Origin of the sequence: Paenibacillus sp. MSJ-34 (assembly GCF_018918005.1) — a bacterium.
GTDB lineage: Bacteria > Bacillota > Bacilli > Paenibacillales > Paenibacillaceae > MSJ-34.
Genome location: NZ_JAHLPR010000031.1, coordinates 1 through 57,671, shown reverse-complemented (window position 1 = coordinate 57,671; position 57,671 = coordinate 1). Strand labels below are relative to the sequence as shown.

General features: G+C 51.0%; 52 protein-coding genes and 3 pseudogenes (1 of these 55 running past the window's edge). 9 read left to right on the top strand and 46 right to left on the bottom strand.

Annotation, left to right across the window (positions count from 1 at the left end; genetic code table 11):
• From KQI79_RS16490 to KQI79_RS16445, 10 genes are all read right to left on the bottom strand, one after another.
• A protein-coding gene (locus tag KQI79_RS16490; RefSeq protein ID WP_216539348.1) for an ABC transporter ATP-binding protein crosses the window boundary here: on the bottom strand, positions 1–145 show its beginning. The gene continues 566 nt to the left of window position 1, outside the view; only the first 145 of its 711 coding nucleotides appear in the window; the start codon lies at positions 143–145; its stop codon lies off the left edge, out of view.
• Positions 138–914, bottom strand: a complete 777-nt coding sequence (locus KQI79_RS16485; RefSeq protein WP_216539347.1) for an ABC transporter ATP-binding protein — start codon at positions 912–914, stop codon at positions 138–140. Before KQI79_RS16485 ends, KQI79_RS16490 begins: the two co-directional genes overlap by 8 nt.
• Positions 915–941: 27 nt before the next feature.
• Complete coding sequence (locus tag KQI79_RS16480) at positions 942–1,856, bottom strand: branched-chain amino acid ABC transporter permease (protein ID WP_216539346.1); 915 nt, start codon at positions 1,854–1,856, stop codon at positions 942–944.
• On the bottom strand, positions 1,853–2,734 hold the full coding sequence (locus KQI79_RS16475) for a branched-chain amino acid ABC transporter permease (protein ID WP_216539345.1): 882 nt from the start codon (positions 2,732–2,734) through the stop codon (positions 1,853–1,855). Before KQI79_RS16475 ends, KQI79_RS16480 begins: the two co-directional genes overlap by 4 nt.
• 62 nt (positions 2,735–2,796) lie before the next feature.
• Positions 2,797–3,951, bottom strand: coding sequence for an ABC transporter substrate-binding protein (locus tag KQI79_RS16470; protein WP_216539344.1), 1,155 nt, complete (start codon positions 3,949–3,951; stop codon positions 2,797–2,799).
• A 34-nt stretch (positions 3,952–3,985) separates the two neighbouring features.
• Complete coding sequence (locus tag KQI79_RS16465) at positions 3,986–4,393, bottom strand: PaaI family thioesterase (RefSeq protein WP_216539343.1); 408 nt, start codon at positions 4,391–4,393, stop codon at positions 3,986–3,988.
• Positions 4,394–4,421: 28 nt separating this feature from the next.
• A complete protein-coding gene (locus KQI79_RS16460) occupies positions 4,422–5,987 on the bottom strand; it encodes a class I adenylate-forming enzyme family protein (RefSeq protein ID WP_216539342.1) in 1,566 nt (521 codons plus the stop codon).
• Complete coding sequence (locus KQI79_RS16455; protein WP_216539340.1) at positions 5,984–6,961, bottom strand: zinc-binding dehydrogenase; 978 nt, start codon at positions 6,959–6,961, stop codon at positions 5,984–5,986. Before KQI79_RS16455 ends, KQI79_RS16460 begins: the two co-directional genes overlap by 4 nt.
• 15 nt (positions 6,962–6,976) lie before the next feature.
• Positions 6,977–7,786, bottom strand: a complete 810-nt coding sequence (locus tag KQI79_RS16450) for a VOC family protein (protein ID WP_216539338.1) — start codon at positions 7,784–7,786, stop codon at positions 6,977–6,979.
• 166 nt (positions 7,787–7,952) lie between these two features.
• A complete protein-coding gene (locus KQI79_RS16445; RefSeq protein WP_216539337.1) occupies positions 7,953–8,249 on the bottom strand; it encodes a hypothetical protein in 297 nt (98 codons plus the stop codon).
• 223 nt (positions 8,250–8,472) lie between these two features.
• Here KQI79_RS16445 and spoIIP point away from each other — a divergent pair, with 223 nt between their 5' ends.
• On the top strand, positions 8,473–9,819 hold the full coding sequence (gene spoIIP, locus KQI79_RS16440) for a stage II sporulation protein P (RefSeq protein WP_216539336.1): 1,347 nt from the start codon (positions 8,473–8,475) through the stop codon (positions 9,817–9,819).
• Between the two features lie 508 nt (positions 9,820–10,327).
• Here the strand turns inward: spoIIP and KQI79_RS16435 are convergent.
• The gene (locus tag KQI79_RS16435) at positions 10,328–12,127 is read right to left on the bottom strand and encodes a glycoside hydrolase family 2 protein (RefSeq protein WP_216539335.1); all 1,800 of its coding nucleotides are present in this window, start codon (positions 12,125–12,127) and stop codon (positions 10,328–10,330) included.
• A 34-nt stretch (positions 12,128–12,161) separates the two neighbouring features.
• Positions 12,162–13,121, bottom strand: a complete 960-nt coding sequence (locus tag KQI79_RS16430; protein ID WP_216539334.1) for an ArsR/SmtB family transcription factor — start codon at positions 13,119–13,121, stop codon at positions 12,162–12,164.
• A gap of 359 nt (positions 13,122–13,480) precedes the next feature.
• Here KQI79_RS16430 and KQI79_RS16425 point away from each other — a divergent pair, with 359 nt between their 5' ends.
• On the top strand, positions 13,481–14,689 hold the full coding sequence (locus KQI79_RS16425) for an MFS transporter (RefSeq protein WP_216539333.1): 1,209 nt from the start codon (positions 13,481–13,483) through the stop codon (positions 14,687–14,689).
• Positions 14,690–15,369: 680 nt separating this feature from the next.
• On the opposite strand, the gene KQI79_RS16420 is transcribed toward KQI79_RS16425, so the two are convergent.
• The gene (locus KQI79_RS16420) at positions 15,370–16,254 is read right to left on the bottom strand and encodes a VOC family protein (RefSeq protein ID WP_216539332.1); all 885 of its coding nucleotides are present in this window, start codon (positions 16,252–16,254) and stop codon (positions 15,370–15,372) included.
• Between the two features lie 144 nt (positions 16,255–16,398).
• On the opposite strand from KQI79_RS16420, the gene KQI79_RS16415 reads away from it, so the two are divergent.
• Positions 16,399–16,731: a winged helix-turn-helix transcriptional regulator gene (locus tag KQI79_RS16415; protein ID WP_216539331.1), complete on the top strand. Its 333-nt coding sequence runs from the start codon at positions 16,399–16,401 to the stop codon at positions 16,729–16,731.
• Positions 16,732–16,774: 43 nt separating this feature from the next.
• On the opposite strand, the gene KQI79_RS16410 is transcribed toward KQI79_RS16415, so the two are convergent.
• From KQI79_RS16410 to KQI79_RS16400, 3 genes are read right to left on the bottom strand one after another with little or no spacing between them, the layout of a single operon-like run.
• Positions 16,775–17,626 (bottom strand): ABC transporter ATP-binding protein, encoded by an 852-nt coding sequence (locus KQI79_RS16410; RefSeq protein ID WP_216539329.1) that lies wholly within the window; start codon positions 17,624–17,626, stop codon positions 16,775–16,777.
• Positions 17,627–17,644: 18 nt separating this feature from the next.
• Entirely contained in the window at positions 17,645–18,682 is a 1,038-nt protein-coding gene (locus tag KQI79_RS16405; protein WP_216539327.1) for a FecCD family ABC transporter permease, read from the bottom strand.
• Positions 18,679–19,689 (bottom strand): FecCD family ABC transporter permease, encoded by a 1,011-nt coding sequence (locus tag KQI79_RS16400; RefSeq protein WP_216539325.1) that lies wholly within the window; start codon positions 19,687–19,689, stop codon positions 18,679–18,681. Before KQI79_RS16400 ends, KQI79_RS16405 begins: the two co-directional genes overlap by 4 nt.
• A gap of 213 nt (positions 19,690–19,902) precedes the next feature.
• Between KQI79_RS16400 and KQI79_RS16395 the strand changes: the two genes are divergently transcribed.
• On the top strand, positions 19,903–20,898 hold the full coding sequence (locus KQI79_RS16395) for an ABC transporter substrate-binding protein (protein ID WP_216539323.1): 996 nt from the start codon (positions 19,903–19,905) through the stop codon (positions 20,896–20,898).
• A gap of 80 nt (positions 20,899–20,978) precedes the next feature.
• A complete protein-coding gene (locus tag KQI79_RS16390; protein WP_216539321.1) occupies positions 20,979–22,022 on the top strand; it encodes a hypothetical protein in 1,044 nt (347 codons plus the stop codon).
• Between the two features lie 10 nt (positions 22,023–22,032).
• Here the strand turns inward: KQI79_RS16390 and KQI79_RS27670 are convergent, their stop codons facing one another.
• From KQI79_RS27670 to KQI79_RS16375, 3 genes are all read right to left on the bottom strand, one after another.
• Positions 22,033–22,221, bottom strand: coding sequence for a DMT family transporter (locus tag KQI79_RS27670; RefSeq protein WP_301287933.1), 189 nt, complete (start codon positions 22,219–22,221; stop codon positions 22,033–22,035).
• A gap of 154 nt (positions 22,222–22,375) precedes the next feature.
• Positions 22,376–23,152: a MerR family transcriptional regulator gene (locus KQI79_RS16380; protein ID WP_216539320.1), complete on the bottom strand. Its 777-nt coding sequence runs from the start codon at positions 23,150–23,152 to the stop codon at positions 22,376–22,378.
• Between the two features lie 1,017 nt (positions 23,153–24,169).
• Positions 24,170–25,042: an AraC family transcriptional regulator gene (locus KQI79_RS16375; RefSeq protein ID WP_216539319.1), complete on the bottom strand. Its 873-nt coding sequence runs from the start codon at positions 25,040–25,042 to the stop codon at positions 24,170–24,172.
• A gap of 210 nt (positions 25,043–25,252) precedes the next feature.
• Here KQI79_RS16375 and KQI79_RS16370 point away from each other — a divergent pair, with 210 nt between their 5' ends.
• Positions 25,253–26,536 carry a Gfo/Idh/MocA family protein gene (locus KQI79_RS16370; RefSeq protein WP_216539318.1) on the top strand — a complete coding sequence of 428 codons (1,284 nt, stop codon included), beginning with the start codon at positions 25,253–25,255 and terminating at the stop codon, positions 26,534–26,536.
• A 128-nt stretch (positions 26,537–26,664) separates the two neighbouring features.
• On the opposite strand, the gene sdaAA is transcribed toward KQI79_RS16370, so the two are convergent.
• The 21 genes and pseudogenes from sdaAA to KQI79_RS16265 all read right to left on the bottom strand — a co-directional run bounded on the left by sdaAA (position 26,665) and on the right by KQI79_RS16265 (position 48,986).
• On the bottom strand, positions 26,665–27,570 hold the full coding sequence (gene sdaAA / locus KQI79_RS16365) for an L-serine ammonia-lyase, iron-sulfur-dependent, subunit alpha (RefSeq protein ID WP_216539317.1): 906 nt from the start codon (positions 27,568–27,570) through the stop codon (positions 26,665–26,667).
• A 7-nt stretch (positions 27,571–27,577) separates the two neighbouring features.
• Entirely contained in the window at positions 27,578–28,255 is a 678-nt protein-coding gene (gene sdaAB / locus KQI79_RS16360) for an L-serine ammonia-lyase, iron-sulfur-dependent subunit beta (protein WP_216539316.1), read from the bottom strand.
• A 36-nt stretch (positions 28,256–28,291) separates the two neighbouring features.
• Positions 28,292–29,371 carry a dihydrodipicolinate synthase family protein gene (locus tag KQI79_RS16355; protein WP_216539315.1) on the bottom strand — a complete coding sequence of 360 codons (1,080 nt, stop codon included), beginning with the start codon at positions 29,369–29,371 and terminating at the stop codon, positions 28,292–28,294.
• Complete coding sequence (locus KQI79_RS16350; protein ID WP_216539314.1) at positions 29,371–30,291, bottom strand: NAD-dependent epimerase/dehydratase family protein; 921 nt, start codon at positions 30,289–30,291, stop codon at positions 29,371–29,373. The genes KQI79_RS16355 and KQI79_RS16350 overlap by 1 nt, the downstream gene beginning before the upstream one ends.
• 520 nt (positions 30,292–30,811) lie before the next feature.
• Positions 30,812–31,396 carry a hypothetical protein gene (locus KQI79_RS16345; RefSeq protein ID WP_367398208.1) on the bottom strand — a complete coding sequence of 195 codons (585 nt, stop codon included), beginning with the start codon at positions 31,394–31,396 and terminating at the stop codon, positions 30,812–30,814.
• 13 nt (positions 31,397–31,409) lie between these two features.
• Positions 31,410–32,702, bottom strand: a complete 1,293-nt coding sequence (locus KQI79_RS16340; protein ID WP_216539313.1) for an amidohydrolase — start codon at positions 32,700–32,702, stop codon at positions 31,410–31,412.
• 90 nt (positions 32,703–32,792) lie between these two features.
• A complete protein-coding gene (locus KQI79_RS16335; protein ID WP_216539312.1) occupies positions 32,793–33,578 on the bottom strand; it encodes a class I SAM-dependent methyltransferase in 786 nt (261 codons plus the stop codon).
• A 116-nt stretch (positions 33,579–33,694) separates the two neighbouring features.
• A complete protein-coding gene (locus KQI79_RS16330) occupies positions 33,695–34,327 on the bottom strand; it encodes a response regulator transcription factor (RefSeq protein WP_216539311.1) in 633 nt (210 codons plus the stop codon).
• Positions 34,328–34,362: 35 nt separating this feature from the next.
• Complete coding sequence (locus KQI79_RS16325) at positions 34,363–35,448, bottom strand: Cfr family 23S rRNA (adenine(2503)-C(8))-methyltransferase (protein ID WP_216539310.1); 1,086 nt, start codon at positions 35,446–35,448, stop codon at positions 34,363–34,365.
• 276 nt (positions 35,449–35,724) lie between these two features.
• The gene (locus KQI79_RS16320; protein ID WP_216539309.1) at positions 35,725–36,012 is read right to left on the bottom strand and encodes a zinc ribbon domain-containing protein; all 288 of its coding nucleotides are present in this window, start codon (positions 36,010–36,012) and stop codon (positions 35,725–35,727) included.
• A gap of 882 nt (positions 36,013–36,894) precedes the next feature.
• Positions 36,895–37,002, bottom strand: a pseudogene (locus tag KQI79_RS27660) (DinB family protein); the annotation flags it as partial.
• Positions 37,003–37,375: 373 nt separating this feature from the next.
• Complete coding sequence (locus tag KQI79_RS16310) at positions 37,376–38,383, bottom strand: spermine/spermidine synthase domain-containing protein (RefSeq protein ID WP_216539306.1); 1,008 nt, start codon at positions 38,381–38,383, stop codon at positions 37,376–37,378.
• Between the two features lie 160 nt (positions 38,384–38,543).
• Positions 38,544–39,488, bottom strand: a complete 945-nt coding sequence (locus KQI79_RS16305) for a DMT family transporter (protein WP_216539305.1) — start codon at positions 39,486–39,488, stop codon at positions 38,544–38,546.
• Positions 39,475–40,329, bottom strand: a complete 855-nt coding sequence (locus KQI79_RS16300) for an AraC family transcriptional regulator (RefSeq protein ID WP_216539304.1) — start codon at positions 40,327–40,329, stop codon at positions 39,475–39,477. The genes KQI79_RS16305 and KQI79_RS16300 overlap by 14 nt, the downstream gene beginning before the upstream one ends.
• Positions 40,330–40,511: 182 nt before the next feature.
• On the bottom strand, positions 40,512–41,981 hold the full coding sequence (locus KQI79_RS16295; protein ID WP_216539303.1) for an ABC transporter substrate-binding protein: 1,470 nt from the start codon (positions 41,979–41,981) through the stop codon (positions 40,512–40,514).
• A gap of 71 nt (positions 41,982–42,052) precedes the next feature.
• A complete protein-coding gene (locus tag KQI79_RS16290; RefSeq protein ID WP_216539302.1) occupies positions 42,053–42,946 on the bottom strand; it encodes a carbohydrate ABC transporter permease in 894 nt (297 codons plus the stop codon).
• Between the two features lie 2 nt (positions 42,947–42,948).
• Positions 42,949–43,812: an ABC transporter permease gene (locus KQI79_RS16285; protein ID WP_216539372.1), complete on the bottom strand. Its 864-nt coding sequence runs from the start codon at positions 43,810–43,812 to the stop codon at positions 42,949–42,951.
• A 119-nt stretch (positions 43,813–43,931) separates the two neighbouring features.
• A complete protein-coding gene (locus KQI79_RS16280; RefSeq protein ID WP_216539301.1) occupies positions 43,932–45,197 on the bottom strand; it encodes a Gfo/Idh/MocA family protein in 1,266 nt (421 codons plus the stop codon).
• 45 nt (positions 45,198–45,242) lie between these two features.
• Complete coding sequence (locus KQI79_RS16275; RefSeq protein ID WP_216539300.1) at positions 45,243–46,340, bottom strand: DUF4832 domain-containing protein; 1,098 nt, start codon at positions 46,338–46,340, stop codon at positions 45,243–45,245.
• Positions 46,333–47,655 carry an acyltransferase domain-containing protein gene (locus KQI79_RS16270; RefSeq protein WP_253298203.1) on the bottom strand — a complete coding sequence of 441 codons (1,323 nt, stop codon included), beginning with the start codon at positions 47,653–47,655 and terminating at the stop codon, positions 46,333–46,335. The genes KQI79_RS16275 and KQI79_RS16270 overlap by 8 nt, the downstream gene beginning before the upstream one ends.
• Complete coding sequence (locus KQI79_RS16265) at positions 47,652–48,986, bottom strand: DUF4832 domain-containing protein (protein ID WP_216539299.1); 1,335 nt, start codon at positions 48,984–48,986, stop codon at positions 47,652–47,654. Before KQI79_RS16265 ends, KQI79_RS16270 begins: the two co-directional genes overlap by 4 nt.
• 369 nt (positions 48,987–49,355) lie before the next feature.
• Between KQI79_RS16265 and KQI79_RS16260 the strand changes: the two genes are divergently transcribed.
• Positions 49,356–50,378 (top strand): LacI family DNA-binding transcriptional regulator, encoded by a 1,023-nt coding sequence (locus KQI79_RS16260; RefSeq protein ID WP_216539298.1) that lies wholly within the window; start codon positions 49,356–49,358, stop codon positions 50,376–50,378.
• Between the two features lie 387 nt (positions 50,379–50,765).
• Here KQI79_RS16260 and panB read toward each other — a convergent pair whose 3' ends face one another.
• Both panB and KQI79_RS16250 read right to left on the bottom strand, forming a co-directional pair.
• Entirely contained in the window at positions 50,766–51,587 is an 822-nt protein-coding gene (gene panB / locus KQI79_RS16255) for a 3-methyl-2-oxobutanoate hydroxymethyltransferase (RefSeq protein WP_216539297.1), read from the bottom strand.
• Between the two features lie 184 nt (positions 51,588–51,771).
• Positions 51,772–52,335 (bottom strand): spore coat protein, encoded by a 564-nt coding sequence (locus KQI79_RS16250; protein ID WP_216539296.1) that lies wholly within the window; start codon positions 52,333–52,335, stop codon positions 51,772–51,774.
• 634 nt (positions 52,336–52,969) lie between these two features.
• Between KQI79_RS16250 and cdaS the strand changes: the two genes are divergently transcribed.
• Positions 52,970–53,587, top strand: coding sequence for a sporulation-specific diadenylate cyclase CdaS (gene cdaS, locus KQI79_RS16245; protein WP_216539295.1), 618 nt, complete (start codon positions 52,970–52,972; stop codon positions 53,585–53,587).
• A gap of 9 nt (positions 53,588–53,596) precedes the next feature.
• Here cdaS and KQI79_RS16240 read toward each other — a convergent pair whose 3' ends face one another.
• Positions 53,597–55,015: an aminotransferase-like domain-containing protein gene (locus KQI79_RS16240; RefSeq protein WP_216539294.1), complete on the bottom strand. Its 1,419-nt coding sequence runs from the start codon at positions 55,013–55,015 to the stop codon at positions 53,597–53,599.
• A gap of 116 nt (positions 55,016–55,131) precedes the next feature.
• Here KQI79_RS16240 and KQI79_RS16235 point away from each other — a divergent pair, with 116 nt between their 5' ends.
• Positions 55,132–56,064 carry a DMT family transporter gene (locus KQI79_RS16235; protein ID WP_216539293.1) on the top strand — a complete coding sequence of 311 codons (933 nt, stop codon included), beginning with the start codon at positions 55,132–55,134 and terminating at the stop codon, positions 56,062–56,064.
• On the opposite strand, the gene KQI79_RS16230 is transcribed toward KQI79_RS16235, so the two are convergent.
• The 3 genes and pseudogenes from KQI79_RS16230 to KQI79_RS16225 form a co-directional block, all read right to left on the bottom strand.
• A complete protein-coding gene (locus KQI79_RS16230; protein WP_216539291.1) occupies positions 56,035–56,571 on the bottom strand; it encodes a GNAT family N-acetyltransferase in 537 nt (178 codons plus the stop codon). The two genes, KQI79_RS16235 and KQI79_RS16230, sit on opposite strands and share 30 nt — an antisense overlap.
• A 42-nt stretch (positions 56,572–56,613) precedes the next feature.
• Positions 56,614–56,907: pseudogene (locus KQI79_RS28485) on the bottom strand (hypothetical protein).
• Between the two features lie 230 nt (positions 56,908–57,137).
• A pseudogene (locus KQI79_RS16225) lies at positions 57,138–57,515 on the bottom strand (acetamidase/formamidase family protein); the annotation flags it as partial.
• Between the last annotated feature and the right edge of the window lie 156 nt (positions 57,516–57,671).

The following is a 57,671-nucleotide window of genomic DNA, read 5'->3' as shown; positions in this document are numbered from 1 at the left end:
CGGAAATGCTGTTCATAATCGTAGATTTCCCGGCTCCGTTCAGTCCGATCAGCCCGACAATCTCTCCCCGATCCACGCGCAGACTCGCTTCCCTTACCGCCACGACGGAACCGTACGCGACGGTAAGCCGTTCCAACTCAATCATCCAGATCACCTCCCAGATAAGCTTCGCGGACGAGATCGCTGTTTCTCACCTCATCGGGCGTTCCGTGGAAAATCAATTTGCCGTAATCCAGCACGAGCACCTCCTGGCTCAAATTCATCACGACATCCATATCATGCTCGATCAGCACGACCGTCAAACGGCGCTCTTCCCAGACTTGCCGAATCAGTTCGACGAGTTGGCGGCTTTCATACGGATTCATTCCGGCGGCCGGCTCGTCGAGAAATAAAATCCGCGGCTGCGTGGCCATCGACCTTACGATTTCCAGCCTTCGCTGATCGCCGTAAGACAGGTTTACGGCCAGTTCGTCCTTTTTGCCCAATAATCCGAACGAATCCAGCAGCGATTTCGCCTTCTCTTCCGTCTCTTTCTCTTTGCGGCGAAACGAAGGCAAGCCGAGAATTCCGCGAGCGATGCTCAAATCCGACCTTTGATGAAATCCGGCAAGCACATTTTCCATCACGGACAAACCCTTAAACAACCGCAAATTTTGGAACGTTCTGGCGACGCCTTTCCTGGAAAACTCGTCGGGCCGTTTGCCATGGACCGCTTCCCCGCCGATTTCAATCGTTCCATGGGTCGGTTTGACCGCGCCGCTCAGCAAATTGAACAGCGTGGATTTGCCCGCGCCGTTCGGCCCGATCAAGCCGATGAGCTTCCCTTCTTCCAAAGCATAGGAAAATTGATCGACCGCCCGCACTCCGCCGTAATATTTGCATAATCCCTCTGCCTTTAAAATGATATTGTTCATGGTATTCGTCCCCTACTTGTACAAGGTTTAGGATCCTTTTTTGCCGAGAATCCCCTGCGGTCTCCACAACAGCACAACGACCAATACGAGCCCGTATATGAGCATCCGGTAGTCGGCCAAATCCCTTAGCAGCTCAGGAATGGAAGACAACAGAACGGCTCCGACGACAGGGCCGAGCAAAGTGGACATGCCTCCGACTACGACCATAGCCATGATCATGAAAGATTCCAACGGACTGAAGGTATCGTAATTGATATAAGTCATATAGTGGGCGAACAAGCTGCCCGCCATCCCCGCCAATCCCGCGGAAACGGTAAAAGCGATGACTTTATAGCGGACGACGTGGACGCCGAGCGTCGCGGCCGCGATATCGTCTTCCCGAATCAGGCGAAACGTCCGTCCGACCGGAGAACGGTACAAGCGCGATAGGCCGAACAAGACGAGAAGCAGCAATAGGAAGCAAAAATAATACATGCTTCTGTCGGTTCTTATTTCGAGCGTAAACAGGGAAGGGAACGGGATGCCCGGAATGCCGTTAGGCCCGTTCGTCAGCGTCTCCCAATTCAGCAGGACCATCTGCACGACAATGCCGAACGCCAGCGTAGCCATCGCCAAATAATGGCCTTTCAGCCTGAGCACCGGAATAGAGAACAGAAAGCCGACGAGTGCGGTAATCAGAATCGCACCGATCAAGCCGACCAGGAAAGGCAGGTCCGCACGCGTGGTCAGCAGCGCGGAAGTGTAGGCGCCGATGCCGAAAAAACCGGCATGGCCGGCCGACACCAGCTTGACCTGTCCTACCAAAACCCCTAAACCGAGAGATAGAATCGCGAAAATACAAGATATGACGGCAATTCTTTGAATATAGATATCATTGACGACTAGGGGGAAAAGCAGAAGAAGCGCAATGAGCGCGATAGCGGCAATTTTCTTCCTGTTCATAGTTTCTCCTCCACCGATTTCCCCATAATGCCGTTCGGACGCAGCAGCAGAACCCCAATCAATATCGCCATCGCAATCGCGTCTTGATAGGCTACGTTAATATAGCTCGCCGTCAATACTTCCAGCACGCCCAGCAGCAATCCGCCGACGATGGCTCCGGTCATGCTCCCCAATCCGCCCAGGATGGAAGCGGCAAATGCTTTCAGTCCCATGGAAAATCCGAGTCCGGGATAAATCGCGCCGTACAAGGCGCCCATGAGCGCCGTAGCCGCTCCCGCCAACGAAGAGCCGACGGCAAACGTAATAATAATGATCCACTCGGGACGGATTCCCATCATGCTGGCGGTTTGAGAGTCGCTGGCGGTCGCCCGGATCGCCCGTCCCGTCCGCGTCTTGAACAGCCAGTAGTTGAACGCCGCCATAATCAAGATACAGGAGACGAGAATGACCGCCCGGATGCCGGTAATTTGCAGGCCTCCAAAGTTCAAATTGCCGATGCCCACTTCCAGACGGTAGTTGATTTGGCCCGGTCCCCAAATGATCATGGCCAAATTTTGCAATATGAGCGATACCCCGATGCCGCTGATCAGAGGAATAATGGCTTCCGACTTGCGGTAAGGGCGGAAAGCGATTCTTTCCACGCCGATTCCCAATACGGCGGCAATGGCCATCGCCAATAAGAGAACAAGCCAGAAAGGCAGATGGCCGAACCCGAAAATCACGATCGAAATTAACACATATCCCGAGAACATCAGCACATCGCCGTGCGAAATATGAAATAAACGAAGAACCCCGAATATTAAAGTAAAACCTAATGCAATGAGGGCGTAGACGCCTCCCAAAGCGAGGCCGTTGATAAGTTGTTCAACGATAATCATGCCAAACTCCCCATTCGACAAGGATGCCCGCCGACCGCAAGAAAAGAGCAGGCATCGAAGGTTTATTTATGAAGCACAAACTTTCCGTCTTTGACTACCAGATTATAATATGGCTTGTTGACATCGTCTCGTTTCTCGTCAAACTTGATCTCCCCGGTCACGACCGGAAAACCGTTCAGTTTCTCCATCTCGTTCCGAATGCCTTCCCGCGTCGGGCCTCCCTTATCCAGTCCTTCCAGGACGGCCAGCGTGGCATCGTGAGCCAATGCGTTGAAGTACCCCGCTTCGTGGTTGAACATCTCCCGGAAATCTTTTACAAACGTCTGCACCCGCTCATCTTCGGCTTCCGGGAAGTACAAAGAGTCCAGATATACGCCTTCCACCGAGCTTCCCGCTTGCAGGAAACCTTCGGAGTCGAACGGAGAAGCGCCCATGAAATCGGCCTGTATCCCCATTTCTTTCGCTTGTTTAATAATGAGAACCCCTTCGTTATATAAGCTTCCCAAATATAGAAGGTCGGGATTGACCCCTTTCACTTTCGTGAGCGCGGACGTATAGTCGATGTTTTGTCCCGGAGGATAGGAATCGAAGACAGCCACTTCGGCCCCGAATTGCTCCGCAAACCGTTTAAAGGCGTCGGCGTTGGACTTGCCCCAGTCCGAGTTGATGTACAGCACCGCGATTTTTTTCTTGCCCAATATATTTACCGCATAATCCGCCAAGTTTTCCCCTTCCATGTCCTGTGTCGTGGAACTTCGGAAAATCCACTTCGTTTCCTCTTTGGTCAAATCCGGATGCGAAGCCGTCGGCGTAATCATCGGAATTTGGTTGCGCTCGTATATCGGAATGCCGGCATAGGTGGCCGAACTGCTCCAATGGCCGATCACCGCGAGCACTTTCGAGTCCGATGCGAGCTTCTGGGCAACATTGGCCGCTTCTTTGGGATCGTTCTTGTCGTCGCCGAACACAAGCCTTACTTTTCTTCCTCCATATCCGCCTTGATCGTTATATTTGGAAACCGCCAATTCCGCCCCTTCCTTGAAGGCCTTGCCGTACTCCGCTCCGTCGCCGCTCATGGGCCCGGCCACCGCCAGTACGATATCTTCCTGCGAAGAGCCGCCATTCTCGGCGGAACCGGCAGGGCTGCCGCAGGCGGAGACGACCAAAGTCAAGGCCAGCAGGACGGAAACGACGATTCCATACGTTTTGTTGTTCATGTTCATGCTCCTCCCCATGTATAGCGCATATCTGTTAAGCCTGTGCGGTGCTGTACAGCCCTCGTCCTACAGCGATTTGCTTGCCTTCGACGTTCTCGACGGCAATATCGGCGATCCCTAACGAACGCCCGTTTTTGACGACCGTGGCGATCGCATACAAATCTTCCTTGCGGGCGGGCCTCAAATAATCGATTCTTAGGTCGACCGTCGGCAGCCCCCGGTTGTGGAGCGTAATCAAGGCGAAATCTCCGGCAATATCGATGAGCGAAGCCAGGATGCCTCCATGAATATACGTTCCGGACTCGTCTCCCAGAAATTGTTCGCGAAACGGCAAACGGAGCTTAATATATCCTTCCTTCGCCTCGACAAGCTCCAATCCCAAAAACTGATGGTACCGCGGACGGTTCAAAATAGATAGCAAACGCTCTGTATCGATACTCATATGTTCATTCCTTCCCCCGTTCCCGATTCTACCGTTGAACGGTCTGCAATAATGTTTTCAATGCGGCTTTGTCGACCTTGCCGGTACCGGACAAGGGCAGGCGTTCGAGAAAAAGGACTTTGCGCGGATGGGCGTAAGCCGGACCCCGCTCCAGAAAGAAGTCCTTGACCTCCCGCTCCGACAGGGCGGAACCCGGACGTTTCACTACAAATGCGGCAGGGGCGTATCCTTTCATGTCATAAGGCATGCCGATCACGCATACGTCCGCGATATCGGGATGAAGCGACAGAATGTTCTCGATCTCTTTCGGATACGCTTTCTCCCCGCCGATGTTGATCATATCGTCCTGGCGGCCGATGATATAACCGTACCCGTCCCGATCGAACCGGACGAGGTCGCCCGTTTTCAGCCACCCGTCGGGAGTGATTCGCTTGCGCGTCGCTTCAGGCAAATTCCAATAGCCTTTCGCCACTCCAGGGCTTCTTACCCACAGTTCTCCGATTTCTCCCGGTGGAAGCGGGCGTTCTTCCCCGTCCGTACTGACCGCTCTTACTTCGCATCCCGGAACGGGCAAGCCCGACGAGCCTTGGCGTCCGGGCACCGAACGAGGCGACGCAAGCACCTGGGGCCCTCCTTCGGTAAGGCCGTAAGCTTCCAATATTTCGGCTTGAAACGTGTCCTGCAATTCCAGCTTCAGTTCCTCCGGAACCTCGGAGGATCCGCAAACGAGAAATTTCAAGGATGGCAGACGGTGGCCCGGATGTTCCTTGCAATAGGCCAAAATCATTTTATACATGGCCGGGACCCCGGTCGTATAGGTCACCTCATACCGCTCGATCGCGCGAACGACATCTTCCGGCTGGAACCCAGGCAAAATGACGAGGGACGCCCCTTTGAACAGGCACGGCTTCACGGCATTGATCATCGCGTTCTTATGGTACAGAGGAACCGAGACAAGAGACCGGTCCCCGCTTCCGATTCCAAGCGCCTCGCAGTTCGCTTCCGTATTCCACCATTGCCCTCCATGAGTCAGCATGCAGCCCTTCGGCCTTCCGGTAGATCCGGAAGTGTACAGCAAGAAACAAAGATCGTCGTCCTTCATCCGTTCAACCGTCAACTCGTCCGGCATGCGGGAAGCTTCCTTCTCGTAATCGATGGCGGCTGGGAAACCGCCTTCTTGATTCATCGGCTGATCGCCGACAAACACCCTCGGTTCCGTTACATGAGGCGATTTCACATGAACCGCTTTATCCGCCAACGATTCGTGATAGACGAGCAGCTTTGCTCCGCTGTCCGTCACGATATAAGAAAGAGCGCCCGTATCGAGCTTCATATTCAAAGGCAGCGGCACTGCGCCGATTCGCATCAATCCGAAACAGATTTCGATGAAGCGATAGTCGTTCGGGAACAACAGGGCCACCCTGTCGCCTTGACCGACGCCATAAGACCGGAACAGGTTCGCCGCCCGGTTCGTACGCCGCTCCAGTTCCCGGTAACTTACGGAGACGCCTTCCGCTATTAACGCAATTTGATCGGGAACGCGACGCACCGCTTCATGGAACAGCTCTCCGAAATTTCCCGATTGAGGTCTCACGGCTTTATAATCACCTTTCCGAAGATTTCCCTTTCCTCAATAATCCGGTGCGCTTCTTGAATCTCTTCGAGCGGAAGCACGCGGTCGATAATCGGCTTCAATTTGCCCTCTTGCACCAAGCTCAACAATGTTTCCAGATCGCTGCGCTCCCATGCGTTCGAACCTAATATAGCAATCTCCCTTACCCAAACGTATCTTAAATCCGTTGTCGCCTCGAAACCGGTTGTGGCTCCGCAAGTAAGGATTCTTCCTCCAACTTTAGTAGCTTTGATGCTCTTCGGCCACGTTTCTTTACCGGTATAATCGACGATGACGTCGGCGCCCTTTTTCCCGGTAATGTTCCAAGTTTTCTTGGAGAAATCCTCTTTAGCGTAATTGATCAAATAATCGGCACCCAAGCCTTTCAATTGTTCGAGCTTGCTGTCCGAGCTTGCGGCGGCAATGACGGTCGCTCCGGTCAGTTTGGCGATTTGGACGGCAGCCGTACCAACCCCTCCGCTCGCTCCCAGAATCAGGATCGTTTCGGACGCTTTCAATTGCCCTCTCGTAATCAGCATTCTCCAGGCGGTACCGTAAGCGATCGGCAGCGAAGCGGCTTCCTCAAAGGAGATGCCTTCCGGGATCGGAATGCAGTTCGCCGCCGGAACTTTGGCGTATTCGGACAACCCTCCCGTCAAGTCTTCGCCCAAAGCCTGCCCGTTGATGAGCGGATCGATCAGAACGCGATCCCCGAGGTTCACTCCTTGCACGTCGCCGGCGACTTCAACAACCTCTCCGGCAATGTCTCCTCCGGAAATATGCGGAAGCTCCAGCGTTCTTCCCGGAATTCCTCTTCGTACGAATATGTCCAAATGATTCAAACCGCAAGCTTTGACGGCAATCAGCACTTCCCCCGATTGAAGCTGAGGCTTCGGATATTGTCCAACGACAACGTTGCTGCGGTCTCCATGTTTGACAATTAAAGCTGCTCTCATTCTAATAAGCTCCTTTTAGTGAAATTGATATTCGCTTCCAAACAAGTCTTTCGTTTGCTTCGCCTCCGCGCCCTCGAAACGGACGAGAAACGGGCCGGGACCTTTCGCGCTTAAACGCTGCCGGGTCAATCCGGGACCCGTCGGGGAACAGAACACCAAATCCCCCCCGGGAAGGCGAAGCTTGATGCAGCGCGCCGCAATCTCCGGATCGTCAAAGGGTTGTTCGGGTTCCAGATTGCACAGTGCGCTCCAAGTTGCGACGGTTGCGTCTAGCGATTGTGAGGCAAATAGAACTTCCTGCAACCGGACGGGGCCGAGCGGATGCTCCCGAATCAACTGCCGTTGCTTCAGCTCTTGTTCGCGCTCTCGATCCGATTGCTTCCAATCGATAAAGAAAGGCGGCAAACTTTCATCGGATGCGAGACGCTCCACAAAAAACATCGACCATTCCAAGATACTTCCGTCCTGGCGGGTCCGCCTTCCGGGGAAGGGTCCTTTCACGACTCTCCCGAGCTTACGAATATATTCGGCCGCTCCTTCGATATCGTTCGTGCGCAGTGCGATCGTCGACAAGCCTTCGTTCCCTGGAAGCTCCCTTACGGCTTCCTTAATGAGTTCGTTGTCGTCGACTTTCAACGCCGTTTCCGGCCTGTTAATCCCGAGAAATTCGATATAGCTTAAACCGAAATAGCACAATGAATTGAACGAGCCCCACTGCGAGTGCTCTCCGCCCATCGAACCGACAAGTCCGATCTGCGTTAATTCCCGAAGCGCACGCTCAGGTTCCTTAACCAGGTGAACCAGATGGTCGAAATTGAATTTCACGCAATCACCCCCGTACGACGATTTTCGACTTCATTCGTTCAAACCCCTTATACCTATAAATCTTATTTGTTTTATCGGAATTAGTCAATATGAAATTACGGAATTGCTAAAAATCAAAAAAAAGCCTGCGCCTATCGACCCTATTGAATCGATCATCGCAAGCTTCTTACGAGCGGCTGTCTTTCAGTTTTTGATAGGCATCTATAAACGAAGCCGGATGTTCCCTCACATAAAATGTCCGCACGCCGCGGTTCGTATGCAAATAGAGAAATCCGATCGCATCGGCGCCGCGATTGGTCCGATAAGAAATATCGTACACCGTAGAAAGGGTAATTTGCTCGTCTTTCACGGCGATTTGATGCGGATACAGATGCATGTCGAATGAAAATTCCGTGATCCGCTTCTTCCCGTCGCGGATCTCCCTGACGATTTCGACGCATCGTTGAATAGCGATTGCTTCCATCCACGGCTCCTCCTTTCGGCAGTCGAGGGTGTCATGTTCAATTATAACAAGAGTGGAGCCCCGAATCCAAATGAAGCCGGATCCGGGCACGATTCGGACCGCTTTCGCACGAACAAGCCTCCGGTCATAGGTCTTACGTCACGTTTCGATTTGATAGGAGGGATTTCGCCAATCGATGTCGAAATGTATAGACGATATTATTGACATAGGGAGAGGGAGCAATTTGTTACGTTACAAACTACTAAGCGCAGCCGTTAGCTCTTTCCTGTTGATTGGCACGATGAATGTGGCATATGCCTCGAGCCCGGTATTGCAGGAAAAAGCCTTTATCATTCAACCCGATATCCAAGGAGAAGTCAAAGCCGCATATGCCAGAAGCACGGTAGACCGGCTGAATGTACGTACGAAGCCGAATTTAACCGCATCGATCGTCGAAAAGATCGGAAAGTCGAAGAAGTACGAAGTGCTTGACACGCAAGAGGAATGGGTGAAAATCAAATTGTCGGACGATAGTTCCGGCTGGGTATTCCACCAATACATAGAATATGAGAAGGCCAAACCGGCGAGTGCCGAAGTGAAACCGGCAGGCGCCGACTCTACCGAAACGCAGCCTGCGGCGGGCACTGACACGCCTCAGAATCAGGCAACGGTCGTAAATATTGTCGACGTGACCAATTTACGCAGCGGGCCGGGAACCGAGTACGACATTACCGGCAAAGCGCAGCCCGGCGAAACGTATCCGATCGTCGAGACGGAGGGGGATTGGTATCTTGTTACTCTCCCCGACCAAAGCACGGCTTATGTCGCAAGCTGGGTCGTACAAACCGACTTCCTGAGCCGAAACGGAATTGCGATTCCGCCCGCGATCACGGACGCGGAATTCGCGCCGGCATTGTATATCTATCATACTCATAATCAGGAATCATGGAAAAATATCGCACGCAACACAAAAGGAACTTCCGTCGACGACCCGGAAGTGAACATTACGTTGGTCGGAAAACACTTAAGCCAGCTTTTGCAGGAGAAAGGCATCCCGGCCTTAGCCGGAGAAGAGGATATTACGAAGCGGTTGAAAGAGGAAAACTTGAATTTCTCCCAATCGTACAAAGTATCCCGCAAAGCGGTCGAGAAAGCGATGCAGGAGCACCCTTCCCTTAGCTACTTCTTCGATATTCATCGCGACGCCAACGTTCCGCGCGAGAAAACGACGGCGACGATCGACGGCAAATCGTATGCGCGCATTCTGTTCGTCATCGGCACCGCCCATGCCGGCTACGAGGAGAATAAAGCGTTCGCCGAAGCGTTGAACGAACTGTTAAACGAAAAGTATCCGGGATTGTCGCGCGGCATTCTTACCAAAAGCGTTCATCAAGGGAACGGAGAATATAACCAGTCGCTTTCCCCCGGCAGTCTGCTGATGGAAATCGGGGGCACGAACAATACGCTGCAGGAAAGCTTGCATGCGGCGGAAGCGATCGCCGACGTATTCGCGGAATATTACGGCTCGAGAAACGCCTCTGCACCCGACAAGCAGTTGGCTGCAGTGAAGGCAACGAAGCGCAATGCATAAAGGGAAAACGGAGGAGCGGACCTTCTGGTTCGTCTCCTCCGTTTATTAGTTTCGTCTAGTTTCGTCGCGCATCCTATCCTTCCGCCCGATATTCCAGGATAACCTCTTGATGCAGGTTGTATAAATTACAACATTTAAGTATGTTAAGGGGCGGGGTGGCATTGCATGCTGCACGTTCTACAACATAGAAGCACACGAAGGGCATCATTCCCTACATTTGCCCCTCAAATGTTGTATTAATTACAACATTGGCGCCGTGTCCGTATGAAAAGGGTCCGAAATGTTGTATTTAGTACAACATACTCCCATAACCCTCTCTCTTCTCAACACTACCTGCTATTCCGCCAGTTCCGCATCCGTCCGCAAACGTTGCGCCGAACAGATACTATTTGCCGTCCTTCTCCTATGGAAACACGAACGGATCGCGCGCGTGAATTTGGTCCGCCGTTACGGTGCGCCCCGTCCGATATCCTAGTTTCATAATCGTTCTCAGGCTCCTTCCCCGCTATTACGCTTCGACGATTTCTTGATTCCACATGCCATGGATCTTTCGAATCTCGTTCAAATCGCATTTCGGCTTCCGGTCGTACGTCAACAAGCCGTTAATTTCCTGTTCCACGTCCGTCAACTGCGTATAGCAAAATCCGTGGATCGCGCGCGAAGCATACACGGCCTCGATGACTCTGCGGTACTCTTGCACGAAATCTTGTTCGTTCGAGACGGAAGTGTATCCCCATCCCTCTTCGGAGCCGATCTTGAAGGCGATTCCCCCGAATTCCGTCAATAGAATCGGCTCGCCTTGATGTGCGAATCCGTTCGCGTAAATGCGTCGTTTCGCCGGCTGGGATTTCAGAAGGTCTTCCTTGGTAGAGAGCGATTGTTTGTAATACTCGTATTTCCCCGTCTCTCCCGGAGCCCCGTGATTGTAATTGTGAATCGCGCAAATATCGGATTTCGTCAACTCCCAACCGTCATTGGAAATGACAAGCCGCGTCGTATCCAAGGAATGGATTAAATGATACATCGCCAAACTGTGATGCTGCTGCTGGCCGGAGCTGCGCACCATCGGAATGCCCCAGCTCTCGTTCAGCGGAACCCAAGCGAGAATTGATGGATGGTTGAAGTCCCTCTCTACGATTTCGATCCACTCTCTGGTTAATCTTGCGGCCGCATCTTCGCTGTAAGAAGGGGATGACGCGCATTCGCCCCATACGATATACCCCAAGACGTCCGCCCAATAAAGGAAACGCGGATCCTCCACTTTCTGATGCTTTCTGCAGCCGTTGAAGCCCATTTGCTTCGCCAATTCGATATCTTTCTTCAAATCCTCGTCGCTCGGCGCCGTCAGAAGACCTTCCGGCCAATAGCCTTGATCGAGGACAAGCTTTTGATAATAAGGTTTATTATTCAGATAGACCATGCCGTTCTCAATATGAACTTTGCGCATGCCGAAGTAGGATTGAACGCGATCCAATTCCGTGTCGGCATCTTTCAATAGAAATGTGACGTCGAATAAATTCGGCGTTTCCGGCGACCACGTCCAGCCGTTATGATGGTACGGCGTCCGGAAAATATGACGATTGAATACATGAATCGTCCGTTTCGTATACGCGGATTGCAGCCGGACCAGATCCGAAGCGACAAGCTCGCCTTTGAAGGAAATCCTGATTTCGGCCTCTTTCCCTTTGTAATCGCCCGTCGTTTCCCACTCGATCGCAACTTCTCCCGTGTCGACGTTCGGGTAATACTTCACTTTCTCGATCCGCGTCGGCCGAACGGCTTCGAGCCATACGGTTTGCCAAATGCCAGTCGTACGCGTATACCAAATCGCCTCCGGCTTCTCGATCCAGAATTGTTTGCCGCGGGGAATCGTTTCCTCCGTGGACGGGTCTTCGACCCGAACGGTAACCTGTTCCCGTTCCCAAGTCAATTCATCGGTAATATCGAAATGGAACGGAACGTTGCCTCCTTCGTGCGTGCCGACAAATTGCCCGTTCACATATACCCATGCGCGATAATCGACGGCGCCGAAGTGCAATAGGACGCGTTTGCCTTTCCACGCTTCGTTCACCGTAAATTCGCGGCGGTACCAAACGACGTCATGGAACGAAGGATCGCCGATTCCGCTCAATTTCGTCTGATAAGCGTAAGGCACTTCGATCTTGCGGGTGAAGAAGGAATCGCCGGTATACCATTTCCGGCTTGCGCCCACATTGTTGTCGTCGAATTCGAACTGCCATGTGCCGTTGAGATTGGCCCAATCTTCCCTTACAAACTGAGGCCTGGGATATTCCATCCGATGTACCATGAATAACACGCTCCTATGATGTTATTAATTTGGATCATTCATGCTCGTAATAAATTCTCATTTGCAAATCGGTTTCATAATTTCCGAATTTTCGGCCGAACAAGTTGATTCCGCCTTCGTGCTGCGCGTCGGGCTTTACCCCGATCCGAACCGTAATAGTCGATTGCTCGTCCGCATGCAATGCGCTCACTCGCGTATCCGAAATTTTCCTTCCGTCGATAAACGATCCGTCCGCGTTAATGCGCCATGTTTTGAGAAGACCGTATTGCGTATTCTCGACGCCCCACCAGGACGGGGTCAGCAGACCGCGCTCTCCGCCGAAATCTCCGGGACTCGTCCAAGTACCCAGCTCCTTTCCATTCATCCATAATGTTATATCTGAAGGCCAGTCCGGATTATGGAGCGGCGCTTCCGAACAAACTTCCATCGTCAGTTCCAATTGGCGAATGATCGATCCGCGCGGAGCCCGATTCGGAAAACGGTACTCCAAGTAACCTTTGCGAAACCAGATCAGCTGTGCGTTCATGCGCTCCGGTTCAAAAAACGATCTCGGCTCGTCCATTTCCCCGATAATCGACGTCTCGCTCAACATGCCGCATGTCGGCAGGACGTCCGAATCGACGTAATGGCCGATCGGCAGAGCGACGGTGGCGCAATGATCGGAGGGCGGCGGATTGAAGTAAGAGAAGTCGGCAACGATTCTGCTGAAGACGGCTGCGCATACTTTCTGGGTCCCTCTCGTTCCGGGAATCATTTCCGTTTTGATGAGTCCCGCATCCTCCAGCTTTTTAATGTTAATGGCGGCTGTCGAGGCGGGAAGATTGAATTTCTCGGATATTTCCACCACGTTCATCGGCCTTTCGAGCAGGCTTTTGAACATTTCGATGCGCAGCTCTGTCGAGAGCGCTTTCGCAATATGAATAAAATCGTCGATATTGGTGGTCAATATTCGATTCAATTTCGAATGATCGGAAAAATCGATTTCAATGCTCACGTTAACCTTTCTCTCCTTTCTACGCTTCGAATTTTGTTGATTTTTTGTTGAGTACAAATCAACAACTTTTATTGTTGTAAATACAGTTTAATTATGTATATAACAATAATTATTGAAGTAAAATTTCTTTCATTATATGCAATAACAGTTTTTTTGGCAACATAAATTTTCTCTTATCCGAGATGGCTCTTTGACCGCTCTATCTTTCGCATCTACCTTATCAAATAGCGTCCTTTACGATTCCCCGGGAAATGAACTTTCGGCGGTCCTTATGGCTCTACGATTCGGAATGGAAAGAAAAAAACGGAAGATTGAGGTATAATAGGTGGGACAAATGTGTTCGGCTTGGAGTGAAGATCATGGAAACGTGGAAGAAAAACTTATGGATATTATGGTTCGGCTCATTTATCGTCTCGTCCAGCTTCTCGATGGTTATCCCGTTCTTGCCGCTGTTTCTGATCCAAATCGGCGTGAAAGACCATATTGAACTATGGTCCGGCATTTTGTTCAGCAGCGCTTTTCTGGCGGGGGCGGTATCGTCTCCTTTCTGGGGAGCCATTGGGGACAAATACGGGCGCAAGCCGATGATTATCCGGGCCGGCCTGGTACTGTGCGTCATTTATCTGCTGACCGCATTCGTGACCAATCCGTTTCAACTGCTCGCGCTGCGGCTGCTGCAAGGCCTGTTGTCCGGTTTCATTCCGGGGGCGATCGCGCTCGTAGGGACGAACACGCCGGAGAGAAGGGTAGGCTACGCTTTATCGATGATGTCGACGGCTACCGCAACCGGCAGCATTATGGGGCCGATGCTGGGCGGCGTGTTGTCGAAGATTTTCGATAACCGGGTCGCTTTTGGCAGCGCGGGCGTGCTCTGCTTTCTTGCGACGATGCTCATCATTTTTTGGGTTAAGGAGGAATCGTTCGTGCCGAGCAAAGACAGCGGCGCGATCAGCCACACGATTCGTTTGGCGGCGCAAAACAAACCGTTCATCGTCATCCTCGTCTTAACGCTGTGCACCCAATTCTCGGTGATGACGATCGAACCGGTGCTGCCGCTGTACATCGTCGAGCTCGGCATTCCGGCGAGAGACGCCTCGCTCGCCGCGGGCATCGTCTTCTCGCTGGTCGGGGTCGCCAGCATTATATTCGCTCCCCGCTGGGGGAAGCTGGCCGACCGGATCGGTTTCCATAAAATATTGCTCATCGGCTTGCTGGCGGGAGGCATCGGAACGCTGCTTCAAATTCCGTTTCACAACATTTGGTGGTTCTCCATCATCCGGTTCGCGTACGGCATTTTCTTCTGCGCGGTGTTCCCGGCGCTGAACGGCCTGGTCGTGCGGACGACGGAAAGCGAGTTCCGCGGACGAGCCTTCAGCTTGAACCAGACCGCCAACCAACTCGGCGGCATGCTTGGCCCGATCGTCGGCGGGGCCATCAGCGGCGTGTTCTCCATTCACGCCGTGTTCTGGGCGACCGGCCTGCTGCTGCTCGCCACGATGAGCTTGGCTTATTGGTCGCAGCGCCATACGAAACGACCCGCGCCGATGAAACGCGGCGCGGGTGCGTAATAGAAGCCAGCCCGAAGTCGTTCCGTATTTGACTTCGGGCTGGCTTTGCCTCGCAATACTGATCCTGTACATGTGTATGAAAAATCATACACATTGAGCGGTACATGGATCGAATCAGGCGACTTTGTTCGAAATATCATACTAAAATCGCGATTTGAGCTCTGATCCTGTACATATGTGTGAAAAATCATACACATTGAGCGGTGCATGGATCGAATCAGGCGATTTTGTTCGAAATATCATACACAAATCGCGATTTGAGCTTTGATCCTTGTACATGTGTATGAAAAATCATACACATTGAGCGGTACATGGATCGAATCAGGCGACTTTGTTCGAAATATCATACACAAATCGCGATTTGAGCTTTGATCCTGCACTGGCGTTGCGTCGAAAAAGCCCTGCGATTATGCAGGAATTCCGCCCCATACCATCCCATTCCCATCATGGCGAGATAAAAGATGCATTTTCGCAGGCTTTGCTGCAGCAACCGATCGAAACGGGTTAAAAGATGCACATTTGCAGGTTTCTGAATGAAAGGTCTTTCATTGCCTCGCTTTTCTTTCCCGCTGGAGCGGATGGTTTGCAAAGACGACTATACTGCTTCGTCATCTAATTGATGCAACGCTAGTGCCTCAAAATCCGCTAATCAATGCAGTTGCTGTCTTTTCGGCAAAATCTCATTTTTGCGATGCGATCAACTTGATTTCAATGCCCGTAGGATCCGTGACGAACCACGCTTGATCATGTTCCCGCACCGCTATTCCCGCGCGGCCGATCCGGTCGAGGAGCTTCTTCAATTCGGCTTCGCCCGGCATCACGATCGTATAATAACCGATCCCGGTTCCATTCGCCGGCGGCATCGGCGTACCGGCCCCGGCCCAAACATTCAAGCCGATATGGTGATGATACCCGCCCGCGGACACGAACAGCGCCCCCATCTGCCGCATATAATTTCCGATCAGCTCGAATCCTAGCACGTCGCAATAGAATCGGCCGGATTCCGCGATGTCGCTAACGTGAAAATGCATATGCCCGATCTTCGTATCGGGCGGCAACGCCGCCGTCTCGCTCGAACTGCCGGCCGCTTCCTGCAGCAGCCCTTCCCAGTCGATCGGATCGGTAGCCATCCGAATCTGCCCGTCCTTGTCCCGCGGCCACTCCTCCCGCGGACGATCGCGGTATATTTCGATCCCGTTGTAATCGGGATCCGAAATGTATAGCGCTTCGCTGACTAGATGATCCGCTTGGCCGATGTGGATTCCAAGATCGATCAGTCTGCGCAAAACAATGCCCAAAGCTTGGCGCGTAGGCACAAGAATGGCGAAATGGTACAGCCCGCTTGCGGTTCTCGGCTGCGTAATCGAAGCGTTCGGCACTTCTTCCAGAACGACCAAAACTTTATGCCCATCAGCGGTAAGATGAGCGCGATTGCCCTCTCGTTTCAAGATGCGCAAACCGACAACATGTTGATAAAAGGCAAGGGAATGTTCGAGATTGCTGACTTTAAGCTGGACTTCGCCCAGTTCCAAGCCGGGATGTATCGTAGAGGTTGCGGAGCTCAATTGATCTACCTCCTAATTTTTCAAGTTGTTTACTTTTTGTAAGTTAGTTTAAAATAATATATTAATACTGTCAAGTGTGTAAATTTTATTTTGTAACTATATTAAGGCTAAGGTATACTTGGTTCGTAGCGAGGTGAAATTACAATGGAGCCGCAATCATTATGCCCTCTTGTGGAAAAAGGAATACAGATGTTGAGCAAACGTTGGACCGTATTGATTGTGCACCAATTGCTTGCCGGTCCGCAACGATTTGGCGCCATTGAAGAGGCCATCCCGATTAGCGGAAGGCTGTTATCGGAAAGGTTGAAGGAATTGGAACAGGAAGGAATCGTAATGCGCGAGGTGTTTCCGGAGACGCCCGTCCGCATCCAATATTCCTTGACCGACAAAGGATATGCGCTGAAGCCGATGATCCGGGAGATCGAGAAATGGTCGCGCGAATGGATCGTCCCGGAGGATGCGGAGCGGCCGACATGAACAATGCCTGCCGGAAAAGCGGCGGGCATTGAGCAGCTTGCGGCTATGAGGAATGAATGGCCGTCTTGGCTTCGCTTCCCTTGCCATGCTGCGCCTTCCCCTCCGGCAGCGGGAAGCATTTGCTGTAAGGAATGCACATCGGAGTACCGTACAACGGATCGAGGATCATCCGGCACTCCATATCAAACACGGTGCGCACCAATTGTTCCGTCATGACCTCTTCCGGCCTTCCTTCGGCATGCACGGTTCGATTATGGACGGCAACGATGTGATGGGCGTAGCGGCAAGCGAGGTTCAGATCGTGCAACACCATGACGATGGTGCGCTTCTCTGCCGAGTTCAGTTCGAACAGCAGATCGAGAATTTCCATCTGATGGGACATATCCAAGTACGTCGTCGGTTCGTCGAGCAGTATCGTCTCCGTCCCTTGCGCCAGCGTCATCGCGATCCAGGCGCGCTGCCGTTGGCCGCCCGACAGCGAATCGAGCGGATGATCCGCAAGCGCGGTAAGCTTGGTCGCCTCGAGCGCCTTCGCCACCATCCGTTCGTCCTCCTCCGACCATTGCTTCAACCAGCTTTGATGCGGATAGCGGCCCTGCTTGACAAGCTGCAATACGGTCAGCCCGTCGGGCGCATTCGGGCCTTGCGGCAAAATGGCGAGACGTTTCGCCACTTCTTTGGTCGACTGTTTGGCAATCGCTTTCCCGTCGAGCAAAATCACGCCTTCCTTCGGTTTCAATAGCCGCGCCAGCGAGCGCAGCAGCGTCGATTTCCCGCAGCCGTTGCTGCCGATCAGCACGGTAATCTCCCCGACAGGAATATGCAAATCGAGGCCTTCGATAATATTCTGTTCTCCGTAGGTTAAAGTTAACTGCCTAGTTTGCAAGGCGTGCATACGTTTTGCTCCTTTCGGTTATCGCTTGCGATTTCGATATAACAAATAAATGAAGAACGGGGCGCCGACCGCCGACGTAAAGACGCCGACCGGGACGTCAATCGGCGAAAAGGCGGTTCTTGCGATCAAGTCGGCAACGACGACGATCAACGCGCCGACGCAGGCAGACAAGGGCATCGCTCCGCCGAAGGACGGGCCTGTCATTTGCTTGGCGATATGCGGCGCGAGCAAAGCGACGAAGCTGATCTCGCCGCCGACGGCAACGGCCGCTCCGGTAAGCGCGGCGCAAATGACGAGCAAGGCAAACCGGTCGAATTGAATTCGCGTTCCGACGCCTGTCGCGATTTCATCCCCCAATTGCTGGACGTTTACGCGCCGCGTCATCAGCAATGCCAGCAATAGTAAGATGACGATCCACGGAGCAATTAATTGCACATCGTTCCAGTCCACCCCGTATATGCTGCCTGTCAACCATAGTGTTGCCTTATTTTGCAAAATAAACGGACTAAACATGATCAAGATCGTAATGACCGCGTTGGCCGCAATTTTCATGCCTACGCCGATCATGACCAGCCGCAGCGAAGACACTCCTTTTTTCCATGCCAGCGCGTAAATGACAAGCGTGATCAACGTCGCGCCTGCAAACGCGGCCGGAGGAAGCCATTTGATGCTGGCGGTATCGAAGTAGAGCAAGAAGCCGACAGCCGTTACGGACGCCCCTCCTGTTATCCCAAGAATATCGGGCGAAGCGAGCGGATTTCTTACGATGCCTTGCATGATGGCGCCGGCCGCCGCAAGCGCAGCGCCGACCAAGATCGCGACGAGCACCCGCGGCAGCCGGAATTGCTTCACGACGATTTCGTTCTGTTCCGTCCCCATGCCTGCGAATACTTTCAAGACGTCGACCGGATGAATTTTCAATTCGCCGATGCCCAGGCTGACGACCGCGGCCGCAATGACCAGCAATGCAAACAGCAAGGTGAGCAGCAGAGTTCTTTTATGAATAAGCAACGAGAACGTACCTTTGCGGCCCCGCAGTGTAGCGTATGATTTCATTTCTGATTGATCCCCTTTCGAACCACGTAGAAGAAGAACGGAACGCCAATGAGCGCGGTCATGGCGCCGATCGGCACTTCGGCCGGCATGGCGATAAACCGGGCCGCGATATCGGCCAACAATAGAATGGCGGAACCGAGCGCACCGCTATATATGAAGATCCACAACATCCGCTGCCCGGCCAAATAGCGGGCAAGATGCGGCGTGACTAAGCCGACAAAACCGATCGGTCCCGCAACCGCGACGGAGCTGCCGCAGAGCAGGACGATCGCCGCGCCGGCGGCGATTTTTACCATAATCGTGCGCTGCCCCAATCCTTTGGCCACATCGTCGCCCATCAGCAAAATTTGAATCGGGCGCGCGAGGACGAAAGAGGCCGCCCAGCCGGCGATCATATAAGGAAGCACCGCTTGCAAGTATTCCAATTTGCGGCCGCCAACCGAGCCCGACAGCCAGAACAGCACTTCGTCCAGCGCTTTCTCGTTCAGCACGAGCATGCCGTGACGCGCCGAACCGGCCAAGGCGGTAATCGCCGCTCCCGCCAAAATAAGCTTGACCGGCGTCATTCCGTCGCGGCCAAGCGAACCGAGCATGTAAACGATCAAGCCGCTGACCGCCGCTCCCAGGAAGGCGATCCAGGTGAACGAGGATAACGAGCTAATACCGACGAACGTCACGGCAAATACGACGAACAAGGCGGCGCCGGCGTTCAGGCCGAACAATTCGGTATCGGCGACCGGGTTGCGCGTCAACGCTTGCAGAAGCGCTCCGGCGATGCCCAGGCTGGCTCCGACCGCCAGTGCGTTCAGTACGCGGGGAACTCTGACATCCGTAATGACGATATGTTCGTTGGAACCGTTGAAACGCGTAAACGCATCGATGACTGTGTTCCAATTCGTATCGATGACTCCGAAGACAAGACTGGCGTAGCTTAAATATAGCAGCAGAAGGAATAGGATTCCCAATCCGGTTAGTTTCAGTACGCGATTATGCAGTAAACCTTTCATTTCTTATGATCATCCCCAGCTCGAATTCGGTTCTATCTCAAATCCATCTATCTATTATTATCAAATACCAGTGTAATGACAAAACGAATCGATTGTCAATGAATTTGAGAATCATTATCAATTTTACGCTTGACTTTTAAATTAAATGGTTGTAGCATAAGTCTAGTTTATTGAAAATCATTCTCATTCTCATTGCGAAGGGGTTAACAAGGCATGTCACTACGTACTTATCACACGAAAGCATTTATTGCCTTAATGCTGGCGCTTATCCTTATCATGACCGGCTGCGGCGGTCAGCAAGCGGAACAACTTGCGACGGGCAAGCCGGCGGAGCAAGCGTCCGATAACGGAAACCAACAGGAAGCGTCATACACGGTCAAGCATGCGATGGGCGAAACCCCGATCCCAGGCACGCCGAAGCGCGTCGTCGTTCTTACGGCACAAGGGGTGGAAACGTTGGCTTCTTTGGGCGTCAAGCCTGTTGGAGCAGTCGGCTCCTGGACGGATCCGACATCCTTCTACCATATTGTAGAGAAACAAATGGAAGGCGTCACGATCGTCGGAACGGAATCGCAGCCGAATCTGGAAACAATCGTCGGGCTGAAACCGGACTTGATTCTGGGGATGAAATTCCGTCACGAGAAAATATACCAGCAACTGTCGGCGATCGCTCCGACCGTATTCGTCGAAGAGCCGCGGGGCGACTGGAAGGATAATTTCATGCTATATGCCGAAGCGTTGAACAAAAAGGCCGAAGGGGAACAAATTCTCGCCGATTACGATAAACGCGTCGACCAGTTTAAAGCAAACGTCGGCGACAAATTGAATACGAAAGTGTCGGTCGTTCGTTTCATGCCGGGACGCGTCCGCATCATGTATAACGATACGTTCCTCGGCTCCATCTTGAAGGAACTGGGAGTCGCCAGACCGGAATCGCAAGATCAAGACAAATTCGCCGATGAAGTCACACGCGAACGAATCCCGGAAATGGATGGCGATATTCTGTTCTACTTCTCTTATGAGACGGGCGACGGCGAAGCGTCCAAGCTCGAGGAAGAATGGACCAAAGATCCGCTATGGCAAAACTTGAACGCGGTGAAAAACAACAAAGCGTTCAAAGTGGACGACGTAGTCTGGAACACATCCGGCGGCGTCCTCTGCGCCAATCAAGTGATCGACGAGTTGGAAAAATATTTGCTGGAAAACTAAGCGACAGAAATCCCCGTTATGATGCAACGGGGATTTTTTTAAATGATGAGGAATTTATTTCATTAAAAAGGGGGATTTCCATGAAAGCAGGTACCGCACGGGCTGCGGCATCCGATTGGGTCATGCGTTGCGCAAGCTTGGAAGAGGGATTTATGGGGGCGTATTTCAGCGGCTCGACGGTCGGCCTGTCCGATGACGCGGAGCTGCCGGCATCCTCCGACATTGATGTCGTTCTTGTCAGCTCATTAGAAGAACCGCCGCCCAAGCCCGGAAAGTTCGTCTATCGCGGCGCGCTGATCGAGGGCACCTATATTTCCTGGAAACAGCTCTCTTCGGTCGAAGAAGTTCTTGCAAACTATCATCTGGCCGGCAGTTTCCGCGCGAACACCATCATTGCCGATCCTACCGGCGAACTGCACAAATTGCAAGCTGAGGTGTCGCGCCGCTTCGCCGAGCGGATGTGGGTGCGCCGCCGCTGCGAGAACGCCCGGCAAAGGGTCGAGCACGGGCTCCGTGCCATCGATATATCCGCGCCATTGCATGATCGGGTGACGTCATGGCTGTTCCCGACCGGCGTCACGACGCATGTTCTGCTTGTAGCCGCGCTTCGCAACCCAACCGTGCGGCTCCGCTACCTCGCCGTACGCGATGTGCTGGCGGAATACGGCCGTGCCGGGTTGTACCCCGAGCTGCTGGAACTGCTCGGCTGCGCTCATCTGACTCCGGATCGAGTCGAACATCATCTCGACGGTCTCGCCCGGACATTCGACGTCGCTGCCGCCGCGGCCAAGACGCCGCTTGTCTTCAGCACAGATATTACCGCCGCCGCGCGCCCGATTGCCATCGACGGAAGCCGGGAACTCATCCGCGCAGGCTTTCATCGCGAAGCGGTCTTCTGGATCGCGGCGACCTATGCGCGCTGCCACAGCATATTGGCGGCCGACGCCCCGGCGGAACTGCAGCGCAAGCTCGCTCCCAACTTCGAGGCGATCGTCGCCGACCTCGGCATCGCATCTGCCGACGATTTCCTGCGCCGCGCCGAGGATGTCATTCGCTTCCTGCCCCGGTTATGGGAAGCCGCCGAGGGGATGATGCGCGAGAACCCGGACATTACAGGCCAATAGCATCACGGTTTCATACGGTGAGCCCTAGCCCGATAATCGTACCTACGATGCCGGCGATGCAAACGATCCGCAACAGAGTAACGCGTTCTTGGAAAAACAGGATACCGACGGTCGCCGTTCCGCTCGTCCCGATCCCGGTCCAGACCGCGTATGCGACGCCGAGCGGAACGGATTCCAAAGCTTGCGCCAACAGCCACAGGCTTACGCAGAACCATGGATTATAACGGCGTTCCGGGACTCTCCGGGGAGCTTCGTCGCGCGTAACCGCCGACTCGCGCTTCGCAGGCGCTGCACAACGACAAATAACGATAGATGAATGAGCAAGCTCCTTCTCATTCGGACTCCCGCCCTACTCAGTCTTCCTGTTCGTCTTGAACGAAATACTCGATCATCTCCTCAATATAAGCGGCCAATTCGCGGTCATGGCCGTACACCGGCGACGTCTCGCCCGCTTCGGGGACGATCCGGCTCCAATATTTATCCAACAGGGCGGCATTTCCTTGAAAAAATTCAAGCGCCAAGTGATATAACTGTTCGGCAAGCCGCTGCGCTTCGGGGGAAACCGGGGACAAATGCATGTTCAAGCGAATAGCGCCAATCAATTCGACATATCGTTCCGCACGCGGGTCGAAACTGCCCAGCACAGGCAACCCGGATAAAACTTCGATCTCTTCTTGCGTAAAATCCTCCCTGGAGAAGACGGGGCGTACCGCTCCGTTATCCAGTTCCCTCCCTTGCAAAGCTTGAATTAAGCCGTTGATCTCCCGGACTTCGATTTTGCCGCTCATCCGGATCGCGTGAATCGTCGTTTGCAGCAATAATTGTTTCCGGACCAACTCGTTTTTCTCCCGCTCGATCCACTCCATTTGCTCTTCCAACGATTGAATCCAGCTTTCGTTTTCCTTATGCGCTTGCCCGGATTTGTCGAACACCTCTTTCATTTGTTCCAATGTAAATCCGAGCGATTTCAGCAGCAATATTTTTTGCAATTTCATTAATGCGCCATCATCGTAATAACGGTATAAATTATTCTTTACCTTCGTCGGGGTCAGCAAGCCGATCTCATTGTAATAATGCAGCGTCCGCCTGCTAATATTGGCGATTTTGCCCAATTCGCCGATGCTGTACATCGTTATCACCTCCCGCTCATTATAAAGTATAACGTATACGTGAAGGTCAACATCGAATATTTTCGAACGGCTCTTACCGTTCATCCGCCGCAAAGAAACCCGCCTGCGCTTCCCGCCTTCCGCAATACCCGCAAGCCGGGCCCCTCGCCCCACGCAAAAAAACCGGACCTGGAGTCCGGGGCCGGTTGTCTTGGAAAAGGTTAGCGGCGAAGCGACGCCAATGCGCCGGACCAGGCAATCACTTGATTCAACATATCATTGACATGTTTCTCGTGCAATTCCGCCGGCTTAAACGTTCATTTCCCGACTTGCGGGCTTACCCGCCCTGAACGGGTGCTTCCCAAAATCATTCCTATTTTCATTTGATGATTTGCCATCGTTCCTTACTCCCTCCACGATATTAGATATTTTTTATATCTTTATGTATGTTAAAGCGATGATACTGGTACCGGTTCATTTTGTCAATATTTTTATTGACATCTATTTTTTTAGACGATGATGGGAGCGGGCGCAGGACAATGCAAAGAGGAGTTGAACCGACGGGAGAATAAGGGCGAGCTTGTCGATGCCGGTGAAGCGTTTTTTTCAGCCTTTTGTGGAAATCCCCTTCGTTCAGAATACAGACAGCCCGATTGAATCGCTGCTTGAACTCCTGAACGATGATTTGCCCGGGAACCTGTCGGACTTGCTGACGAGCTTGCACCTAACACGCTTTTATGGCGTTGTAATTATCGTTTATAGTTCTGTTTGCTATAATTCCGTATCCTGAAGCAAGGGGATTTCGACAGAAGGGGGAAAAAGAAGAAGAGGCCGGGATCGGCGGAAACAAGGAAAGGAAACCGAGATTTGACGCGTGGCGAATGCGAATTCCTGCAATGAGAGCCGATTTCATCATACCGCTGGCGGCTGACGCCCCGTCGGGCCCAATATGGATTGTCAGTTTCGTTAGCGCCAAACAAGGAGCGTAGTTCCGCGCGGGTCTCCCTCGAAATGTAGATGTTGGATGCAACGTTACTGCTAATTTTCCGAAACATATTTTTTTCGGTATTGGACCGGGGTGTCGTTTTTGTATTTGCGAAAAAGCCTGCTGAAATAATTGGGGTTATCGATCCCCACGGCTTGGGCGATCTTCGTCATCGTCCAATCCGTCGTTCTGATCAGTTCCTCGGCTTTATTCATTTTGTGGAGTTGCACGTATTCGATAAACGTCCTGCCAACGGTCGCTTTGAACACCCGGCAAAAGTGGTAAGCGCTCATATTGGCGATTTCGGCCGCGCGCTTTACGGTCGCGTGATCCGTACTGTCGTCTTCGATATAGGCGATCACCTCTTTTAACTTCTCCAGATTTTTTCGTTCCATTTCGCGCGTCTTCAACCTTTTCTGCGAAATCGGAGAAAACCGGGTCATCGCAATCATCAACAAAAAAAGATACGACTTGATGGCGAGTTCATATCCGCTATTCCTGAAGTCGAATTCGCCCACAATTTTGAAAACAATCTCCGCGACGGTGTTATACTGAGGATCCCCGGGGCTGAGCATAGACGGAATATTGATATCGTAAGTCAGCAACGGCGCGAGCTCCGAGTTCGTCAAGTCCGATTTCACCAAGCGCCCGCGGTTAAATAGTATCGTATAGTAACTGGAATTCCTGTCAAAACTGATTCCTTCATGGATCTCGCCCTCGCGAATGAACAGGAGATCGCCCTCACAAGCGGTCACGGTTTGCCCGCCGATCAGAAAGTCCAGGCTCCCCCGCTTCATATAAATGATCTCGAATACGTCGTTATGATAATGGGACGGGAAGGTTTGTCCGGTTTGGTATAACATTTTGTACGAAAAAATATGTTGACTCGTGATCGGAAACTCTTGAAAGCTCTCCAATCGTTCCATGCTCCCACCTCGCTTCCCCAAGCTGCATTTCAGAAATTAATAGCAAAATTGTATCATAACGCGAAAGAACACTCAAAATCTAAACGTCCCAATTAAAATAAATTTAGCAATATTGTGCTATAAAATGAGCAAAGATGTATAGAGACGAAAGCAGGGGAGAGGTTTATAATCAAAGTCAAATTCAACGTCAAAAACCATAGAGGTGGCGTAATGAAAAAAGTTAAAGTTGCCGTAATAGGCGCCGGCCAACGCGGCGAAGTGTATGCGGGATATGCAATCGGGCATCCGCTGGAAATGGAGGTTGTCGCCGTTGCCGATCCCGACCGGCCGCGGCGGATGAAATTCCAGGAAGCGCACGGCATTGCCGACGATCTATGCTTCGACCATTGGGATTCCTTGCTTAATCGGCCCCAACTTGCCGACGCCGTATTCATCTGCACGCAAGATCAAATGCACTTCGATCCGACTATGAAGGCGTTAGCGGCGGGCTATCATGTGTTGCTGGAAAAACCGATGTCAACGACCCCTGACGAATGTGTGAAAATGGCGGGGCAAGGAAGAAAGTACGATCGGATTTTCTCCATATGCCATGTGCTCCGATATACGCCCTTTTTCGGAACCATTAAGCGACTGCTCGACGAAAGGAAGATCGGAGATCTCGTGTCCATACAACATAACGAGAATGTCGGTTATTGGCACCAGGCTCACAGCTTCGTAAGAGGAAATTGGCGCAAAAAGGCGGATTCCAGTCCGATGATCCTGGCGAAATCATGCCATGACCTCGATATTTTGTTGTGGCTGGCGGGCGGCGAATGCACGTATCTATCCTCATTCGGTTCCCTCAAGCATTTCACTGCCGAGAATGCTCCGGAAGGAGCGCCAAGCCGCTGCCTGGACGGTTGTCCGGCAGCCAAAAGCTGCGCCTATTACGCGCCGAAAATCTATCTGACGGATCGGGTCGACTGGCCGACTTCGACGATCACGAACGATTTAAGCTACCAAGGCAGGCTGAAGGCGCTGCAAGAAGGGCCGTACGGAAGATGCGTCTACCATTGCGACAATGATGTGGTGGATCATCAAGTCGTCAACATAGAGTTTGCGGGAGGAATAACGGCCGCTTTCACGATGAGCGCTTTCACCAACGAATGCGGCAGAACGATCAAATTAATGGGAACCAAAGGCGAAATTCGCGGCGCGATGGAAAAAAACGAAATTGAGGTCACATACTTCGAAACGGGATTCACCGAGACGATTTCATTACACGTTCAAGGAGGGCATGTCGGTCACGGCGGAGGCGATCATCGTCTGGTCGAAGACTTTCTCGCTCTTGTCCGCGGCGACGGCGCCGGGAAAGCGCTGACAACCGCCGCCACATCTCTGCAAAGCCATATGATGGCTTTCGCGGCAGAGGAATCGAGATTGACGAAACAAGTCATTTATATGCCTGAATACATGCAACAGTCTGCGGCAATATCCAATTCGCATATTGGCTAACGGAGAGACGATACCGATTTTCATTCGTTTCGTCATACCAATCGCGATTTGGCAATCGCGGCCAACAACGATTCGCCCGGCGGAATGCAATTAATTCTTGAGCAATTGTCGGCCGCGAGCAAGCAAGCTCATGTTGTGTCCCCCTCTTTATTACGCGGTCGCGTCCCGTACAACCGCTTCATCAATTGCCGGCCGGTCGGCGTCTGCGCCAGACCGCCTTGAGCCGTTTCCCGATGTTTCTCGGGCATGGCGCTGCCGACTTCAAGCATAACCCCGATCACTTCGTCCGAAGGAATGACGCTGCGTACCCCGGCCAGCGCCATGTCCGCGGCCGCCAAAGCGGTGACCGCTCCGAAGCCGTTGCGCACGACGCATGGAATCTCCACCAAACCGGCCACCGGATCGCAGATGAGGCCGAGCGAATTTTTGAGCGCCAGTCCGACGGCGTGCACCGCCTGCCGCGGCGTTCCCCCGCGCAGTTCCGTCAATGCGCCTGCCGCCATGCCGATCGCCGATCCTACTTCCGCCTGACAGCCTCCCTCGGCACCGGACACAAACGAATTGTTGGCGATCACGTATCCGATGGCTCCGGCGCTAAATAGGCCCGTAACCATCTTTTCGTCGTCCCAGCCGAATCGTTCCTGCGCGCTAACGAACACGCCGGGAATGATTCCGCAAGATCCGGCGGTCGGAGTCGCGATAATTCGTCCCATTGAAGCGTTCACTTCGGATACGGCCAGAGCGTAAGCCATGGACCTGCACGCCGCCTCGCCCAATGAGGGAGTTTCCAGCTCCATATAGGTTCGTACGCGCTGCGCATCCAAACCGGTCAGACCGCTTCGGGACGTTGTATCCTCCTCCAGCCCTTTTCGCACCGCTTCCTTCATCACTTGATAATAAACCGCCATTTGGGCGAACGCTTCGCTCTCGCTCTTGCCGCTTTCCCTCGCTTGCTCCCGAATCATCAGTTGGCCGATCGAGACCGATTCTTGATGACAAAGCTCAACGATATTTTCCAACGTTGAAAATCTCATGCCCGCCTCACTCCTCCTTCGCCGCCAAATCGATCAGGCAAACGCGCCGCACATCCGGCAATCGAAGTATGCGCTCCGTCCATAAACCGGAAATCGGTCCATCCATCTCAAGCACCGTCAAGGCATCGCCGCTTCGCGATTTCCGGTCGACTTCCATATAACCGATATTCGCGCCGGCCTGCCTGAATACATCGGTCACCTCGGCGATCACGCCCGGGCGGTCGCCGTGAAAGATCAACAAAGTCGGATAACTCGCCGTAAACTTGACGTCGAAACGGTTGACGCCGATCACTTCGATATTGCCGCCTCCAATGGAACAGCCCGTAACCGTATCTTCCCGCTCTCCGCGACGCAAGCGGATTTGGGCGGTATTCGGGTGCGCGGGCCGAAGCGCGGACGCCGTAATGTTCACCGACATCCCCGCTTCCTCGGCCAGTTCGAGCGCGTCTTTGATTCCGGCGTCGTCCGCCTGCAAGTCAAGCAAACCGGCCACCAGCGCCAGATCCGTTCCATGTCCCCGATACGTCGATGCGAACGAACCGTAGAAAACGATGTCGGCCCGCTCCGGCATTCCGCCCAGAATGCGCCTGGCCGCGCGGCCCAGCCGAACGGCGCCGGCGGTATGGGAACTCGACGGTCCGATCATGCTCGGCCCGATTATGGAGAACACATCTTTGAAACGCATACTCCCCCTCCATTTCCATTCCATCCGGAGCCGGCGTTATTGGTCCGGCTCCGCTAACCAATCCCCGAGATGCCGGGCGACGAAATCGTCGTCGTTCAAATCCGGGTATTGCGCATAGACGCGGCTAATCTCCTCCGCCTGCCCCGGAGACAACGTTTCTTCCGGATTCAGGCACCACGTTCCTTGCAGCAGCCCTTGTCTATGCAGCACCTCGTGAATGCCCGGAATGCAGCCCGCGAATCGGTGGGCGGGATCGAAGAAAGCGGCGTTGCAATCCGTCACCTGAACGTTGCGGGTAAGCCACTCTTTGGATATTTCGTTCCGGCCCCGCACTTTCTTCATTTCTTCCAACAGCCGCACCGCCTTCTCGGTCCAGACCGCCCAGTGGCCAAGCAGGCCGCCCACGATGCTTTTTTCCACCGTCGTTCCGTCGACTTCGAACCGGTATGTCGTCAGCAGATCGACGATAATGTTATCGTCGTTGCCGGTGTACAGAGCAATTTCGTCCCGTCTGCCCGAATGGCACACGGCGCGGACGACATCGAGCGTTTGGTAGCGGTTGAAAGGCGCCATCTTGATCGCAACTACATTGGGAATGTCCGCGAATGCCCGCCAGAACTCGTAAGTGAAGATCCGGCCGCCGACAGAAGGCTGCAAATAAAATCCGATCACCGGCATCGTCTCCGCGATCCGTCTCGTCCGCTCGAGAATCTCCTCCTCGCTCCAGTCCGCCAAGCCTCCCATGCTGAGAAGTCCCGCGTCGTATCCGAGCTCCGCCGCGATTCGCGCTTCTCGCATCGCTTGTTCGGTCGGCCCGCATAGGCCGGCCACCTTCAGGAAAGGGCGATCCGGCTTCGCCCGGTCCACTTCTTGCGCAGCCATGCGCAACACCGGCTCATACAAATTATGCTGCGGTTCGCGAATTTCGAACTGCGTCGAGTGAACGCCAACGGCAACCCCCCCGGCGCCCGAGGCGATGTAGTAACGAGTGAGCGCGCGTTGGCGTCTCTCATCCAGCTTGCGGTCCGCGTCCAGCGCGAGCGGATGGGCGGGAATGACGAGTCCGTCATGCAGCGCTTGCGATTGTTCGGACGTGAGCGTTTTCCGAAACGTCATTAAAATTTCCCCTCTCTTTCCTGAAAGTGAGTCGCTTTATTCCAGGTCGTTCCCCCGGCCCTGATCCATTCCGCCAACCACTCGATCATTTGCAGCAGCGATACCCGCGGGTATCCGAACCACTGATGCGATTTGGAAGCATTGTTCAGCAGCGCCGTTTCCGATGCCGTCCCCTCAAACCGCGGTTCCTTGCCGAGCCGTTTGGCGAATTCGCCGGCGGCCCAGCGTACAGACATCGATTCCGGTCCCGTAATATTGACGATTTGCGGCGGATTCGCACATTTCGTCAAACAGCGCAACGCCATTTCATTGGCGTCTCCCTGCCAGATCACATTGGCATGGCCCATCGTCAGATCGATCGTCCGCTCTTCGTTAACCGCCTTGGCAATCTCCAGCAGCACGCCGTAGCGCATATCGCTGGCGTAATTCAAGCGATAGAACACCATCGGGGTTCCGTTCTTATGAGCATAATATTCGAAAATCCGCTCGCGTCCTAGGCAAGATTGCGCATATTCCCCGATCGGCCCCGGAGGAATCCTGCCGGGAAGATAAGCGTTCATCGCCCATGTAAAATGCTCTCTGCCCGTCGTCCCGAACTTATTGCCGACCATATAAATCACATTGCGCGCCTCTGGAAGCGCCTTCAATTCTTCGTCGTTGAGCAGATCGCAGGAAATCGTTTCGACCCCCGCCGCTTCAAGCTCTTTGCGCACGTTTTCGTCGGAGAAGCGCGATACGCCAATGATCCGTTTCGGCCGGCCGCTTTTACGAATCGCGTTCGCAGCCAGTCTCGCCATGCTCGGTCCCATTTTACCGCCAACCCCAAGCAGGACAAGATCGCCGTCCATCGCCCCGATGTCGTCGATTAACGCTTGCGAAGGAGCCGCCAATTTTTGTTCCAGTTCCTCAACCGTTTTCATCTCGTTTTTCCCCTTTCCATAGCATCTTGATTCCATCATAGCCTCCTGAAACATATAAAGACAAGTCATTTAATCATCTTTAAATAACGCCTCCGGACGGGGTTATCCGTGTCGAAACATCAAAAAAAAGCCCCTCTCACCGGCGAGTGCGGTAATGAAGAGCTATATGTCAAATGACAACTAGCGTTGCAAAGACCTTTTTGTTTGAAAAAGAGAATGCAACGTTAATGCAAATAAGACCGTTTACCAGATCATGGATCCTCTGTCCGCGTTGCGAATGGTTTATGCGCAAAACTGCGTCTTCGTCTGACTTGGCGGACACAGCTTCCGTTAAATTGGATAAATGAGCGTTTTTTCGGCGTTTGAAGGACACACGTTCCTTTATTTGACTCGGAACGGGCCCAAATAAGACGATTTGTCACAGATAACGAATTCTCTGTCCTTCAACTTGCCCAAACGGGGCATTTTCGCCAAATAAGGGATCCTCTGTCCGCGTTGCGGCATAAACGTCGCAAAGTCTTTAATAAGGGGATGGTTCATCGCCTTTGGACTGCTTGGGTGGCCGGCCCTTCGCCACTTTTTCCATGCCCGCGATTTCGGCCAAGCCGTTATCCATCCATAGCAGAATGAGACGATGCGCGCTTCGGTCCGTAATTTGCAATACGGACGCCAGCTCGTGAACGTTGTACTCCGTCTTGCCGCAACGCGCCATATGATTCAGAAGCTTGCTGAGATAGGAGCTTGTCATTCGGGCGTCTTCCGCTTTTTTGATCAGATCGGCGCGGGTTGGCGAGAGCACGGTTCGCATCGAGTCGGCCATTTCTAGCGGCCCGATCAGCGTTTGATCTTCGCGGACGATAAAGCAAACGTTGCCGCCCGCCTCCTTCGATTTGCGCAACGCTTTGCGGGCGTTCGTTCCCGCTTCATTGCCCGACGCGCCGAATCCGATCCCCAGGCTCAAAATGGTTCCGTACGTTTTTTTGGCGTCTTTGGCCAGAGGAATCGTTTTGTTAGCCGCCCGTTTCCCGTTCGAATAGGCCCCGGGTCGTAAAAAAAGATATTCGTCTCCGCCGAGAGGGGTGATATATCCGTCCAGCGATTCCACATATTCGAGGCGTTCATACTCCCGCCACGATTCGTTTGGCGCGGACGGCAGCTTGCCGAAGCAATTCCTCTTCGTCCATCGTCAGCAATTGCCGGCGTCTCATCAGGATCTTGCCATTGACAATCGTCGTATCCACGTCGGCCCCGCCCGCGCTGTAGGCAAGGAGAGATTCGACATGATGAACCGGCTGCAAATGCGGTTTATTCATGTCGACGAGAATCAGATCGGCGCGCTTGCCTGCTTCGAGCGTCCCTACTTCACGATCGATGTTGAGCAAGGCTGCGCTCTCCCTCGTTGCCATGCGCAGCGCCTGAGCGGCAGGCAGCTTGGTCGGATCGCCGTAGTCAAGCTTCTGCAGCCAGGCTGCCGCCTTGATCTCTTCGAACATGTCGACCGTGGCGGCGCTGCCGGCGCCGTCGGTTCCAAGGCCGACCGTTATGCCTTGTTGCATCATCTCGACGACCGGAGCAATGCCGCAGCCCAGCTTCAAATTGCTGACGGGATTATGCGCCACCCCTCCGCGCATGCCCCGGAGCAGCCCGATGTCGCGCCGGGTCAGATGCACGCCGTGCGCCAGCAGCACATGCGTCCTGTCAAAGAGACCGGCATTATACAAATATTGCGCGGGCGTCTCGTCATATTTGTCACGGATGGAAACGACCTCTTCCTGCGTCTCGGCCAAATGGATATGAATCGGCAGATTCATCTCTTCGGCCAGCTTGACGACGCGTTTGAGCGGTTCCGGCGGGCAAGTGTACGGCGCGTGCGGGGCGAGCATCGTCGTAATTCTTCCCTCCGCCTTGCCATGCCATCGTTCGACCAGCCCGAGCGCTTCCTGCAATCGCTGCCCTCCGTCGTCCTGCAGGAAGACGAGCCCCCGCGACAACGATGCCCGCATACCGGCTTCTTGTACCGCGGCAGCGATCTCGTCCATATGGATGTACATATCGGCAAATGCGGTCGTGCCCGACTTGATCATTTCCGCCATCGACAGTTTGCAGCCCCAATAAATATCTTCCGGCGTCATGTTCGCCTCGGCGGGGAGCATCTTCCGCTCGAGCCAATCCATTAATTTCAAATCGTCGGAGAAGCCGCGCAGCAAGCTCATCGGCGTATGTTGATGCGCATTGATCAGGCCAGGCATCGCAACCATGCCTTGACCTTCGATCGTTTCGTCCGCCTCGGCGGCGAGGCCGGGCCCGATCTGCCGAATCGTATCCCCCGCGATGAGTATATCCCCGCGAAACGGAGCTTCATCCTCCTTCATCGTCAGGATTATGACATCTTTGATCATTAGCGTATTCATCTTCCGTAGTCCTCCTCAACCCGTTGCATGTGATAAGTCGAGAATAAACGTTGACGCAACGAGAAGGTCAATACGTTCGTTCGAAAATGATTATATCGCTGCGCGGGATGAAGGCTTGATAGCCTTGATTCGTATCCGCTTATAGTCCAAGCGCCAACTACCGTCCCGGAACAAATCGTCCCGGGCTTTGGCGGCAATGTTCGCGAAGGCTTTGCTTCGCTCCTCTTCCGCGAACGATTCGAAGAAGCCTCCGGCAAATCCGCTCAGCCAATGCCGGAGTCCCTCCTCGCCATCGGTCAATGGAGTGGGACGGTCGAAATGAACGGCGTACGCGACATGGAAGCCTTGCCGTTCCAGCAATGAACTGTATTCGGCGATACTCGGAAAATACCACGGATGGAGGCCGGAAGCGTCGATGCCGTAATTCTCCTCAAGCACGGCTCCGATCGCCTTTATCACTTGCTCCACATTGCCCCGTCCCCCGAACTCGGCGACAAATCTTCCGCCCGGCTTGAGCGCATGCCATACGCATTCCGCCACCTGTCCGGCGTTCTTCATCCAGTGCAAAGCGGCATTGGAAAAGACGGCATCAAACGGTTCGGCAACTTGAAATTGTTCGGCATTGCCCGTTATAAACCGGATGTCCGGGTATTTGTCCCGCGCTTTTTCGATCATTGCGTCGGATAGATCCATGCCGGTCACATTCGCTCCCGCCTTTGAAATGGTATAGGCCAAATCCCCGGTTCCGCATCCCAAATCGAGAATGCGCTCCCCTTGTTGCGGATCGAGCCATTCGACCACGCCTTTGCCCAGTTCGGATACGAACCCCAATTTATTGTCGTACAATCCGGATTGCCAAGCATGGTTGGAACTCATTGACATCATCTCCTATATTTGTTGCCCGTATTATCTCACACCTCCTCCTATAATTAAAATATATAAAATCTATTAATTCTATAGGTTATTCCTATTATCTTCGGAGCAGGGGTGCGCTACAAATATCCCATCCGTTTGGCTCGTTCCGCGGCTTCCTTCCCCGTGGCGCCGCCGATCTTTTGAATTAAATTCCGCATATGAAATTTGACCGTATTCGGGGACACTTGCAGCGTCTCCGATATTTCCGTTCTCGTGCAGCCTTCCGCAAGCAGATGCAGCACTTGTTTTTCGGTACGGGTTAGTCTCTGCTGCATATCCGCATGTCTGAAATGTTTAATTTCCTGACGGAGTAACGCCGCGACATCCGGATGAAGGGAACTGCGGTTGAGATGCGCCTCTCGAATGGCCGCCGGAATGTCTCTGTAGCTCTTGTTAAGCAAATAATTCAAGACTCCTGCGGTGAATGCGTCCAGTACAGCCTCTTTTTCATGGATCGTCGTCAACACGATAATTTTGACGGGATTTTGCCGCAACAGCTCGCCCGCCGTTTTCAACCCCGCATAAAATAAGGAATGCTGCGAGGAACTGAGCAATATAACGTCTGCCGTCCCTCGCGCGACATGTTGTTTCACTTCGTTCAAATTGGTAACGGATACCTCGAACCCCGGTTCTCTACGCAATAAAGATAGAAGCTCCGTAAACCTAGGATCATCGTCCATAACAAGCAAGACGCGTATACAATCCAACATGGTTATGGCACTCCCCCTTCATTTTCTCGTTTCCTTTATTTGCAGCGCCGCTGTTGCTTGGCTTCATATTGGCCGTACAATTGCCCGCATGCCGCATCGATCTCTACGCCGAAGGATTGGCGTACGGTTACTTTGACTCCCGCTTTCGTTAATTGACGATAAAAAGCATCCACGGCGCGCTGATCCGGACGCCCGTATTGTTCCGGCGCACCCATGGCGGGATTGTAACGTATGAGATTCACATGATACAACTGCTTGTAACTAGGCCTTTTCTTCACAATCGCGATCAATTCTTGGGCGTGATCCGCAGAATCGTTGACGCCGGGCAGCAATACATACGCAATGTACACTTTTCGGCCTGTTATTTGGGCATGTTCGTCCAGAACCTCCAGCACATCCGCCAGAGGATATTTGTTGTTTATAGGCATGAGCTCGCTCCTCTGTTCTTGAAAAGGGGAATGAAGAGAGAAGGTGAGGTTGATTTGCGGAAATTGCTTGGTCAGCTTTTGAATTCCCGGAATAATGCCTATGGTGGAGATCGTGATTCTTCTGGAACTGATGCCGAATAGCTCGGGGTCGGTCAATGTTCTTATTGCGCCGAACGTTTGCGGGTTGGCAAGAGCTTCTCCCATCCCCATAAAGGAAATGCTGTCGATCGAACGGCGCTGCAATAAGAAGTACAAAATTTGATCCGTAATTTCGTCGGCCGTCAAATTTCGTTGCAGGCCGATTGCCCCGGTCGCGCAAAAGCTGCAGCCGAAACCGCAGCCCGATTGGGAAGAAATGCAAAACGATTCCCAGCCGGCGCGATATTTCATGGCGACGGTTTCGATTTTGTCGCCCCCTGGAATTTCGAATAAGACTTTATCCGCTTGCGGCGAAGGCGTATGAACGACGGGTTTAATATTCAGCATGCCGCTTCCGAATTGCGAAACGATCGACTGTCTCAACGGTTTCGGCAACACCGTTATGTCCTCGAAATCATGTATTTTATGCTTGAATATTGCCTGCGCGATTTGCGTAAATCGAAACTTCGGTTCATTCCCGGACGCAAGGAAACGGCGCAGCCGGTCATATTTGGTAGAAGCCGGCCCCTCCAGCCCGAATTCACGATGAGACATTAAAAAACCTCCTTATCCGTTGTTCCCGGATAGGAGGCGCAATACTTAAACAAGGATCATGCCTTTACGATGAAGATAAACGCATGAAACCTAATGAGTATATAAAAAAGCCCGCACAAATCCTATCCGGAAAAAACGTAAACACGTTTTTCGCTTGTTCGAATAGGATTAGTACTTCATCGGCTTAAGGTCACCCTTTCTCATTTCAATACAATGATATTATACTGAACATCATGTTCGTTGTGGAGGATAGTTTTTTTGCCACCCCATTCCATGTTACGAATCAATCAATGTTAGCCCGCATTCCGGACAGATTCTTTCATCCCGTTTCACTTTCCTCCCGCATCCGGGGCATTCCTCGAATATTATAGATTCATTTGCTAAGGCGCTTGCCTGTTTGACGGCTTCCGCCCTTTCGTTTTTCCTCTGATGCAGCATGTCTCTTATATCTTGAATGTTTCTGGCCATTTTGGACTGATCGATCGCGGATTGGATCACTTGATACAAGATGGCGAAGAATACGAAAACACCGATCAGCCATACGAATATTTCCCCAAGAAGCATGATGGATCTCCCCTTTCATTTCCACCCTACGTCAACCGGCAGCATAAAAGGCCGCGTAATCATCATACCCGCAAGCTACAAATTTTTCCATAAAATTCGTTTTGGCCAAAGAAAAAACTTCGCCCCAAAAGGATGAAGTTCCGCAATATGCATTGGTGTTGCATCGAGAAGTTGATAGCTTCGAAAACCCGCAATGGAGTCTGCTTTATCATTCCCCACCGTTGATGGTACTGGCTTTATTGGGCATATAGAAGGTGCTACCTCTTTGCATTTCGAGTACGATCGCGCGGACCTGCGCTCCTTGTTTGGCGCTAACGAAACTTTTGGCTCGCTAACGAAACTAACGATCCTTATTGGGCTCCAATTGAAGATGTTGTCATCCTAACGAAAGTACATATCGCTATTCATTGGAAATCGGCGATTGTACCGCCTATTTCCCCTCATTAGCGTGCTTGAGTTTCGTTAGACATTGCAACATGATGATTTACAGGCGATTAGCGTGTATCAGTTTCGTTAGCCCGCTCGGGCGGATCGTCAGCGGCCGGCGGTATGATGAAGCGGACTCTGATCGCAGGCTTTACCTTTTTTCCCCCACGGGAATCGCTTGCCAGCACGCTATAAAGCTTCCATAACCTCTGCGGCAAATGATCGTTCAGGACTGCATGCAGCAATCCAATCCCGCTCCGTATGTAATAAACCCTGGCTTTCTAGCATCTGAACGAGGGGGATTTTCACAGAAGAGGGCCGACAAAACGCTTCCTCGGGCTTGAAGAGCAGCAATACGCTCGATGCAACGCTAATGCAATTAGCGTCTCCTGTGTCCGCGAACTTGAGGAGCAGGGCGGTAGAAGTTAATGCAATCACCAGTGCGCAATATGCGCATTACAGCTCGGGCGCCTCTTGCCCCAACTGGCTCCATTGCTCTCTGGCCGGGCCGCAGACTCCGGGGATGACGAGTCCGGCTTGACGCATTAGAACCGTCATCTCTCCGTACATCGAAGCAGCCAACAAAACGACAATCATAAAGAGGAGGTAATATTTGCGACGCTCCATTCTACGAAACAAATATGTAGTCCATCGAAATAGCAGTATCGCGAACAACAAAAATACGGGCACGGTCACAATGATAACGATCAGCGCCGGATTTCCATTGCCGGAAACCGTACCGCCTTCCTTGTACCGAAATGTCATCATATCGATCAGAAAAAAGAGCAAAATTGTAACCGCGCATACTGTAGAGAAAAATACAAATTCTCTTTTGGAATAACGGATAACGATCACCCCTCGCAAAAAATTCAGGCTAAAGGTTTTGCATCAACCTTGGGTAGGCTGTACTCCTTGTAAGGAATCCATCCCCACCCATTCAATTGTATTCTTTCCGGTTGCCATCCTGTTCGTAATCCGCTTCGCTTACGATATCGAGCAGCACCGTGTTATCGTCCGTTTGGATATCGCCTTGATTCTGGCCGTTTGCAAAATAAAACGGCATGTAAAACATATCTTTCAATCGTTCCGGGGTCAAGTATTCCGTTGAAACGAGCATACGCAAGCCGTCCGTGTCTACAGGGGATGTTGTTGCCAGGCAAAAAGCCCAGTCTTCGCCGTCTTCCGGTACGAAGTGATGGAACGGGAGCACCTGGAAGCCTGCTTTTTTGAGGGTTTCTTGTATGGACCAGAAGTATTCGGGCATCCAGAAGGAAGTGGAGCAGGCGATATTGATAGCTCCCTCCGGTTCCAATCGTTCTTTCAAGAGGCGGTAGAACTCTACGCTGAAAAGGCGGGATAACCGGGGATATCGACCGGTCGGTTCAGGCACGTCGATTACAATGACATCCCACTTCATCGGGGTGTTTTCTATAAATGTTCTCCCGTCTTCAATTACGGTCCTCACTTTGGGATGATTCAACGAGCCCCGATTAAATCGGACCAACGCTTCCAAATGTTTGCCGAACTCCAACATGACATCATCGACATCGACAGCAGTGATTTCCTCCACTTCAGAGTATCGGAGCGCCTCGCGGGTCGTGACGCCGCCGCCCCCTCCGATGATCAGCACCTTGTTCCGCTTGCCCGCCGCTGCCATCGGAATGTGCACCATCGCTTCGGCATACATATTCTCATCCTCCGTAGTGCTGAACATCACGTCGCCGTTGCCGTAAATCCACATTTGGCCGCGATATTCGACAAGAGCGATCCGCTGGTTGGGCGTTTTTATTTTGCGTAAAATCCGATAATCTCCTTCGGGCTCCTGATCCTCGTTAATATAATCTCTCACAGAACCAGATCCTACATATCTCCAATACAGCCAATACAGCCCTTCGATCGATAGAACGGCACCGGCGCCGACGGCCATCCATAATAGTTGATTCATACGATCACTCCTCTTGCGGGTAAGCATTCACCCCTCCTTCGGGAATGCGAACATTTCTATGAAATATTCTATGCCGCTTAACTAGAATGGAATCAACTTTTACCCGAGGAGAACCCCCATTTTGATAGGGCGCCCTCTCCCTCATCGCCCCTTACCCTTCTCATATTCTGTCGGAAGCCGCCTGAGCGGCATGACGAGCGTCGCGATTTCCCCGCCGTTTGCGGCTGCGTTCGGAGATGTAAGAACCGGCCAGCGTTAGGAAGGTTCCCAGATATGTCGCCCATGTGAGTTTTTCATGCAGAATCAACGCCGAAGACGCGACCGTAATGACAGGCACGATATAGATGTATATGCTTGTCGTTACGGCTCCAAGAATTCCGACCGCCCGGTTCCAGGTTGCGAAACATAATGCCGACGCACCCAAACCTAAGAAAAGAAGGTTTGACGCGTTCGAGAGGTCGTAGAATCGCTCCGGCCCCAGACGAAACGGAAATAGAAATAACGCAGGCACCATCAACAACAGCCCGTAAAAAAACACTTTGCGGGTGCATCTTACGGTAGGATACCCTAGCGCGCTAATCTTGCGCATCAATACGGAATAAACGGCCCAAACGACGGGCGCCAGGCAGGCGAGAATGTCGCCGGCCGGGTTCAGACGCAGCAGAACGCTGCCGTTAAAGCCGATCGCCATAATACCCGCGAGCGCCATAACAAATCCGATCATAAATTGAACGTTTACTTTCTCCCCTTCCAGAAAGAAGTGGGCCAATACCGCAGTAAAGAACGGAGCAATGGAAACAATGACGCCTACGTTGGAGGCAAGCGTATAAGTAAGGGCTGCGTTCTCCAGCAAGAAATACAGAGCAACGCCGCAAAGACCTGCGCCGATGAACAGCATTTCCTCTCGCCAGGAACGGAATCGGATCGGTTGCGAATCGATCAGCAGCAAGGCCGCATACCCGATGAGAAACCGGAAAAACAAAATTTCCACGGGCGTGAAGTCAACCAATAAAATTTTCGTGGAGATAAACGTATTTCCCCAGATCAAGATCGTCATGAAAGCTAACAGGTGACCTGCGGTCATATTGCGCTTATCTGTTGTCATGATGCGCCAACCTTCCCGCCTCTTGGCCGCTCGCGAATCCCCTGCTATATTGTTTGGGAGTCAGGCCGATCAGTTTCTTGAAAAAATTCGTGAAATGGCTTTGGTCGCTAAAGCCGCAGCGGAAGGCCGCTTCCCCGGGCGATATGCCCGATTCCAGCAATTTCTTGGCATTGTTAATCCGGATTGTGCTCAGGTAACTGTAAGGGGAGATTCCTGTTTGTCTCGTGAAGGAACGCAACAGATGATACTTGCTGAGTCCCGTTAGTTCGCTTAACCGGTCAAGCTTAATGTTCTCGGGGTAATGCGCTTCTAAATAATCGCAAACCGTTCTAATTTCGGGACGAGGCTCCCGGAAGGAATCGAAGGCTTCCGCGTCCGAGTAATCGACCAACAATTGCTCGATCAGCAGCAATAGCAGTTCTTCCTTCTGAAAATCGGGTTGTTCGTTCGCAATCATGCGATGCAAATCGCGAAGGATGCCAGCCAACTCGCTTTGATAGAGAACCGTCGGGGCAAACCGCGGCAATTTCTCCGCTCCCGTAATTTCGAGCGCATATCTGCGCATGACATCCGGCTTGACATTAAGGCAACGATAATCCAGCGTCTTCCCGTCGATTTGTTCGCAAGCGTGCGGATCATGAGGATTGAAAATGACAACGTCGCCGCTGTTAATAACGTACGATTCGTTGTTGCATATTAGATGGCGTTTCCCTTGCTCGATAAAGCCCAACACATAATAGTCGTGAAAATGATTGGGAAACTTCTGCATAATGCCTTGAAAACGATACGCTTCAATTCCGATATCCGGATCGTAGCGAATTTCACGAACTTCATAAGACAAATCTTTGCACCTTCTCTCGGTCAATCTGCTCTTATTATAGTACAAAGATTAGGGGGGATTCTTGTATGATGTTGCGTCCCAGGGCGGGACGCGCGGTCTGCAATCGGGGGAATTCCAGCGGTTTATTTCCGTTCAAACCGAAAGACTGCCGGGAATGATTCCCCGACAGTCAAAGTTTATCCTTATTTTTTAGCTAAAAATTCATCTAATTGACGCTGTACTTCAGCTACATATTTGTCAATACCTGCCGCTTTCAATTTCTTGATCGCCTTCGGATACTCCGTATCAAAATCTACAAAACCGGATCGCAATGCCGCGATTTCTTGGCCTACGACTTGTTTAAGCGCGTTTTCGACATCCTTCACGTTCTCATTGTTGAAACGGAAACCCAAGGAATCGGAGATAATCGCTTTCTCGTCCCAGCTTTTATATTTATCGATCGCTTCTTGATCTACGTCCGGCGCGAACAGTTGATAGTTCTGATTTCTAAACATCCATTCGTAGAAGAATTCGTCAGGAACGAGCTTTTTGATTCTTCCGTCTACAATCTCGTAATCTTTGCCTTCCACGCCATACAGCGCAAACAAATAATTCTCCTGAGATTTATAAATCCAGTTAATAAACTTCATCGCGCCTTCCGGGTTCGGCGCCGTCATCGGTATGCCGAGCACTTCTCCCCCTGTCGAGTTGACATAACGCGGCTTGTCTTCCGCCAGCAGATAGGTTTGCAGTTTCGCTTGCGGCGCATTTGCTCTTACGCTCTCGATCGTTTCCATTTCCTTGCCTAAAGATCCTTCAACCCAAAGGTATAAGCCTGTTTGCATTCTGGTGTCTCTTTCATTGTATTTAATGGTCAGATCCTCGGTGTACAATTTGTCTTTATACATGCTCCGGTTGAATTTGGCTACTTCCTGGAACGCCTTTGTTTCATAATAACTGTAAGCTTTCTTGCTTTCTTCTCCAAAAACGACTAAATCCTCCACTGCAATCCAGCTATACTGTTCGTCGGCAAAATATCTCGTTAACGGTTTAAAGATAACATCTGCCGGTCCTTTCATTTCAGGAAACTTCTCGGCTGCTTTGACGGCGAACTCCTTCAAATCGTCCGGCGTGTTCAAGTCCGTCATACCGACGGCTTCCAGAATGTCTTGGCGCACATTCACAAGCTGATACATAGCGGAAGACGGTGCGTACGAGGAAGGAATGCCATAGATTTTGCCGTCGATCATGGCCCCATTCAAATGTTCCATCGGCAATACTTTCAGCATATCCTGACCGTATTGTTGAATTAAATCGTCCAAAGGCATCGCTTGTTTCTTGTTCACGATCGCGGCCAGATCGGGAAGACCGTCCCAATACAAGTCGATCGGTTCGCTCGCGGCGAGTACGATATCTTTCTGCTCCCAATATTGGGACCATGGCACAAAGGTCACATTCACCTTTAATCCAAGATCGGCAGCCATCTTCTCGGCAAATTCGTTATCGAGAAATTCTCTGAAACGGTCGTTTTCCTCGCCAGGGTACAAGATGGTAAGGGTTTGCAAATCGCCTTTGCCCGACCCTTCCTCGCCTGATTTTCCGCAGCCCGCCAGAATCGATACCGTCAGCAGCAGCAAAATCAATGCAATCGTCAACCTTTTTTTTGTTTTCATTGAACACCCTCCTCATTATGAATCTCTTTATCTATGTCAAAGGCCTGAATAGGCGCATTGCCATATTCCGTTTATTCCTTGATTGCGCCGGCCATAATCCCGTGAACGAAGAACCTTTGCACGAAAGGATACAGGAAAATGATCGGTCCGATCGTAATGACGGTAACCGCCATCTTGACCGTTTCCGCCGGCAGCGTGAGATTGCCCGCAGCGCCTGCGGGAATCCGGCCGGAACTGATCGCATTGACGTTCGACAATATGTTGAAGAGATAATATTGCAACGGGAATAAGTCCCGATTGTTAATAAAGATCAGCGCATGCCACCAGTCGTTCCAATATTGCAGCGCATACATTAAACCGACCGTAAACAGCGGGGTCGTGCTTAAAGGCAGGGCTACCTTGAAGAAAATCGTAAAATAGTTGGCTCCGTCGATTTCCGCAGCTTCGTAAAGCGCGGGGGAGATGCTTGAAAAGTAGGTGCGCATCAGAAACATGTTCCAGACGCTGAATATGGCGGGCAAAATCAATGCCATCATACTGTTTTTCAACCCGTAATAATTCACGCTAACGATATACCAAGGGATCAAGCCCGCCGAGAAAATAATCGTAAAATTGCAGATAAACGCGATGATGTTGCGATATTTCAATTTTTTGATCGAGATGGCGAACGCAATCATGCTTGTGATCAACAAGGCGCCTAATGTCCCGACAACGGTTACAAAAATCGTCACAACGTAAGAGCGCAAAATTTTGGTTCCGCTATGAATAAAAATATATTTATAGGTGTCCAAACTCGGGCTCTGAGGAAGAATCGAATACCCGTTCTTGGCTATAACCTGTTCCGATGAAAAGGACACGCTGACCGTCAACAAGAGAGGGTACAGGCAAGCGATAGCAAAAAAACCGATAAAAACGTATGCAATCACCGTCACCAATTTATCGCCGAGCGATTTATTTTGATCCATCGTTAAAACAGACCCTCCCCGTCATTTAATTTCTTGGCAGTACGATTGGCCGCGGTAACCAGAATCAATCCCATCACGGACTGCATCAATCCGACCGCGGTAGCATAGGAAAAGCCCAATGAACGCATAGACGAATACACGTAGGTGTCGATAACGCTTACCGCCTCGCCTAGAACCGGGTTATTGCCGACAATCCCGTAGATCATGCCGAAGTCGCCGTAGAAGATTCGCCCGACGCTCAGCAAGGTTAACACAATCATCGTCGGTTTCAACATCGGTACCGTCAAGTACATGATGCGCTGCAGTTTGCTGGCTCCGTCCACCTTCGCCGCTTCATACAAGCTGCTGTCGAAATTCGCCATGGCGGCCATATAAATAATCGAGTTATAACCGCTCCACTTCCACACGCTGGCCAAAATGATAATCGATTTCCAATATTTGGGTTCGGAATACCAACTGATCGGCTCCATCCCGAACATCTTGAGCATATTATTGAGAACGCCGATATCCGACGAGAAGATGCCGTAAATAATCGCCCCTACGACGACCCATGACAAAAAGTAAGGGAAGAACATCATGCTCTGGGTGATCTTTTTAAATGCGGCGACCCTGATTTCGTTTAATAAGACAGCAATGCTTACCGGGATGAGAATGCCGAAGATAATGCTGAAAAAGTTAATAATTAAAGTGTTGTACGTCACTTTCCATCCCATGTTTTCGGCGAAAAAGAATTTGAAGTTATTCAGTCCGACAAATTTGCTTCCGAATATGCCGTCTACTACGTTAAAATCGGTAAATGCCATCCATATCCCCGCGAAGGGGATATAGTTGAACATAATTAAAATAATGAGTCCGGGCACGCACATCAGATACAAAATTTTATTTCTCGCGATTTCATGAAGAAAACCCTTGGGCTTCTTAGCAGTTGGAGCAGGGAGGTCTTTGACAGTCGAGTTCAACCGTACCACTACCTTTCCGTAATAAATTAAGCGGTTGCTTTGATGTGTTCTCGCAGTTGTTCTTTTAATTGATCGATATCGATTACGGTGCCTGCGATTCTCGCCTGCTCGGCCGCATAAGCCATAATATGGCTTTCCACGGATCTGTCGATGGAGGATCGGCTATCGTTGTCGTCCGTTTCCATCAAGTGGAGGAAATCCTCCATCAATCCCGCATCTCCGCCGTTATGTCCGCCGGATACGGCAGCCGGATGAATAATTCGTTGTTCCACGCTGTCAACCATATTGGAAGCGAACTTGGTTACTTCAATGACATTTAAACTATCGTTGCCTCTAATTTCCCCGTGCTCGCACATAATTTTGATGGTGCGGTTCATATGATTCGTAAATCCGCTTAAATTGAAAGTCACCTTCACGCCGTTTTTAAATTCGATGATGGATACTTGATGGTCGCATACGTCGTTGTCGGATCGAAATACGCAGCGACCGTAAGGGCTCGTTTCCAACGCTTTCAACAATCCCTCTTCCGATTGGTCGCTCGCAACGGTTGTAGCCGGCCATTGTCCTCTTACCGGCAGATAGGCTTTCCGCGCATCGAACCGGCAATCGGCGGCAGCTTGGCAAGTCAAACACCGGTCCGAACTATTCGCCGGCGCATTCTCTTCTCTGAAGAAGGTCAAGTCGCCGTAAGAAGAGATGCGCTTCGCTTCGCTGTTCGCGAGCCAGGCCAGAATATCCATGTCATGGCATGATTTCTGCATCATGAGCGGGCTGGCCAAATCGCTTCTTCTCCAATTCCCTCTGACGAACGAATGCGCCATATGATAATTGCCGATATTCTCATTGTGCTGAATCGTAACGATCCTTCCCAGTTCGTTGCTGTCTATTATTTTTTTGATTTCAGCAAAGAAATTGGTATACCGAAGCACATGGCATACGATGACTTTTCGGCCTTTTTCATTCGCTTTCTGTTGAATTCGCAAACATTCTTCCGGACTCGGAGATATAGGTTTTTCCAGAAGAATGTCATACCCCAGTTCAAGGGCTTCCATCGTTTGCGCATAATGATCTCTGTCCATCGAAGCGATGATGACAGCGTCGCAGATTTTGCCCAAACGGTAAAATTCCTCCACTGTTTTGAACCGGTTGTTCAAAGGAATCTGAAAAGCGTCTGCCGCGGCTTCTCTTCTCCCGTCGTCGGGTTCGACGATCGCAACGATGTCAGCTCTTTCGCGAGCGTATTGCGAGTAAATCATGCCTCTTTGCCCTGCGCCGATTAATGCTAGTTTCAAGTCAATTCCCCTCCAGGTGCGATTTGTTGTCCTGCTCTAATGTCTCTAATCTTGTTCCGGAACTTGAGGATCTTCCAATGGATAGTATCCTTCCGGATAGTAGGTATCCCAAATATTCGAGAACGGATCCTCGCCTGTCGTTTCCACCTGCACAGTACCCAGCTCATAATATCCGCCCGCTTCTTCCCCTTGTATGGCAAGCCGGATATAAGAGCGATCTTTGAAAAATAGCCCCAGACTTACCGTATACGTTCCAGGCTGCATATCCGGCAACGGTACGATCTCGTTATGGACGAGATCGCCGGTTAACCATGAATGCGAAGCCGCATGGATAGGGATCTCATAGGATAGGTCCCCTTGCTTTAGCAAGAGCGATAGATCGAATTCCTTATAGATCCTCGAACTCCCCGCGTTCACAAACCAGAAACGAAGCGGCAAGCTTCCCCCGCTTGAAACCGTTTCCGGGAAAGTCAATCTTCGCAACTCTAGATCATATCCAAGGCCGATATCCTGATTAGACAGGCATGCATGCCAGCGCTGCGCCTCGCGTCGAATATGAGGGCCGCAATGTTGATCGGTGATATGAAGAACGACAGGTTGGGTTTTCCATATATGCTGCAAGTTTTGCCGCGCAAATGCCTCGCAGCAATCGATCCAATTGTTCTCGCCGCAACGTACCAACAGACCGAATTCCCGGTTCTGTTCTTGCAAATAGCGGATCAGTCTGCCATGATGCAGATCGGCAAGAACAGGCACGGTTTCAAACGAATCCATGTATGCATTCCATTCCTCTTTGCTGTCGGCCAGAGTCGAGATCACAACGCCCGCAAGCCGACCGTCCGTACCGATATAGCTCCCGATCTTCCTTACGAAGGAGGCAAAATAGTCTTCCGCGCGATCTTTCACCCATGAAGGCGGTTCCGGACTGAGGATAAGGATTGGATTCCTCGCGTTGTCCAGCGATTTCCCAATCTGTTCGAGCGTGTATTCTCCCCGACTTGCCTCCAGGTCTTTCCACGCAAATGAGATGTACTCCAACTTCCCGTTTCCGCTATTGTCCGGCGTCCTCGGCAACGGTCTGGGCCGGATTTTGACCGTTTTATACTTCTCATAGCGCTCCAATGAATATTGACATTTACACATTCGGCTTCCTCCCATGCATATGGCTGTCAACGATGAGCCCGAATTTCTCGATATCGGCGGCTGTAATATAAGGCATGCTTCCTATTTTCCCAACCTCTTCTTTCAACACAATCATGCTTATCGTATTAAACCGCGCGCCCGTCTTCATATATTCCGCCGCCGCTTTTTGCAATGAAGTCGTATATTCGCCGGACTTGCCGACAGGATCGGCGTCCCAGCCGCCGAACAGCTCATAACGCAGCATGCCGTCTCCTTCGAACGTCGGATAATTGTAAACTTGCCTTTGCACCCGTACGATGTTGCTCTCTTGATCCAATACCAAGGAAAGCCTTGGATCGAACAGCCAGCTTCGGCTCCAGAACCCCTTCACGGCTAGCTCGGGAAAGTACGTAGTATAAAATTCAACGGCCATCGCCATTGAAGTTCTCAACCTGTCCGGAGTATAGCCGGGACCCGATGGAATGTGCAGCGCCAAGAGGCAATCCCCCGGCTTCAGCACCGCTTCCCATTCTTCCTTGTCAATGGAAACCGTCTCCCGCTCCACAAATCCCATTGGATTCATCCGATGCGCAACGATGCGGCGGGCGTCTTCCTTCCATATTGTCTTGAAGAGGCCCCCGGCGTCATAAACGCCATTGATTCCATTCCTCTGCCCATCGCTGCGAAAATCTTCCCCGGCATGCCCCAGCGCAATCACTTCTTGCGTCTTCTTGTGACGGAACATCGTGAAATCGTCTTCGAGACGGCACGGGATAAAGAGAAATCGGTCTAACAAAAAAATCGAGCATGTATAAAAATTCATGACCCACGGGAAATCACGGACTTTAGGATCGCCGTGATGAACGAGCCGTTCGAATTGCGCTTTCAAAAACGGATGCGGAATGTCCTCGTAATACTTCTTGGGAACGCCCCGCTTTTCCAACAAGTTCATGGATGGGACAATGCAGGCGAGAAGCAACAGGAAGGAATATAGCTCCCCATTCTCCTTCATGCAAGCCGGGGTCATATTCGTATAGAAATCTTCATCGCACCGATTGCGCGCGGAACACATATCTTCCACTAAAAATGCCGTAAAATGAAATAATACCGTATCTTTCTCTATGGCCTCGATCCCACGAACGAGCCGTTGCTGCGTATCTTCAGGGATTTGATACCGGGCGAACAGACCGGCCAGAAAATCGCGCGGAATCAGTTCGGTTCTGCCATCCGACTCATAGCTCCGATACTTTTCTTCGAGTCCTTCCGGCACAAAATCGAACCCGCAATAGGCAATGTATTCCTTGTAATTCAACCGCGCCTTCATTTTCGTTCTCATCCCCCTTTAACGGCGATGTTCCCCATCGGGTAATAACCGTCCCGATACCCTTCGATCGCAAGCTTCACGTTTCCGACTTCTTTCACGCCGGTCTCGATCCCGATCTCCAGACGGTACTCCCCTTCCCGTATCTCAGCCGGAAGAGTGAACGTTTCTGCCCAAAGGATATCTTGGTCCGGCAACCATCCCCTAATATCCTCCGTACTAGGAAGCGTATAAGTATGATCGTTTCCTGCAAGCCTGACAACAAGCGGATAGCGGTTATAGACCGGCGCGACCCCTACATTCGCCCACAGGCCTTCAACGCGCAACTCCCCGCCTGCCTTCGCTTCGGCATCGTAAGTAAATTTCCTTAACTCAAAGCGGTATCCCATCTTCTTCAGCCATCGTTCTATGTTCTCTTTCCACGGTTCCGGTACGATCGTTCCTTTGTTGTTAAAGGACGAAATATGCCATTTCAGCGATTCCTCAATGATATAATCAATGTCCCAACCTTGAAGATACCAGTCGTTCATGTGCCAGCAAGCTTCAAATAGAACCGGCGCGGTTTTCCATGCGTCACCCATCTGAAAGTTTTGAATATTTTGCGGATAGAAATCCGTCATATGCGACCACTTCTCTCCGTGAAAACCGCCCATATCTCCCAGGCAGTCTACGCGGAAGCCTACTTTGGCCTTGCGATCGGTAATGATCTTGATCGAGATCGGGTCATGCAAAAGCGCTTGCAAAGGCGTGAGTTTAAATCCGTCCAAATAGGCGTCCGTAATCCGCCGGATTTGTTCCGGCTCGAGAAATTCGGTTCCGCCGCCTTCCCCCCACGCTCCCACGATCGTCATATCGACGGAGCTGATCACCGGATGCCCGTCGAACCGTTCGGCAAACGCTCTAATAAAATCGGCCCAATATTCGACGTACGGCGTTGTGCCCGGATCTATTCTCCAAAAAGGGAACTCGGGTTCATCCGGATAATCCTTGCGAAACCATTGCGGAATATCGTCGTCTTCGCTTAATGCGTACGGCGAGCAGCGTACAACCGCAGTGCAGCCAAGCGATTTGGCGTAGTCCAACTTCTCCTCCAACACTTCCCACCTGTAGACGCCTTTCGCGACCTCAACGTCCTTCCAGCGCGCGCTGCAGAAAAATACTTTACAATCAGGATGATTGTAGGTTTTACTATCTTTAGTGAATTTATATTTTGCTTGCTTCACTCCCCGATTGTCATATACATCATCGAGTTCGTTCATTAATCCGGGCGCCGCCGTAAAACCGATGCCTGGATTGCTGATGAGACGGTCTACGATTACGGGGTAAACGGTGACTGTTTTTTTCATTGTTTTACTCACTCCTAAGGTTTCATTCTTTAGGACACTTGAGTTTTGTTACGTTATTTGTTACATTAATTTTAGTAATCTTTATGATGTAATTATAACACCCATGACTAAACTTGCAAGTCACAATTTAGTTATTTCCTAGACTTATTTTAGGAAAAATATAGATTATCGGCGCTAACTCGCCTTGTTTACGCAAATCAAGCGCTTTCCAAATGTTTCATATCGTGATTTATCGACGTAACAAGAGAATGATAATGCATGTACTTGTTACATAAAAAGTACCATGTAACGTTTTGGCCGAAAAATTCGGCATGTAACACTGCGTTATTATGTTATGATGTAACATGTACAAAGGAGGTTTACCGATTTATGAGTACCATTAGAGATGTCGCGAAGTTGGCCAACGTATCCACCGCCACCGTCTCGAGAGTGTTAAATAACGATTCCAAGTACAAAATTACGGAGGAAACCCGCGCCAAAGTTTGGCAAGCTGTTACTCAACTGAACTATCGGGTAAGCTCAAGCGTCAAACGCCAGGCAGCGAACAACGATTCGTCCGCTGCCAAGACGAACATCAAGATCGGCTGCGTCCTAAGCGTTACCAAAAATAAATATAACGATCCTTACTTTATGTCTATTTTGTCCGGTGCGGAAGAGCGGTTGTTCAGCCAAGGGCATGACATCGCTTTTATTCGGACGGGCCCCGAATTGGACGATAAGAAGATTTTATATAACACGTTCAACGAATCCATTACAGGCCTGATTCTGATGGAATCGCTTAATACGGAAACTTACGAGTATTTGCGCAAGCAGGTTCCGTATATCGTCGGCATCGACACGGAACGTTGGGATATCGATAATGTCGGCTACGATCATTACAGCGTCGCTTCCATGGCGGTAGAGCATCTTATTGAAAGAGGACATACGCAGATCGGTTTTATAGGCGGGAGCGGATCGAACGGAAACATTAAGGACAGCCAACGCTATCGGGGCTATTATTCCACCATGCATGCGGCCGGATTGTCGGTAAATCCCGACTGGATTATCGATTGCATGTGGGACGAAACGCTCTGTATCGAGAAGATGAATCGATTATGCGAAACGAAAAATTTGCCCACCGCTTTCTTCGCAGCAAGCGACTTGATGGCGATGGCCGCCCTCAGCAGTTTATATAACAACGGCATCTCCGTGCCCGATCAAGTGGCTGTGATGGGACTGTCCAATATTGAAGTTTCGAAGTTTTACAATCCTCCGTTATCTACGGTGAATGTGCCGACCAAGGAAATCGGCATGGTCGCGGTCGACCTGCTGCTTGATCGGATCAACGGAAATACGATGCTTCCGAAGAGAGTCATCCTGCCGACGGAATTGGTTATCCGCAGCTCGACGTAACGCCGTTGACATACGAAGAGGCGTGCAAACGGTTTGGTTTGCACGCCTTGCTTGTCGTGGTTTTCATAATACGGCTGACAGCCCGCCGGGCGGACTAACGAAACGTAGACACGCTATTCGCCTGTAAATCGCCTTGTCCCCGGATGTAACGAAACTACAACACGCTAATGAGGGGAAAAGGCGCTGAGACGCCCGATTTCCAATGAATAACGATTCGTACTTTCGTTAGGTTGGGAAAGCCTTCGTTTCGAGCCCAATAAGGATTGGCAGTTTCGTTTAGCGCCAAGCTGAGAAGCGTAGGTTCGCGCGGATCGCCTTGGAAATAAGAAGGTCTCCTTCTTTATATTAAAAAGCCCCGCACTCAGCGGAGCTAAAAGGCTAGAATTCCTATTCGCTTTGGTAATAATGCAATAATTTCTCCCGCTCTATTGCTTCCATATTCCGTATGTTTGCAGCTTGCGGAAATCGGCCGCGTTCCACCTCATCGGCGTAGGTTTGAAACGCCTGAAGCATGATTTCGCCTACATTGCCATAATTCTTGGAATGACGGAAATGACGCGGCGTTATTCCTAGCATATCTTGAACGATAAGCACTTGCCCGTCCGTAAATCTGCCGGCGCCAATCCCGATAGTAGGGATCATAAGTTGATCGGTAATGACCTTGCCCAGTTCTTCAGGTACAAGCTCCAGTACGATCATACGAGCGCCCGCATCTTGCAATGCAATCGCGCCTTCCACCAAACTTTGGGCAGCAGCAAATGTCTTGCCCCGAACAACCGCAGTTTCATAATGCTGAGGGGTATGTCCGAGATGCCCCCAAACCTCAATCCGGTGTTGGTGCAAATAGGATATAATCTCTTCCTGCATCCCTTCCAGCTTCACGCCGTCGGCGCCGTGAAACAGCAGCTTCCGTGCCGTTTCCAAAGCCATATCGGCATTCTCATACGTCCTGTAAGGCATATCCGCCAGCAAATATGCATGCTTGACTCCTCTCCGGACAGCCTTAAGATGATGAACGATGTCGTCTAAAGTAACCGAAACTTCATGATCGTAACCTAACTCGTTCGTGCCCAAAGAATCGCCTACGAAGATGACATCCAATCCCGCTTGGTCTTGCAATACTGCGGTAGGGTAGTCATAACACGTAAGCATGGTAATCTTCTGAGCGTTTCGTTTCTTTTCGTGCAACCAGTCCATCGTTTTGGACATTTTGCATCTCCTCCCTAGTCTTTGTTCACTTGCGGAATCAAAGCACGGATTGTGTGGCAATCATATGTAACTCGCATGTCGGGTATCGGCTCCAAAAGGATGCAATCCCAACACAAATTATTATAGCACAGACAAAAAAATAAGCCCTCCTTTTCCAAATCAAAGAGGGCTTGATCATTACATATTAGTGTACGGCAGCGGGTTCCTGAACCACTTGATAAAATCCGCCCAGCGTATTGAGCGTTGTCGGCGAAGCGGCTTCCAACGGGTAGAATCCCTTCTTCACCATCCATTGCCAAACATCGTATGCATGATGCGAACACATCCGGAACGCATCTTCCAGAAAGCTTCTTATTTCGGGATTGCTCATTTCCATGGCCGCCCATGCGTAATCTTTGCCGGAACGCTTCAATGTAAGCAAATAAGCGGTGGCAATTTCCCTGTCATTAAATTGTTGAACCGTCGTTCTCGGGGTTACCGGTACCGGATTGATCGGGGCTTGCGTAAAAGACTGAAGGTTGGGCTGAATATTGGGAACAGGTAATGTAGACGTTGCCCCTTCCGGTTTACTCAAGTATTCCACCTTCATGTTGTAATCTTGAATATGTTGCGGGAAATGTTTTTCCAAGATCGATTTTAATTCGGGATCTTGCGCCTGGCTCATAAAACAGGCCATATTCGTAATGGAATTCACGCAGCTCATTGCCAATTCATGCAAATCCTGCGCCTCGTGTACCGCCAGTTGCATAACAGTATGTTCCTCCTACAGTTTGGTTTCAATCATTAGATTGCACTGTGAACATCGTGTATATGCAGGCTTCCCCCGCTTGTCCTGCGGGAACTTATTGGGAACAAAACATTATTTCTGTCCAATGATTTCCGACACATCGGCCCTTTCGAAAGAGCGGCACCCGCTATTCGTTATGTCACGCAATAACAATTTGGCTTCTTTAGGGGTTCGAATAAGAATGATTTGTTTGTCCTTTGAATGTTGTTTTAATTTCTCCGTGATACCGTGCCTTTTGTCGCGCCTGAAATTCCAGCAGTACATCATGAATTGCCAATCAATCGACTCCGGACAGCCCTCATTCAAGTCGGGTCTTGTCTTGCCATGATATTGCAGTCTGCGCTTAATGACTCTGTATGTCGTAATCAACGGCGACAAATCAAAGAAAATAATAACATCCGCTGCCTCCATTCTAATGTCCAATGTTCTTCCGTAATGCCCATCTATAATCCATCTTTCCTTCGCGACTAATTGCAATGATCATGATTTTCATGGATTGTCCTCTCCATTCTTGAAATACGGCAAAGCGTATTGCAGGGATCCCTTATGGGAAACATGAAAACAACTTAATTTTGAAAAATCGAGGTTTCGGCAGATGCTTAATCAGAATTGCAATACTTCCTTATTAAAAGAACATTTATTAAACCGGCTTGCTGAAATATCTTCATTGGCACAGCGCAATATCGATCGGTTGAATAACGAAAACATATGTCTCCTTCAAGAGTTCGAAAGCATGAAAACCGTGATGACAGATATTGTTACGACGGCGGCTTCGTTTTACTTAAAATGTTATCTATCCCCATACACCTCCAAATACGAGGATTTGACAATTTGCGTCCGCAACTTATCCGAACGCAGGCATGGCGCCCTAATTGTGGTGGAACGCAACGATCCGCTTGATTCGCTTATTCGCTCCAGCGTTCCGATTGGCGGGATGTTATCCCATCCCCTCGTCGAATCGATCTTTTATCCGGGAAACCCGCTGCATGACGGCGCCGTCTTAGTTCGCTCCGAAACGGTTGTGTCCGCTGCCAATATCCTCCCGTTAACCGATATGATCGTAACGGATCGTAAATTGGGGACAAGGCATCGTGCGGCCATCGGCCTGACCGAACGATGCGATGCGCTCGTCCTTGTCGTATCCGAGGAAACCGGTCAAGCGTCGTTCGCCATCAAAGGGACGCTTCATCCGTTTAGCGTTGCCGCTTATTGAGAGAATCGTCTACTTCAACGAACGATACAAGCTGACGAATCGTTTCAAGCCTTCCCGCAACTGTTGTTCATTCAGATAGGAATAGCTCAATCGGATCCATGATTGATAGGACCTGAGCGGATCGCAGATGGAGCCTGGTACGAAGGAAACGGATTGCTCCATGCTCTTGGATAAAAGCGTATCTACCGGGACCGACTCGGGCAGCCTGATCCATAAATTAAATCCCCCCGTTGGGCTGGACCATTGCCAACCGGCGGCCGACAATTCGTCTTCCATAATTTCCTTGCGAATCGCCAGGGCGGTCCGCAGCTTTGCCAAATGCTGCTGCATCCGTTCCGAGAAGAAATAATGCAAGAAGATTTTCTGGTTCAAGAGCGGCGCCCCGCTATCGGATAATGCTTTCGCTTTGACAACGTATTTCATAACGGACGGGCGGCATGCGACCATGGCAATACTCAGACCCGGAGCGATATATTTGCTGAAGCTGCGAATATAAATGACATATCCCGCCGTATCGTAGGCAAAAAACGGCAAGGGAGGTTTTTGTTCAAAATAAATATCCGGACAAGGATCGTCTTCGATCAGTAAACATTGGTATTGATGCGCGAGCTCTACCAATCTCTTTCGTTGCTCGGCCGGAACCGTGTAACCTGTCGGATTGTGAAAGGTAGGATTGAGATAAAACAGACGCGGTTTATAGGTTTGCATGAGCCGCTCCACCCAATCCAGCGGATACCCGTCCCGGTCGATCTCGACCGGGATCATCCGGGCGCCTTGTCTTCGGAACACATCGATCGCGGGGGCGTACGTTGGGCGCTCCAGCAAAACGACATCCCTCGCTTTGACCAGAACTCTGGCGATCAGGTCGATCGCCTCCTGCGCTCCCGATGTGATCAACAGTTCATCCGCAGACAAATAGAACCGATAATGATCCGTAAAATAACGGCACAAAGCTTCCCGCAACTCCAAATCTCCTTGGACGGTAGAATAGGTGCCGAGCACTTTGGGATACATATCGAATACTTTCTTCACATATTCCGAAAAATAATGATTCGGCAACAGATTCGGATCGAGCAGCGCTTTGGAAAATTGGTACACGGCTTGCACCTGATGAATTTCAGAGAGGCCGCTTTCCTGCACGAAAGCCGAGACGATCGGATCGTGCTGCGTTTCAACGGGCAGACTGCCGCCTGGTTGAACATAATAACCGGATTTATCCTTTACATATACGGCCCGGTTTCCTTTCAGCATTTGATAAGCTTTGAACACCGTGAGCCGATGCACATGGAGTTCCGCCGCCAACGTTCGAATCGAAGGGAGTTTCTCGTGGGCCTTCCACTCTCCGCGTCGGATCCGTTCCAGAATATAATCGTAAACTTGTTCGAACAGCTTATCCGAATGAACATGGGCAAGATCGTTGCTTCTCATACAGGCCCCGCCTCCTCCCCACTATTATAAAGGACATTTTCGGAATCTGTTCTGTTATTTTTCATCTGTTCTACTTCCTCGTATTTATAATAAGGCAAAAGATAGGAGGAGTAGAAATGATTCTGATCAATTATATTGTCATGTGCCTCATTTTCGGGGCCACTTTTTTGGCTGTAAAGGTAGGAGTCGATGCGGGTGCGCCGCCTTTTTTTTCCGCAGGCATTCGTTTTTTTCTGGCGGGAAGTATTTTATTTGTGTGGATGGCTGTCTCGAAAAGAAGGGCAAAGCTGTCGCTTCTGTTTCGGAAAGAGCTGTTGCTGACCGGCGCGGCATTGACCTTCGGCGTATTCGGGCCGTTGTATTGGGCGGAACAGCATGTAAGCTCCGGCATTGCGGCGGTCTTGTCGGCAACGGCGCCGCTCCTCATACTGCTGCTTCAAACCCGCATTTCAGGCCAAAAGCTGTCCCGCAGCTCCTGGGCCGGTTGTCTCGCAGGTTCGGCCGGCGTGATCTTGCTGCTCTTGCCCGATATTGCCGTCACATTCAACGGACTATGGACGCTCGGATGCATCGTCATCTTGTTAGCCCAAATTTCTTATGCTGCCGGCACGTTATATTCCCGTCGCGTCATACAACGCTTCCAGGATACCTCGCCCATTGCCTTGAATGCGGTACAAATGATGTATGGCGGAGGTCTGCTGCTAGCTCTGTCGTTCCTAACGGAAGACGTTCGCCTCGAATCGATGCTGGCTCCAAATGCGATGCTCTCGCTTCTGTATTTAATCATCGCCGGTTCGATGACGGGTCACACCATCTATTATTGGCTCGTAGCCAAAACGAATCCCGTGTTTCCCTCAACCTGGCTCTATATTTCGCCGCTCATCGCCCTCGCCCTGGGCGCCTACCTGTACCATGAGCCGATCTCCTTGTTATCTGTGATCGGGGGAATCGTGATCATCGGCGGAATCGTGCTGGTCAATATAGACAACTTACGATTGATCCGCATGATCCAAAGAGCATTAAGATGGGCTATTAAATCTGAACATTAACATATATCCGTTATTTTCGGTTTCTGTGAAATCTTCTTGATATGATCCGGAAGTATATTTGCTAATTGTTTTTCTCCAGAAAGATTGCGCCCTCGTATTCTTTTCCGTTGGATTCGTTTGCAACTCCCAAGAACTTCGGTGGTTGTGAAACACTTGGACCGCCGCGGTTTGAGCCACCCCCATGCCGCGGTACGGCCTTAATATAAAAAATTCATTCATATAATAATCACTGCCATGAGGAGTGTATGGCGGCGTCGCCACTAACGCAAATCCTGCCGGAATATTATCTACTCTAATCAGGTATGGAAATAGTACGGACGGCTTCGTCCACCATATATCAAAAACTTTATTTTGATCGCTCAACGTTAACGTGTCATCGTCTTCATAAACACCGTATTGATTCGGTTTCCATCCCCATATCTCAGACAAATCATGCAAGTATAACGGGTATAGATTGTTTATGATGAATTTGGTACTTTCGTCGGTCAAGCTAATTTTCACTTGCATGTAAGCCTCTCCTTTATGTCCGTCGACAAATGCTCCGCATCATTAAAAATATAACCTTTTAATCCATCTGCCATCGATATCCTCAAACACGAATTCTTGTTCAAGAGCAACAAAATAAGCGTCATAACCGTAGCCATGAATGAGTCTATTCGGAACAATGTTCTCATTCTTGGATTTCGTTAAGACAATTTCTATCGAATCCCTATAAAGGCAAACGTGAGGTTCAGCCGACTCAAGATACTATACGGCTCTAAATCCTATGTTCTCGTAAAACGCTGCCGTTTGTTTGAAAATTTTTGAATATGATGATTTATTCGTTTCAAGCTTTGAATTAATTCTATTAGTACTTCCTTGGTCACTTTGGTTTCGTAAAGATCGATCCATATTCGAAGTTGCTTGTTCGTTCTCCGAATAAACTCTTCTTCTTCCCTCATTAATGCAAACAATCGATGTTTGTTTTTTAGAAACCCCCCGTATTTGAGACAATGAACTTCCCCTCCCTTATAAAAATAAGGATACATGGAGCCTCCCGGAGACTTTATACTTTTCATTTCATTCCTCCTTCCTTACTTAAAAATACCGTGGGGCAAACAGGCATGAACGCCTTTGACACCGTTTACAATTTGGGTTATTCTCAAATCGACAACAGAACTTCCTAAAGCAATTGCCTCAACGCGATTAAGCCCATACAGTTCCCCCATCAGATTGAGCATTCCATCTAATGCCTGAACAGTCGCTTCATTTAAATCTTCGTGAAATCCAAAAGTGATCCACCCTGACGGAGTGTTCGCTCGGGGATAAGACAATTTCTTATGATGTAAATAGATCGTAATATCAACGATTTCCATCGGGCATTCAATCGCTTGGCAACTAACCTCGCCGTCTCCCTGCAAGGCATGTCCATCTCCAATAGCCAAGTATCCTCCGTCAACAGAAACAGGCAATAAGAAAAACGCCTGACGGCGTCCTTTAAGTTCGTGCATCTCCGTTCATACGTACCAAAGTAAGCTGGGGTATGGGGATCTTCTTCCCCTGTCCCCAGTCTACTTTTTCACATCATTTATCCTGTATTCATAGCCATGAACTCCTTTGTAATAATC

Excerpts from the sequence above, each read along its gene's own strand:
- KQI79_RS16270 (WP_253298203.1), bottom strand. The coding sequence starts at position 47,655 with ATGAGAACGAAAATGAAGGCGCGGTTGAATTACAAGGAATACATTGCC.
- KQI79_RS16400 (WP_216539325.1), bottom strand. The coding sequence starts at position 19,689 with ATGAAAGGTTTACTGCATAATCGCGTACTGAAACTAACCGGATTGGGA.
- KQI79_RS16325 (WP_216539310.1), bottom strand. The coding sequence starts at position 35,448 with ATGTCTCATCGTGAATTCGGGCTGGAGGGGCCGGCTTCTACCAAATAT.
- KQI79_RS16415 (WP_216539331.1), top strand. The coding sequence starts at position 16,399 with ATGGAGCCGCAATCATTATGCCCTCTTGTGGAAAAAGGAATACAGATG.
- KQI79_RS16455 (WP_216539340.1), bottom strand. The coding sequence starts at position 6,961 with ATGAGAGCAGCTTTAATTGTCAAACATGGAGACCGCAGCAACGTTGTC.
- KQI79_RS16330 (WP_216539311.1), bottom strand. The coding sequence starts at position 34,327 with ATGTTGGATTGTATACGCGTCTTGCTTGTTATGGACGATGATCCTAGG.
- KQI79_RS16230 (WP_216539291.1), bottom strand. The coding sequence starts at position 56,571 with ATGCAAGTGAAAATTAGCTTGACCGACGAAAGTACCAAATTCATCATA.
- KQI79_RS16475 (WP_216539345.1), bottom strand. The coding sequence starts at position 2,734 with ATGATTATCGTTGAACAACTTATCAACGGCCTCGCTTTGGGAGGCGTC.
- KQI79_RS16480 (WP_216539346.1), bottom strand. The coding sequence starts at position 1,856 with ATGAACAGGAAGAAAATTGCCGCTATCGCGCTCATTGCGCTTCTTCTG.
- KQI79_RS16435 (WP_216539335.1), bottom strand. The coding sequence starts at position 12,127 with ATGGTACATCGGATGGAATATCCCAGGCCTCAGTTTGTAAGGGAAGAT.
- KQI79_RS16425 (WP_216539333.1), top strand. The coding sequence starts at position 13,481 with ATGGAAACGTGGAAGAAAAACTTATGGATATTATGGTTCGGCTCATTT.
- KQI79_RS16290 (WP_216539302.1), bottom strand. The coding sequence starts at position 42,946 with ATGGATCAAAATAAATCGCTCGGCGATAAATTGGTGACGGTGATTGCA.
- KQI79_RS16405 (WP_216539327.1), bottom strand. The coding sequence starts at position 18,682 with ATGAAATCATACGCTACACTGCGGGGCCGCAAAGGTACGTTCTCGTTG.
- KQI79_RS16485 (WP_216539347.1), bottom strand. The coding sequence starts at position 914 with ATGAACAATATCATTTTAAAGGCAGAGGGATTATGCAAATATTACGGC.
- KQI79_RS16410 (WP_216539329.1), bottom strand. The coding sequence starts at position 17,626 with ATGCACGCCTTGCAAACTAGGCAGTTAACTTTAACCTACGGAGAACAG.
- KQI79_RS16305 (WP_216539305.1), bottom strand. The coding sequence starts at position 39,488 with ATGACAACAGATAAGCGCAATATGACCGCAGGTCACCTGTTAGCTTTC.
- panB (WP_216539297.1), bottom strand. The coding sequence starts at position 51,587 with ATGTCCAAAACGATGGACTGGTTGCACGAAAAGAAACGAAACGCTCAG.
- KQI79_RS16265 (WP_216539299.1), bottom strand. The coding sequence starts at position 48,986 with ATGAAAAAAACAGTCACCGTTTACCCCGTAATCGTAGACCGTCTCATC.
- KQI79_RS16375 (WP_216539319.1), bottom strand. The coding sequence starts at position 25,042 with ATGGAACGATTGGAGAGCTTTCAAGAGTTTCCGATCACGAGTCAACAT.
- KQI79_RS16260 (WP_216539298.1), top strand. The coding sequence starts at position 49,356 with ATGAGTACCATTAGAGATGTCGCGAAGTTGGCCAACGTATCCACCGCC.
- KQI79_RS16395 (WP_216539323.1), top strand. The coding sequence starts at position 19,903 with ATGTCACTACGTACTTATCACACGAAAGCATTTATTGCCTTAATGCTG.
- KQI79_RS16285 (WP_216539372.1), bottom strand. The coding sequence starts at position 43,812 with ATGTGCGTGCCCGGACTCATTATTTTAATTATGTTCAACTATATCCCC.
- KQI79_RS16340 (WP_216539313.1), bottom strand. The coding sequence starts at position 32,702 with ATGAATACGCTAATGATCAAAGATGTCATAATCCTGACGATGAAGGAG.
- KQI79_RS16250 (WP_216539296.1), bottom strand. The coding sequence starts at position 52,335 with ATGCAACTGGCGGTACACGAGGCGCAGGATTTGCATGAATTGGCAATG.
- KQI79_RS16275 (WP_216539300.1), bottom strand. The coding sequence starts at position 46,340 with ATGTGTAAATGTCAATATTCATTGGAGCGCTATGAGAAGTATAAAACG.
- KQI79_RS16390 (WP_216539321.1), top strand. The coding sequence starts at position 20,979 with ATGAAAGCAGGTACCGCACGGGCTGCGGCATCCGATTGGGTCATGCGT.
- KQI79_RS16320 (WP_216539309.1), bottom strand. The coding sequence starts at position 36,012 with ATGCTTCTTGGGGAAATATTCGTATGGCTGATCGGTGTTTTCGTATTC.
- KQI79_RS16310 (WP_216539306.1), bottom strand. The coding sequence starts at position 38,383 with ATGAATCAACTATTATGGATGGCCGTCGGCGCCGGTGCCGTTCTATCG.
- KQI79_RS16355 (WP_216539315.1), bottom strand. The coding sequence starts at position 29,371 with ATGACGTTTCGGAAAACGCTCACGTCCGAACAATCGCAAGCGCTGCAT.
- cdaS (WP_216539295.1), top strand. The coding sequence starts at position 52,970 with ATGCTTAATCAGAATTGCAATACTTCCTTATTAAAAGAACATTTATTA.
- KQI79_RS16295 (WP_216539303.1), bottom strand. The coding sequence starts at position 41,981 with ATGAAAACAAAAAAAAGGTTGACGATTGCATTGATTTTGCTGCTGCTG.
- KQI79_RS16350 (WP_216539314.1), bottom strand. The coding sequence starts at position 30,291 with ATGAAAACGGTTGAGGAACTGGAACAAAAATTGGCGGCTCCTTCGCAA.
- KQI79_RS16465 (WP_216539343.1), bottom strand. The coding sequence starts at position 4,393 with ATGAGTATCGATACAGAGCGTTTGCTATCTATTTTGAACCGTCCGCGG.
- KQI79_RS16235 (WP_216539293.1), top strand. The coding sequence starts at position 55,132 with ATGATTCTGATCAATTATATTGTCATGTGCCTCATTTTCGGGGCCACT.
- KQI79_RS16370 (WP_216539318.1), top strand. The coding sequence starts at position 25,253 with ATGAAAAAAGTTAAAGTTGCCGTAATAGGCGCCGGCCAACGCGGCGAA.
- sdaAA (WP_216539317.1), bottom strand. The coding sequence starts at position 27,570 with ATGAGATTTTCAACGTTGGAAAATATCGTTGAGCTTTGTCATCAAGAA.
- sdaAB (WP_216539316.1), bottom strand. The coding sequence starts at position 28,255 with ATGCGTTTCAAAGATGTGTTCTCCATAATCGGGCCGAGCATGATCGGA.
- KQI79_RS16335 (WP_216539312.1), bottom strand. The coding sequence starts at position 33,578 with ATGAGTTCCAACCATGCTTGGCAATCCGGATTGTACGACAATAAATTG.
- KQI79_RS16470 (WP_216539344.1), bottom strand. The coding sequence starts at position 3,951 with ATGAACAACAAAACGTATGGAATCGTCGTTTCCGTCCTGCTGGCCTTG.
- KQI79_RS16445 (WP_216539337.1), bottom strand. The coding sequence starts at position 8,249 with ATGGAAGCAATCGCTATTCAACGATGCGTCGAAATCGTCAGGGAGATC.
- KQI79_RS16380 (WP_216539320.1), bottom strand. The coding sequence starts at position 23,152 with ATGTACAGCATCGGCGAATTGGGCAAAATCGCCAATATTAGCAGGCGG.
- KQI79_RS16240 (WP_216539294.1), bottom strand. The coding sequence starts at position 55,015 with ATGAGAAGCAACGATCTTGCCCATGTTCATTCGGATAAGCTGTTCGAA.